General features: G+C 63.7%; 53 protein-coding genes (2 of these 53 running past the window's edge). 34 read left to right on the top strand and 19 right to left on the bottom strand.

Annotated features, from left to right (window positions below; genetic code table 11):
- Positions 1-182, bottom strand: the 5' end (the start) of a protein-coding gene (gene mlaE, locus QSV36_RS20675; protein WP_225780547.1) for a lipid asymmetry maintenance ABC transporter permease subunit MlaE. Its footprint begins 616 nt before the window's first position; only the first 182 of its 798 coding nucleotides appear in the window; the start codon lies at positions 180-182; the stop codon falls past the left edge of the window.
- The gene (locus QSV36_RS20670) at positions 182-991 is read right to left on the bottom strand and encodes an ATP-binding cassette domain-containing protein (RefSeq protein ID WP_289133963.1); all 810 of its coding nucleotides are present in this window, start codon (positions 989-991) and stop codon (positions 182-184) included. The genes mlaE and QSV36_RS20670 overlap by 1 nt, the downstream gene beginning before the upstream one ends.
- A 249-nt stretch (positions 992-1,240) precedes the next feature.
- On the opposite strand from QSV36_RS20670, the gene QSV36_RS20665 reads away from it, so the two are divergent.
- The 10 genes from QSV36_RS20665 (at position 1,241) to QSV36_RS20620 (ending at position 8,254) form a co-directional block, all read left to right on the top strand.
- Positions 1,241-2,215 (top strand): KpsF/GutQ family sugar-phosphate isomerase, encoded by a 975-nt coding sequence (locus tag QSV36_RS20665; protein WP_289133961.1) that lies wholly within the window; start codon positions 1,241-1,243, stop codon positions 2,213-2,215.
- 12 nt (positions 2,216-2,227) lie between these two features.
- Positions 2,228-2,752: a KdsC family phosphatase gene (locus QSV36_RS20660; protein WP_225780545.1), complete on the top strand. Its 525-nt coding sequence runs from the start codon at positions 2,228-2,230 to the stop codon at positions 2,750-2,752.
- An 8-nt stretch (positions 2,753-2,760) separates the two neighbouring features.
- On the top strand, positions 2,761-3,333 hold the full coding sequence (gene lptC / locus QSV36_RS20655; RefSeq protein WP_225780544.1) for an LPS export ABC transporter periplasmic protein LptC: 573 nt from the start codon (positions 2,761-2,763) through the stop codon (positions 3,331-3,333).
- Positions 3,320-3,844: a lipopolysaccharide transport periplasmic protein LptA gene (lptA, locus tag QSV36_RS20650; RefSeq protein WP_170028407.1), complete on the top strand. Its 525-nt coding sequence runs from the start codon at positions 3,320-3,322 to the stop codon at positions 3,842-3,844. The genes lptC and lptA overlap by 14 nt, the downstream gene beginning before the upstream one ends.
- Positions 3,845-4,570 (top strand): LPS export ABC transporter ATP-binding protein, encoded by a 726-nt coding sequence (lptB, locus tag QSV36_RS20645; RefSeq protein WP_012270657.1) that lies wholly within the window; start codon positions 3,845-3,847, stop codon positions 4,568-4,570.
- 176 nt (positions 4,571-4,746) lie between these two features.
- Positions 4,747-6,240 (top strand): RNA polymerase factor sigma-54, encoded by a 1,494-nt coding sequence (locus QSV36_RS20640; RefSeq protein ID WP_289133958.1) that lies wholly within the window; start codon positions 4,747-4,749, stop codon positions 6,238-6,240.
- A 79-nt stretch (positions 6,241-6,319) separates the two neighbouring features.
- On the top strand, positions 6,320-6,628 hold the full coding sequence (hpf, locus tag QSV36_RS20635) for a ribosome hibernation-promoting factor, HPF/YfiA family (protein WP_003255135.1): 309 nt from the start codon (positions 6,320-6,322) through the stop codon (positions 6,626-6,628).
- Positions 6,629-6,640: 12 nt separating this feature from the next.
- Positions 6,641-7,105, top strand: coding sequence for a PTS IIA-like nitrogen regulatory protein PtsN (gene ptsN / locus QSV36_RS20630; RefSeq protein WP_289133956.1), 465 nt, complete (start codon positions 6,641-6,643; stop codon positions 7,103-7,105).
- Between the two features lie 2 nt (positions 7,106-7,107).
- Positions 7,108-7,962: an RNase adapter RapZ gene (gene rapZ, locus QSV36_RS20625; protein ID WP_225780539.1), complete on the top strand. Its 855-nt coding sequence runs from the start codon at positions 7,108-7,110 to the stop codon at positions 7,960-7,962.
- 19 nt (positions 7,963-7,981) lie between these two features.
- Positions 7,982-8,254: an HPr family phosphocarrier protein gene (locus tag QSV36_RS20620; protein ID WP_225780538.1), complete on the top strand. Its 273-nt coding sequence runs from the start codon at positions 7,982-7,984 to the stop codon at positions 8,252-8,254.
- A 53-nt stretch (positions 8,255-8,307) separates the two neighbouring features.
- Here QSV36_RS20620 and QSV36_RS20615 read toward each other — a convergent pair whose 3' ends face one another.
- The 3 genes from QSV36_RS20615 to pmbA form a co-directional block, all read right to left on the bottom strand.
- On the bottom strand, positions 8,308-9,684 hold the full coding sequence (locus QSV36_RS20615) for a class II fumarate hydratase (RefSeq protein WP_289133955.1): 1,377 nt from the start codon (positions 9,682-9,684) through the stop codon (positions 8,308-8,310).
- 2 nt (positions 9,685-9,686) lie between these two features.
- A complete protein-coding gene (locus QSV36_RS20610; protein ID WP_289133953.1) occupies positions 9,687-10,079 on the bottom strand; it encodes a FagA protein in 393 nt (130 codons plus the stop codon).
- Between the two features lie 116 nt (positions 10,080-10,195).
- On the bottom strand, positions 10,196-11,542 hold the full coding sequence (pmbA, locus tag QSV36_RS20605; RefSeq protein ID WP_289133951.1) for a metalloprotease PmbA: 1,347 nt from the start codon (positions 11,540-11,542) through the stop codon (positions 10,196-10,198).
- A 108-nt stretch (positions 11,543-11,650) separates the two neighbouring features.
- Between pmbA and yjgA the strand changes: the two genes are divergently transcribed.
- Positions 11,651-12,172, top strand: a complete 522-nt coding sequence (gene yjgA / locus QSV36_RS20600; protein WP_003255152.1) for a ribosome biogenesis factor YjgA — start codon at positions 11,651-11,653, stop codon at positions 12,170-12,172.
- Positions 12,173-12,286: 114 nt separating this feature from the next.
- Here the strand turns inward: yjgA and tldD are convergent, their stop codons facing one another.
- The 8 genes from tldD to mreB all read right to left on the bottom strand — a co-directional run bounded on the left by tldD (position 12,287) and on the right by mreB (position 23,388).
- Entirely contained in the window at positions 12,287-13,726 is a 1,440-nt protein-coding gene (gene tldD, locus QSV36_RS20595) for a metalloprotease TldD (protein ID WP_225780534.1), read from the bottom strand.
- Positions 13,727-13,728: 2 nt separating this feature from the next.
- Complete coding sequence (locus QSV36_RS20590) at positions 13,729-14,580, bottom strand: carbon-nitrogen hydrolase family protein (RefSeq protein ID WP_289133949.1); 852 nt, start codon at positions 14,578-14,580, stop codon at positions 13,729-13,731.
- Positions 14,577-18,404: a YhdP family protein gene (locus tag QSV36_RS20585; protein WP_289133948.1), complete on the bottom strand. Its 3,828-nt coding sequence runs from the start codon at positions 18,402-18,404 to the stop codon at positions 14,577-14,579. Before QSV36_RS20585 ends, QSV36_RS20590 begins: the two co-directional genes overlap by 4 nt.
- A gap of 88 nt (positions 18,405-18,492) precedes the next feature.
- On the bottom strand, positions 18,493-19,950 hold the full coding sequence (gene rng / locus QSV36_RS20580) for a ribonuclease G (RefSeq protein ID WP_289133946.1): 1,458 nt from the start codon (positions 19,948-19,950) through the stop codon (positions 18,493-18,495).
- Positions 19,951-20,004: 54 nt separating this feature from the next.
- Positions 20,005-20,616, bottom strand: a complete 612-nt coding sequence (locus QSV36_RS20575; RefSeq protein WP_289133944.1) for a Maf family protein — start codon at positions 20,614-20,616, stop codon at positions 20,005-20,007.
- Between the two features lie 33 nt (positions 20,617-20,649).
- The gene (gene mreD, locus QSV36_RS20570; RefSeq protein ID WP_289133942.1) at positions 20,650-21,138 is read right to left on the bottom strand and encodes a rod shape-determining protein MreD; all 489 of its coding nucleotides are present in this window, start codon (positions 21,136-21,138) and stop codon (positions 20,650-20,652) included.
- The gene (gene mreC / locus QSV36_RS20565; protein ID WP_502945726.1) at positions 21,138-22,154 is read right to left on the bottom strand and encodes a rod shape-determining protein MreC; all 1,017 of its coding nucleotides are present in this window, start codon (positions 22,152-22,154) and stop codon (positions 21,138-21,140) included. Before mreC ends, mreD begins: the two co-directional genes overlap by 1 nt.
- Positions 22,155-22,350: 196 nt before the next feature.
- Positions 22,351-23,388 (bottom strand): rod shape-determining protein MreB, encoded by a 1,038-nt coding sequence (mreB, locus tag QSV36_RS20560; RefSeq protein WP_003255163.1) that lies wholly within the window; start codon positions 23,386-23,388, stop codon positions 22,351-22,353.
- Positions 23,389-23,593: 205 nt separating this feature from the next.
- On the opposite strand from mreB, the gene gatC reads away from it, so the two are divergent.
- The 6 genes from gatC to QSV36_RS20530 all read left to right on the top strand — a co-directional run bounded on the left by gatC (position 23,594) and on the right by QSV36_RS20530 (position 28,809).
- Positions 23,594-23,881: an Asp-tRNA(Asn)/Glu-tRNA(Gln) amidotransferase subunit GatC gene (gene gatC / locus QSV36_RS20555; RefSeq protein ID WP_003255165.1), complete on the top strand. Its 288-nt coding sequence runs from the start codon at positions 23,594-23,596 to the stop codon at positions 23,879-23,881.
- Positions 23,882-23,896: 15 nt separating this feature from the next.
- Positions 23,897-25,348 carry an Asp-tRNA(Asn)/Glu-tRNA(Gln) amidotransferase subunit GatA gene (gatA, locus tag QSV36_RS20550; protein WP_289133940.1) on the top strand — a complete coding sequence of 484 codons (1,452 nt, stop codon included), beginning with the start codon at positions 23,897-23,899 and terminating at the stop codon, positions 25,346-25,348.
- Between the two features lie 11 nt (positions 25,349-25,359).
- Positions 25,360-26,805 carry an Asp-tRNA(Asn)/Glu-tRNA(Gln) amidotransferase subunit GatB gene (gatB, locus tag QSV36_RS20545; RefSeq protein WP_263975016.1) on the top strand — a complete coding sequence of 482 codons (1,446 nt, stop codon included), beginning with the start codon at positions 25,360-25,362 and terminating at the stop codon, positions 26,803-26,805.
- Between the two features lie 143 nt (positions 26,806-26,948).
- Positions 26,949-27,323 carry a septal ring lytic transglycosylase RlpA family protein gene (locus QSV36_RS20540; RefSeq protein WP_289133939.1) on the top strand — a complete coding sequence of 125 codons (375 nt, stop codon included), beginning with the start codon at positions 26,949-26,951 and terminating at the stop codon, positions 27,321-27,323.
- A 60-nt stretch (positions 27,324-27,383) separates the two neighbouring features.
- Positions 27,384-28,424, top strand: a complete 1,041-nt coding sequence (locus QSV36_RS20535; protein WP_289134244.1) for a calcium/sodium antiporter — start codon at positions 27,384-27,386, stop codon at positions 28,422-28,424.
- A 10-nt stretch (positions 28,425-28,434) separates the two neighbouring features.
- Positions 28,435-28,809, top strand: coding sequence for a carboxymuconolactone decarboxylase family protein (locus QSV36_RS20530; protein WP_289133938.1), 375 nt, complete (start codon positions 28,435-28,437; stop codon positions 28,807-28,809).
- 125 nt (positions 28,810-28,934) lie between these two features.
- On the opposite strand, the gene QSV36_RS20525 is transcribed toward QSV36_RS20530, so the two are convergent.
- From QSV36_RS20525 to QSV36_RS20510, 4 genes are all read right to left on the bottom strand, one after another.
- Complete coding sequence (locus QSV36_RS20525) at positions 28,935-30,293, bottom strand: amino acid permease (RefSeq protein ID WP_289133937.1); 1,359 nt, start codon at positions 30,291-30,293, stop codon at positions 28,935-28,937.
- A 55-nt stretch (positions 30,294-30,348) separates the two neighbouring features.
- Complete coding sequence (locus QSV36_RS20520) at positions 30,349-31,290, bottom strand: AEC family transporter (RefSeq protein ID WP_289133936.1); 942 nt, start codon at positions 31,288-31,290, stop codon at positions 30,349-30,351.
- A gap of 217 nt (positions 31,291-31,507) precedes the next feature.
- Complete coding sequence (locus tag QSV36_RS20515) at positions 31,508-32,068, bottom strand: response regulator transcription factor (protein WP_186673416.1); 561 nt, start codon at positions 32,066-32,068, stop codon at positions 31,508-31,510.
- Positions 32,068-33,324 carry an ATP-binding protein gene (locus tag QSV36_RS20510; protein WP_170028387.1) on the bottom strand — a complete coding sequence of 419 codons (1,257 nt, stop codon included), beginning with the start codon at positions 33,322-33,324 and terminating at the stop codon, positions 32,068-32,070. The genes QSV36_RS20515 and QSV36_RS20510 overlap by 1 nt, the downstream gene beginning before the upstream one ends.
- A gap of 202 nt (positions 33,325-33,526) precedes the next feature.
- Here QSV36_RS20510 and QSV36_RS20505 point away from each other — a divergent pair, with 202 nt between their 5' ends.
- The 13 genes from QSV36_RS20505 (at position 33,527) to QSV36_RS20445 (ending at position 49,370) form a co-directional block, all read left to right on the top strand.
- The gene (locus tag QSV36_RS20505) at positions 33,527-34,243 is read left to right on the top strand and encodes an SIMPL domain-containing protein (RefSeq protein WP_289133935.1); all 717 of its coding nucleotides are present in this window, start codon (positions 33,527-33,529) and stop codon (positions 34,241-34,243) included.
- 319 nt (positions 34,244-34,562) lie between these two features.
- On the top strand, positions 34,563-36,188 hold the full coding sequence (locus tag QSV36_RS20500; RefSeq protein WP_289133934.1) for an ABC transporter substrate-binding protein: 1,626 nt from the start codon (positions 34,563-34,565) through the stop codon (positions 36,186-36,188).
- A 146-nt stretch (positions 36,189-36,334) separates the two neighbouring features.
- Positions 36,335-37,927: an ABC transporter substrate-binding protein gene (locus QSV36_RS20495; protein ID WP_289133933.1), complete on the top strand. Its 1,593-nt coding sequence runs from the start codon at positions 36,335-36,337 to the stop codon at positions 37,925-37,927.
- A 229-nt stretch (positions 37,928-38,156) separates the two neighbouring features.
- Positions 38,157-39,536 (top strand): OprD family porin, encoded by a 1,380-nt coding sequence (locus tag QSV36_RS20490; RefSeq protein WP_289133932.1) that lies wholly within the window; start codon positions 38,157-38,159, stop codon positions 39,534-39,536.
- 77 nt (positions 39,537-39,613) lie between these two features.
- Complete coding sequence (locus QSV36_RS20485) at positions 39,614-41,224, top strand: ABC transporter substrate-binding protein (RefSeq protein WP_289133931.1); 1,611 nt, start codon at positions 39,614-39,616, stop codon at positions 41,222-41,224.
- A gap of 91 nt (positions 41,225-41,315) precedes the next feature.
- The gene (locus QSV36_RS20480) at positions 41,316-42,326 is read left to right on the top strand and encodes an ABC transporter permease subunit (RefSeq protein ID WP_170028381.1); all 1,011 of its coding nucleotides are present in this window, start codon (positions 41,316-41,318) and stop codon (positions 42,324-42,326) included.
- 10 nt (positions 42,327-42,336) lie between these two features.
- Positions 42,337-43,263, top strand: coding sequence for an ABC transporter permease subunit (locus tag QSV36_RS20475; RefSeq protein WP_170028380.1), 927 nt, complete (start codon positions 42,337-42,339; stop codon positions 43,261-43,263).
- Positions 43,264-43,273: 10 nt separating this feature from the next.
- A complete protein-coding gene (locus QSV36_RS20470; RefSeq protein WP_225780516.1) occupies positions 43,274-44,242 on the top strand; it encodes an ABC transporter ATP-binding protein in 969 nt (322 codons plus the stop codon).
- Entirely contained in the window at positions 44,242-45,210 is a 969-nt protein-coding gene (locus QSV36_RS20465; protein WP_289133930.1) for a peptide ABC transporter ATP-binding protein, read from the top strand. Before QSV36_RS20470 ends, QSV36_RS20465 begins: the two co-directional genes overlap by 1 nt.
- Positions 45,211-45,583: 373 nt before the next feature.
- The gene (locus QSV36_RS20460; RefSeq protein WP_289133929.1) at positions 45,584-46,393 is read left to right on the top strand and encodes an AraC family transcriptional regulator; all 810 of its coding nucleotides are present in this window, start codon (positions 45,584-45,586) and stop codon (positions 46,391-46,393) included.
- Between the two features lie 64 nt (positions 46,394-46,457).
- Entirely contained in the window at positions 46,458-47,864 is a 1,407-nt protein-coding gene (locus QSV36_RS20455; RefSeq protein ID WP_289133928.1) for an NAD(P)/FAD-dependent oxidoreductase, read from the top strand.
- A gap of 32 nt (positions 47,865-47,896) precedes the next feature.
- Complete coding sequence (locus tag QSV36_RS20450; protein ID WP_289133927.1) at positions 47,897-48,238, top strand: cupin domain-containing protein; 342 nt, start codon at positions 47,897-47,899, stop codon at positions 48,236-48,238.
- Between the two features lie 52 nt (positions 48,239-48,290).
- Positions 48,291-49,370 (top strand): polyamine ABC transporter substrate-binding protein, encoded by a 1,080-nt coding sequence (locus QSV36_RS20445; RefSeq protein WP_289133926.1) that lies wholly within the window; start codon positions 48,291-48,293, stop codon positions 49,368-49,370.
- 70 nt (positions 49,371-49,440) lie between these two features.
- On the opposite strand, the gene QSV36_RS20440 is transcribed toward QSV36_RS20445, so the two are convergent.
- Entirely contained in the window at positions 49,441-51,024 is a 1,584-nt protein-coding gene (locus QSV36_RS20440; protein ID WP_170028373.1) for a peptide chain release factor 3, read from the bottom strand.
- A gap of 526 nt (positions 51,025-51,550) precedes the next feature.
- Here QSV36_RS20440 and QSV36_RS20435 point away from each other — a divergent pair.
- Genes QSV36_RS20435 through QSV36_RS20420 form a run of 4 tightly spaced genes read left to right on the top strand, consistent with a single transcriptional unit; the run spans position 51,551 to position 55,026 of the window.
- Positions 51,551-52,294 (top strand): ABC transporter permease, encoded by a 744-nt coding sequence (locus QSV36_RS20435; RefSeq protein ID WP_502945703.1) that lies wholly within the window; start codon positions 51,551-51,553, stop codon positions 52,292-52,294.
- Positions 52,295-52,307: 13 nt separating this feature from the next.
- On the top strand, positions 52,308-53,222 hold the full coding sequence (locus tag QSV36_RS20430; RefSeq protein WP_289133924.1) for a glycine betaine ABC transporter substrate-binding protein: 915 nt from the start codon (positions 52,308-52,310) through the stop codon (positions 53,220-53,222).
- Positions 53,219-53,872, top strand: a complete 654-nt coding sequence (locus QSV36_RS20425; protein WP_289133923.1) for an ABC transporter permease — start codon at positions 53,219-53,221, stop codon at positions 53,870-53,872. The genes QSV36_RS20430 and QSV36_RS20425 overlap by 4 nt, the downstream gene beginning before the upstream one ends.
- The gene (locus tag QSV36_RS20420) at positions 53,869-55,026 is read left to right on the top strand and encodes an osmoprotectant ABC transporter ATP-binding protein OsmV (protein ID WP_289133922.1); all 1,158 of its coding nucleotides are present in this window, start codon (positions 53,869-53,871) and stop codon (positions 55,024-55,026) included. The genes QSV36_RS20425 and QSV36_RS20420 overlap by 4 nt, the downstream gene beginning before the upstream one ends.
- A gap of 120 nt (positions 55,027-55,146) precedes the next feature.
- Here the strand turns inward: QSV36_RS20420 and QSV36_RS20415 are convergent, their stop codons facing one another.
- Positions 55,147-57,281 carry the 3' portion of a TonB-dependent siderophore receptor gene (locus QSV36_RS20415; RefSeq protein WP_289133921.1) on the bottom strand. The gene runs 295 nt beyond the window's last position, so only the last 2,135 of its 2,430 coding nucleotides appear in the window; its start codon lies off the right edge, out of view — the gene reads right to left on this strand; its stop codon occupies positions 55,147-55,149.

Below are 57,281 nucleotides of genomic sequence, written 5' to 3'. Positions count from 1 at the left end.
GCCAGCGACAACACGCCTACCGAGTACAACTGCCGGGTCAGCAGCTGGAGGCCGCCACCGATGCCGCCACGGCCGACCAGGGCATGGAACAGGAACAGGCAGGAACGCCCCAGCACCGCCAGCACGTCGATTGCCGAACGCCCAAGCAGGCGCACACGTTCGAGTAAGGATTTTCTGCGCATCAACGCGCCCCCAGCAGGTCGGCGCGGTAGTCAGGCGCGGGAAAGTGGAAAGGAACCGGGCCGTCCGGGTCGCCCTTCATGAACTGGCGAATGCGCGGGTTATCCGACCCCATCAGCTCGTCAGGAGTACCCTGGCCCAGCACCTGGCCGTCACCCACCACATAGATGTAGTCGGCGATGCTGGCGGTTTCCGCCAGGTCGTGGGAGACCACGATGCTGGTGATGCCCAGCGCATCGTTGAGCAGGCGGATCAGGCGCACCAGTACGCCCATGGCGATCGGGTCCTGACCGACGAACGGTTCGTCGTACATGAGAATCTGCGGGTCCAGGGCAATCGCCCGGGCCAGCGCTACCCGGCGCTTCATGCCACCGGACAGCTCGTCCGGCATCAGGTCGATGGCACCGCGCAGGCCCACGGCCTGCAGCTTCATCAGCACGATGTCGCGGATCATTTCGTCCGGCAACCGGGTGTGCACGCGCAACGGGAACGCGACGTTCTCGAACACATCCAGGTCGGTGAACAGCGCGCCGCTCTGGAACAGCACCCCCATCTGCTTGCGGGCGTCGAACAGATCGCTGCGCGACAGGGTCGGCAGGTTCTGCCCGGCCACCCAGACCTCACCGCTGGAAGGGCGCAACTGCGCGCCCATCAGGCGCAGCAACGTGGTTTTGCCGCACCCCGATGGCCCCATGATACCGGTGACCTTGCCGCGCGGGATGCGAATGTCGACGTTGCTGAAAATGCTGCGCGAACCGCGTTTGAAGGTAACCCCCTTCAACTCGACCGCGTAGGCGCTATCCACACTCATCTAGACTCCTTGCTGATGCAGCCTCGTCCTAATGGACGCCGGCCTCCATCTGGAAGGCACACGCGCCCCTTGGCGGGCCGAATAGCGGCGAACTATAGCACCGCTGACAGCGTCGCCCCAAGGTCGGCAAACGACTCGTTCAGGCCCGTGACAGGCAGGCGGGAGATTCACCACGGCAATCGAAAGCGTGAGGGTTTCTTTCATTGCAGCTATAATCGCCGCCTTTTCATCAGGCATTGCTTTTTCGACATGAGCCAATCCAGCGAGCTGATCCAATCCGCCCAACGCACCCTGCGCCTGGAACTCGAGGCCGTAGAGGCCCTGCTGGCGCGCATCGACGACAACTTCGTCAAGGCCTGCGAACTGATCCTGGCCAGCAAGGGCCGGGTCGTCGTGGTCGGCATGGGCAAGTCCGGGCACATCGGCAACAAGATCGCCGCCACCCTGGCCAGCACCGGTACGCCGGCGTTTTTCGTGCACCCGGCCGAAGCCAGCCATGGCGACATGGGCATGATTACCCGCGATGATGTGATCCTCGCCCTGTCGAACTCTGGCAGCACCGCCGAAATCGTTACCCTGCTGCCGCTGATCAAGCGCCTGGGTATCAAGCTGATCAGCCTGACCGGCAACCCGGACTCGCCCCTGGCCCAGGCTGCCGAGGTCAACCTCGACGCGCGCGTCGAGCAAGAGGCCTGCCCGCTGAACCTGGCCCCCACCTCTTCCACCACCGCATCGCTGGTGCTCGGTGACGCCCTGGCCATCGCCCTGCTCGAGGCCCGCGGCTTCACCGCCGAGGACTTTGCCTTCTCGCACCCGGGTGGTGCGCTGGGCCGCCGCCTGCTGCTGAAGGTCGAGAACGTGATGCACGCCGGCGACGAACTGCCTCAGGTCCCGCGCGGCACCCTGCTCAAGGACGCCCTCGTGGAAATGTCCCGCAAAGGCCTGGGCATGACGGTGATCGTCGAAGCCGACGGCAAGCTCGCCGGGATCTTCACCGACGGCGACCTGCGCCGCAGCCTGGACCGCAACATTGACGTCCACACCACCCTGATCGACCAGGTCATGACCGTGCACGGCAAGACGGCCCGCGCCGAAATGCTCGCGGCCGAGGCCCTGAAGATCATGGAAGACCACAAGATCGGCGCCTTGGTTGTGGTAGACCGCGAGGACCGCCCGACCGGCGCCCTGAACATGCACGACCTGCTGCGCGCCGGCGTAATGTAAAGGAGCGATGGAATGAACCAGGACCTCATGCAACGCGGCAAGCACATCAAACTGGCAGTGTTCGACGTGGACGGCGTGCTCACCGACGGGCGCCTGTACTTCCTCGAGGACGGCAGCGAATTCAAGACCTTCAACACCCTCGACGGCCAGGGCATCAAGATGCTCATGGCCTCGGGCGTGACCACCGCGATCATCAGCGGGCGCAAGACCCCGGTGGTCGAGCGCCGGGCGAAGAACCTCGGTATCCCGCACCTTTATCAGGGCCGCGAGGACAAACTGGTGGTGCTTGACGGCCTGCTCGCCGAGCTGGGCCTGAGCTATGCTCAAGTGGCCTACCTCGGCGACGACCTGCCCGACCTGCCGGTGATTCGCCGGGTCGCCCTGGGCATGGCGGTGGCCAGCGCCGCTCCATTCGTTCGCCAGCACGCCCACGGCGTGACCCAGGCACGCGGCGGCGAAGGCGCAGCCCGTGAATTCTGCGAACTGATCATGCAGGCCCAGGGCACCCTGGACGCTGCCAACGCCAATTACCTGTAAGGCTGCCCATGTTCAGCAAGAAAGCCCGCAACATTGCGCTGCTCGCGGTGATCGCCGCCCTGCTGGTGGCGATCGGCTACTGGAATGTCAGCCCGGAAAGCTTCCTCGACAAGCCGGTGGCCCAGACCGACGAAAGTGCCATCGACTACTATGCGGTGAACGCCCACAGCGTACAGTTCCTGCCCGACGGCAAGCTGCAGTACGAAATGACCGCCGACAAGGTCGAACATCTCAAGGCCAGCGAAATCACCCTGCTGACCACGCCGGACCTGCACCTGTACCGCGGCACCGCGTTCCCGTGGCATGTGCAGAGCACCCGCGCCGAGGTCAACCCGGACGGCAGCGAAGTCGAACTGATCGACAACGTGCGGGTGGCCCGTACCGACGAAAAGCAGCGTGAAACCATCATTACCAGCTCACGCATGACCGTGTTCCCGCAGAAGCAATATGCGCAGACCGAGCAAGCCGTTAGAATCGACGGCGCCGGTGGCACGACTACGGGTAAAGGAATGAAAGCGTATTTGAAAGAAGGCAAGATGGACTTGCTCTCTAACGTAAGAGGACAGTATGAGGCTCGTTAAAACCCTCCCCCTTTTGCTCAGCCTGAGCGCAGCACTGGGAAGCGCGAGCGCCCTCGCCCTGCCGAATGATCGTGACCAGCCTATCCGCATCCAGGCCGACAATGCCCACCTGGACGACAAGCAGGGCGTGGCCACCTACACCGGCGACGTGATCATCACCCAGGGTTCGATGATGATCAAAGGCAACACCGTGACCATCACCCGCTCCGCCTCCGGCGACATCGACGTGGTGACCTCGGTGGGCAACCTGGCCTACTTCGAGCAGCAGCAGAGCGCAGCCAAGCCGGACAAGATGAAAGGCTGGGCGGTCACCATCCAGTACCAGGCGCAAAAGGACATGGTGGTCCTCACCGATCGCGCCAAGGTCGAGAACGAAGGCAACACCACCGAAGGCGAGAAGATCGTCTACAACACCAAGACCCAGGTGGCGACCGCCGGTCGTGGTGGCAATGTGACTTCGCCGCGTCAGCGTATCGACATGGTGATCCAGCCCAAGAAGAAGGCCGAGTAAATGGCAACCCTCAAAGCCCAGCACCTGGCCAAGAGCTACAAGGGGCGGCAAGTCGTACGTGACGTCAGCCTGTCGATCGACAGCGGCCAGATCGTCGGCCTGCTCGGCCCCAATGGCGCCGGCAAGACCACCTGCTTCTACATGATCGTCGGCCTGGTCCAGGCCGAGCAGGGCCGCGTGCTGATCGACAACCTCGATGTCAGCCACCAGCCCATGCACGGTCGCGCCCGCGCCGGTATCGGCTACCTGCCGCAGGAAGCCTCGATCTTCCGTAAACTGTCGGTGGCCGACAACATCATGGCGATCCTCGAGACCCGCAAGGACCTCGACCGCGAAGGCCGGCGCAAGGAACTGGAAAGCCTGCTGCAGGAGTTCCACATCAGCCACATTCGCGACAACCTCGGCATGAGCCTGTCCGGTGGCGAACGCCGCCGCGTCGAGATTGCCCGTGCACTGGCGACCGCACCCAAGTTCATCCTGCTGGACGAACCGTTTGCCGGTGTCGACCCGATCTCCGTCGGCGACATCAAGCAGATCATCCACCACCTCAAGGCCAAGGGCATCGGTGTGCTGATCACCGACCACAACGTCCGCGAAACCCTGGATATCTGCGAAACCGCCTATATCGTCAATGATGGCCGCCTCATCGCCGAAGGCGATGCCGAGACCATCCTGGCCAACGACCTGGTCAAAGAGGTTTACCTGGGCCACGAGTTCCGGCTCTGACCCTGGCACGCGCCTGGAGCACTGGCAATTCGCCCTGGATTGGGGGGTAAAGTTGTTACGGTGCTCTAGGCAAACGCTACAATTTAAGGCATAAAACTTGCTTGATCTGGCGCTCCGGCGCCCCCGTGTAGTGGATGGCGCATGCGCGCCGGCGAACAAGGTATTAAGCCCCAGCCATGAAACCATCGCTCGTCCTAAAAATGGGCCAGCAACTGACGATGACGCCGCAGTTGCAACAGGCCATCCGCCTGCTCCAGCTCTCCACCCTGGACCTCCAACAGGAAATCCAGGAAGCGCTGGAGTCGAACCCGATGCTCGAACGTCAGGAAGACGGCGACGACTTCGACAACAGCGATCCGATGGCGGACAACGCCGAGAACAAACCGGCCGCCGAAGTCCAGGACAACAGCTTCCAGGAAAGCACCACCAGCGCCGACAACCTTGAAGACGGTGAGTGGAGCGAGCGCATTCCCAACGAACTGCCGGTAGACACCGCCTGGGAAGACATCTACCAGACCAGCGCCAGTAGCCTGCCGAGCAGCGACGATGACGAATGGGACTTCACCACGCGGACATCGGCCGGCGAAAGCCTGCAAAGCCACCTGCTGTGGCAGCTGAACCTGGCACCGATGTCGGATACCGACCGCCTGATCGCCGTTACCTTGATCGACAGCATCAATGGCCAAGGCTACCTGGAAGACACCCTCGAGGAAATCTGCGCCGGTTTCGACCCTGAGCTGGATATCGAGCTGGACGAAGTCGAAGCGGTGCTGCACCGCATCCAGCAGTTCGAGCCGGCCGGCGTCGGCGCTCGCAACCTCGGCGAATGCCTGCTGCTGCAACTGCGCCAGCTGCCAGCCAACACCCCGTGGATGAACGAAGCCAAGCGCCTGGTCACCGATTTCATCGACCTGCTCGGTAGCCGCGACTACAGCCAGTTGATGCGGCGCATGAAAATCAAGGAGGACGAGCTGCGCCAGGTCATCGAGCTGGTGCAGAGCCTCAACCCGCGCCCCGGGTCGCAGATCGAGTCCAGCGAGCCTGAATACGTGGTGCCCGACGTTATCGTGCGCAAGGACAATGACCGCTGGCTGGTGGAGCTGAACCAGGAGGCCATCCCGCGCCTGCGCGTCAACCCGCAGTACGCCGGTTTCGTGCGCCGGGCCGATACCAGTGCCGACAACACCTTCATGCGCAACCAGCTGCAGGAAGCGCGCTGGTTCATCAAGAGCCTGCAAAGCCGCAACGAGACCCTGATGAAGGTGGCCACGCAGATCGTCGAGCACCAGCGCGGCTTCCTCGACCACGGCGATGAAGCGATGAAACCCCTGGTACTGCATGACATCGCCGAGGCCGTGGGCATGCACGAGTCGACCATTTCGCGGGTTACCACGCAGAAATACATGCACACGCCGCGTGGCATCTACGAACTGAAATACTTTTTCTCCAGCCACGTCAGTACCTCCGAAGGCGGCGAATGCTCGTCCACGGCGATCCGCGCGATCATCAAGAAACTGGTTGCGGCGGAAAATCAGAAAAAGCCATTGAGTGACAGCAAGATCGCTGGTTTACTGGAGGCACAAGGCATCCAGGTAGCCCGTCGCACCGTCGCCAAGTACCGCGAGTCTCTCGGCATCGCACCGTCGAGCGAACGCAAGCGACTGATGTAGCCCCTGAGATGCGCCACAGCGTTTGTGGGGCAGGTGCAAGACCTGCCTCTTTATGCACGGGCAACAAAGGAGAAGCTGTATGCAAGTCAATATCAGTGGACAGCATGTAGAAGTCACCCAGCCACTGCGCGATTACGTGCTTGAAAAGCTCGCTCGCGTGGAAAGTCACTTCGACAAGATCACCAACGTGCAGGTCATCATGAAGGTCGAGAAGCTGCAGCAGAAGGTCGAGGCGACCCTGCAGATTCCCGGCGGCGAAGTGGTCGCCAACGCCGAACACGAAGACATGTATGCAGCGATCGATGCCTTGGCCGACAAGCTCGACCGCCAACTGAAAAAACACAAGGAAAAACAGCAGAGCCTGCTGCAAGGTGCAGCTGCCCGCTGATCCCCCTCATCCATGATCCGACTTGAAACCATCCTGACCCCCGGCCGTTCCCTGGTGAACGTGCCGGGAGGCAGCAAGAAGCGCGCCCTGGAAAAGGTCGCCACCATCATCTCCGCAGAAGTGCCGGAACTGGAGATGCAGGACGTCTTCGAAAAACTGGTTGCCCGGGAAAAACTCGGCTCGACCGGTTTCGGCAATGGCATTGCCATTCCCCACTGCCGGCTTCACGGGTGCTCAGCTCCGGTCAGCGCCCTGCTGCACCTGGAATCCCCGATCGACTACGACGCCATCGATGGTGCTCCGGTGGACCTGCTGTTCGTCCTGCTGGTGCCAGAAGCCGCCACCGATGCTCATCTGGAACTGCTGCGCCAGATTGCCAGCATGCTTGATCGCAAGGAGGTGCGTGATCGCCTGCGTGCGGCCACCAGCAGCGAGGCCCTGTTCCAGGTTGTCCTGGACGTACAGAACGAGCACTGAACATGCGCCTGATCATCGTCAGCGGCCGCTCCGGCTCCGGCAAGAGCACCGCCCTCGACGTCCTGGAAGACCATGGCTTCTACTGCATTGACAACCTGCCCGCCGGGCTGCTGCCGCAGCTGGCGGAAAATGCCCTGATCAATACCGAGCTGCTGCAACCCAAGGTCGCCGTGTCGATCGACGCACGCAACCTGCCCAGCCACCTGTCCCGTTTCCCCGAGCTGCTCGAGGAAGCCCGCGCCCGGCATATCAAGTGCGACGTACTGTTCCTGGATGCGGACGAAGACACCCTGCTCAAGCGCTTTTCGGAAACCCGCCGACGCCACCCGCTGACCAATGCCGACCGTTCGCTGGCAGAGGCAATACGCGTGGAGAGCGAACTGCTTGGGCCGATTTCCGACCTGGCTGACCTGAAAATCGACACCACCAGCCTGAACCTCTACCAGTTGCGAGATTCGATCAAGCTGCGCTTGCTCAACCAGCCCGAGCCTGGCACGGCATTCCTGGTCGAGTCGTTCGGTTTCAAGCGCGGCATGCCGGTCGATGCCGACCTGGTTTTCGACGTGCGCTGCCTGCCCAACCCCTACTGGAAGCCCGAGTTGCGTGAGCATTCCGGCCTCGAGCAACCGGTGATCGACTACCTGGCCGCCCAGCCGGACGTCGAAGAAATGTTCAACGACATTTCCAGCTACCTGCTCAAGTGGCTGCCCCGCTTCGCTGCCAGCAACCGCGCCTATGTAACCATTGCCATTGGCTGCACTGGCGGCCACCACCGTTCGGTATACCTCACCGAACGCCTCGGCCAGTTGCTGCAGCAATCCCTGAAAAACGTCCAGGTCCGCCACCGCGACCTCTAGCCCAAGGATCCGCCCCACGATGCCCGCCCGTGAAATCACCATCATCAACAAGCTGGGGCTGCACGCCCGGGCGGCAGCCAAGTTTGTCGGCGTGGCCGGCCGCTTCCCCTGCCAGGTCAGGGTCGGCCGCGCGCCAGACAAGCTGGTGGATGGCAAGAGCATCATGGCGGTAATGATGCTGGCGGCAGGCAAAGGCACCCAGGTGTACCTGCATACCGAAGGGGATCAGGACGACGAAGCCATGCAAGCGCTGGTGGAGTTGATCAACAACTACTTCGACGAAGGCGAGTAAACCCGCCCAGGGCAGCGGCTCGACGCCTGGCAACCCTGGGCAGCGATGCAGGGTCAGAGACCGCCAGCGGTGAGCTTCTCCGGGTCCAGCAGCGTTTCCAGTTGCTCACGCGACAGATCGGTATGCTCCAACGCCACATCGATGATCGGGCGCCCCTGCTGGTAGGCAGTCTTGGCGATTTCGGCGGCCTTCAGGTAACCAATGATCGGGTTCAGCGCCGTGACCAGGATCGGGTTGCGCGCCAGGGCCTCCTTGAGTTTGCTGTCGTTGACCTTGAAGCTGGCGATAGCCTTGTCGGCCAGCAGGCGGCTGGCATTGGCCATCAGCTCGATGCTTTCCAGCAGGTTCCGGGCAATGACCGGCAGCATCACATTCAGCTCGAAGTTGCCGGATTGACCAGCAATGGCGATGGTGGCGTCATTGCCAATCACCTGGGCGGCGACCATGGCGGTGGCCTCCGGAATCACCGGGTTGACCTTGCCTGGCATGATCGATGAGCCCGGCTGCAGGCCTTGCAGCTCGATCTCACCCAGGCCGGCCAGGGGCCCGGAGTTCATCCAGCGCAGGTCGTTGGCGATCTTCATCAACGCCACCGCAGCCGTCTTGAGCTGGCCGGACAGGGCTACGGCGGTGTCCTGCGAGCCAATGAGGGCAAACAGATTCTGCCCAGGGGAAAACTCGATCCGGGTCAGGCTGCTGAGCTGACGGGCGAAGCTGGCAGCGAATTGCGGGTGCGCGTTGATGCCGGTACCCACTGCGGTCCCACCCTGGGCCAACGCCTGCAAGCTCGGCAGGGTGGCTTCGATATGTGCCTTGGCGCCGTTGAGCTGTGCAGCCCAGCCCTCCAGCACCTGGCTCATGCGCACTGGCATCGCATCCATCAGGTGCGTGCGGCCAGTCTTGACGTACTGATGCACTTGCTTCGACTTGACCTCGATCACCTGCACCAGATGCGCCAAGGCGGGCAGTAGCTGCTCGTGCAGGGCCAGGGCAGCGCTGACATGGATGGTAGTGGGGATGATGTCATTGCTGCTCTGGCCACAGTTGACATGGTCATTGGCGCTGACAATGTCACCCAGGGTTCGGCTGGCCAAGGTGGCGATCACCTCGTTGGCGTTCATGTTCGAGCTGGTGCCGGAACCGGTCTGGAACACATCCACCGGGAAGTGCTGGACGAAATCACCCGCCAGCAGTTGTTCGACGGCGCTGACGATAGCCTCACCCTGCGCCGAGGACAGCTGTTGCAGCTCGACGTTGGCCTTGGCCGCCGCAGCCTTGGCCAACAGCAGCGCACGAATGAACTGGGCAGGCATGCGCTGGCCGCTGATCGGGAAGTTGTCGACCGCGCGCTGGGTCTGGGCACCGTACAGGGCCTGGGCCGGTACCTGCAGTTCGCCCATGCTGTCACGCTCGATACGGGTATCACTCATCTTCAGAATCCTTGCATCAGTTCATCGGGGGAAATCGACGGCAGCAGGCGGCAATTGGCCAGCTGCAAGGCGTAAGGTTGCCACCGCTGGTTGTTGGCCTGGCGGTCTAGGTTGCGCAGGTCCAGCAGCGGGCGCCAGGCCTGGTCCAGGCACTGGCAGCGCCAATGCCACGGCAGCATGCGGTCGCAGGCGGTGTCCAGCAGCAGGCGGAAGGCGCTCAGGGCCACTGTCCACGGCGAGGTTTCGGTGCAGCAGGCCAGATAGCGGCCCTCAGCCAGGTAGTGCTCGATCAGGCGCGGCTCGTCGGGCTCGAGCGCGCAGCGGATGCGCAGGCTGAGCCAACGCCAGTTGTCCAGGTAGGGCAATTCGCGGGAGACGGGTTTCATGAACATCATCGCCGAGTTACTGGATAATGATATTCATTATTAATTGAGAGGCTGTATCATTTCAAGGGAAAGGTGCGGAAACAAAAATCCCGGCTCTAGACCGGGATTGGATTTACTTCTGCTGATCAGCTACCCGCCACCGTCATCCGCTCGATCAGCACCGAGCCGGTGTGGATATTGCTGCGGGTCTCAAGATCGCTGCCAATCGCTACAATCTGCTGGAACATGTCCTTCATGTTGCCGGCAATGGTCACTTCCTGCACCGCATGCTGGATCTCGCCATTCTCGACCCAGAAGCCCGCCGCACCACGCGAATAATCGCCCGTCACCATGTTCAGGCCATGCCCCATCAGCTCGGTCACCAGTAACCCGCGGCCCATGCGCCGGATCAGCGCCGCCTGGTCTTCGACACCATGGCTGACGAACAGGTTGTGCACGCCGCCGGCATTGGCCGTACTTGGCAGGCCCAGCTTGCGCCCGGAATAGGTACCCAGCAGGTAGGACACCAGCTCACCCTTGTCCACGAAGGGCTTGGCATAGGTCGCCAGGCCGTCGCCATCGAACGCTGCGCTGCCCAATGCGCGCGGAAGATGAGGGCGCTCGTCGAGAGTCAACCAGGTAGGGAACAGGCGTTGACCGAGGGTGCCCTCAAGGAACGACGACTTGCGGTACAGGTTGCCACCGGAAATGGCCGACAGGAAGCTGCCGAACAGGCCGCCGGCCAGCTCGGCGGAAAACAGCACCGGCACTTCGCAGGTCGGCACTGGCCGCGCCCCCAGACGGCTGGCGGCACGCTGGGCAGCGCGCGCACCAATGCTACGCGGGTCGGCCAGCAAACTGCCCTGGCGGTTCACGTCGTACCAGTAGTCGCGCTGCATCTGCCCGTCGCCTTCAGCGATCATCACGCAGCTCAGGCTGTGCCGGGTCGAGGCGTAGCCACCGATGAAGCCATGGCTGTTGCCATACACGCGGCACCCCTGGTGGGTATTGAGGGTGGTGCCGTCAGCGTTGAGGATGCGTGGGTCGGCGTCGAATGCCGCCGCCTCACAGGCCAGCGCCATCTCGATGGCCTTCTCGGGCTCCAGATCCCAGTCATGGTACAGGTCAAGGTCCGGGATCTCGCGCGCCATCAGGGCCGCATCGGCCAGGCCAGCACAGGTATCCTCGGAAGTATGTCTGGCAATCGCCAGGGCAGCGGCAACGGTTTCGCGGATTGCCTCCGGGCCACTGGCCGAGGTGCTGGCCGAGCCTTTGCGCTGGCCGACATACAGGGTGATGCCAAAGCCTTGGTCGCGATTGAACTCGACCGTTTCGACCTCGCGCTGGCGTACCGTGGTGGACAGGCCCTGCTCCAGCGACACCGCCACTTCGCAGGCACTTGCCCCCTGGCGGCGCGCCTCGGCGATGATCGCCTCGACCTGCTCCTGCAATGCTGGCAGGTCATTGGGACCTACGCTCTGGACTGCACTCATGGTTCTCTCCACTCAAATTCTGCGTTCGGCAAGGATCATTCTACGACCGGGCCGGACAAGCGGCCCCCGACTGGTTATCATGGCGGCGATTTCTAGCGGACTGCCACCATGGTTGATTCAAACGACGACGCCTTCGACGGCGAAAAAAGCAAAACCCAGATCAAGCGTGAACTGCATGCGCTGGTCGAACTCGGCGAGCGCCTCACCACGCTCAAGGCCGATACCCTGGCGCGCCTGCCGTTGACCGACGAGTTGCGCAAGGCCCTGGCCGAAGCCAGCAAGCACACCGCCCACGGCGCCCGCAAACGGCACATGTCGTTCGTCGGCAAGCTGATGCGTGTGCAGGACCTGGACGCGATCCACGCCTTGCTCGAACAGATGGACAGCTCCACGCGCCAGTACAACGAGCGTTTCCACAGCCTGGAGCGCTGGCGCGACCGGCTGATCGACGGTAACGACGAAGACCTCGAACGCTTCGTCAACGAGTACCCCGATACCGACCGCCAACAGTTGCGCTCGCTGGTGCGCCACGCCCAGCACGAAAAGGCGCGGAACAAGCCGCCTGCCGCTGCGCGCAAGGTGTTCAAGTACATCCGCGACCTCGACGAATTGCAGCGCGGCTTGCGCTGACAGGCTGGGACCCCGTGGAAGCGGGCATGCCCGCGAACACCGGCGAAGCCGGTGCCATGCACCGCGTCGCCTGCTTCGCGGGCTCGCCCGCTCCCACATCGGCCCCCGAGGCCATCACGCCCCCGTACCACCCACGGTAATCGCATCCAGCTTCAAGGTTGGCTGCCCGACCCCGACCGGCACCGATTGCCCGTCCTTGCCGCACGTCCCGACTCCGCTGTCCAACGCCAGGTCGTTACCAACCATCGATACCCGGCTCATCGCCTCCGGACCATTACCGATCAGGGTCGCCCCTTTTACTGGCGCGGTGATCTTGCCGTCTTCGATCAGGTAGGCCTCACTGGTCGAGAACACGAACTTGCCGCTGGTGATATCCACCTGACCGCCGCCCAGGTTGGCGCAGTAGATGCCTTTTTTCACCGAGGCGATGATTTCCTGCGGGTCGCTTTCGCCAGCACGCATGTAGGTGTTGGTCATGCGTGGCATCGGCAGGTGGGCGTAGGACTCCCGGCGCCCGTTGCCGGTCACCGCCATGCCCATCAGGCGGGCGTTCAGCTTGTCCTGCATGTAGCCTTTGAGCACGCCATTCTCGATCAGCGTGGTGCACTCAGTCGGTGTGCCTTCATCATCCACGCTCAGCGAACCGCGGCGGCCCTCCAGGGTGCCATCGTCAACGATGGTGCACAGGCTCGACGCCACTTTCTCGCCGATGCGGCCACTGAACGCCGAACTGCCCTTGCGGTTGAAGTCGCCCTCCAGGCCATGGCCGACAGCCTCGTGCAGCAGCACGCCCGACCAGCCCGACCCCAGCACCACCGGCAAGGTACCGGCCGGCGCCGGGATCGCCTCCAGGTTCACCAAGGCCTGGCGCAGCGCTTCGCGGGCATAGCCCATGACGCGTTCTTCAGTGAAGAAGCGGTAATCGGTACGCCCGCCACCGCCCTGCCCGCCCCGCTCGCGGCGGCCATTCTGTTCGACGATGACGCTGACGTTGAAGCGCACCAGCGGGCGCACATCGGCGGCCAGGCTGCCATCGGCCGCTGCGACCAGGATGCGCTCCCAGACCCCGGCCATGCTCACGCTGACCTGTTGGATGCGCGGGTCAAGGGCGCGGGTAGCGGCATCGACCCGCTTCAGCAGCTCCACCTTCTCGGCACGGCTGAGCACATCCAGCGGGTTGTCCGCGGGGTACAGGGCGGCTACATCCTGGCTGCGGAAGGCCTGCACCTTGCCGTCCTGCCCGGCGCGCGAAATCGAACGGGCGGCGCGGGCCGCCGAGGTCAACGCCTCGAGGTTGATCGCGTTGCTGTAGGCAAAACCGGTCTTTTCGCCGGACTGGGCACGCACGCCCACGCCCTGGTCCAGGTTGAAGCTGCCCTCTTTGACGATGCCGTCTTCCAGTGCCCAGGTTTCCGAGATCTGGCCCTGGAAATACAGGTCGGCGGCGTCGATGCCGGGGCCGGCCAACTCACCCAGCACGCTCTGCAGGCTGTCCAGGGTCAAGCCGCCTGGGGCCAGGAGCTGTTCGCTGACGGTGGATAACATCTGGCTCATAGTCACTCCGAGGTGTGCGCAGGCCGCAATGCGTCCTGCGAAAAGAAGCGCCGGTGCGACAGCACCGGCATGCGCGCCCGGATGGACGCTTGTTCGTCGATGTCGCGCTCGGCCAGCAGTACCGCTTCGCCGTACGCCTGTTCCGCGACGATGCGCCCCCAAGGGTCGATGATCGCCGCATGGCCATGGGTTTCCCGTGGCCCCGGGTGGGTACCGCCCTGCGCTGCCGCCAGCAGGTAGCACTGGGTTTCGATGGCGCGGGCGCGCACCAGCACCTCCCAGTGAGCCGCGCCGGTTACCGCGGTGAAGGCGGCCGGCGCCGTGATCAGCTCCGCACCCGCAGCACGCAATGCGCTGTAGAGTTCGGGGAAACGCAGGTCGTAGCACACGCTCAACCCCAGCCGCCCCACCGGGGTATCCGCTACCACCACCTGGGCGCCATGGGCATAGTCATCGGACTCCCGATAGCGGCCACGGTTGTCGGCGACGTCCACATCGAACAGGTGCAGCTTGTCATAGCGTGCCGCCACCTCGCCGTACTCGTCGATCAGCAACGAACAGGCATGGGCCTTGGCCTCGGGCTGACCGACCGGTGGCAACGGCAAGGTACCGGCGACAATCCATAACCTGAGGTCGCGAGCGGTGCGTTTCAACCATGGCAGGATAGGCCCTTCGCCCAGCGCTTCGGCGCGGCCGATGGCGGCGGCATCCTTGCGCCCCATGGCGGCGAAGTTTTCCGGCAGCACGGCCAGGCGCGTACCGCCGGACGCTGCCTGCTCCAGCAGGGCACCGGCACGTTGCAGGTTGGCCAGCACATCGTCCTGGCTGACCATCTGGATGACCGCTACCTTCATGGAGACTCCTGACGGGATTTCTCGAATGGTTTCACAAATGTGATTCTAGGCTCTTTCCACGGCCCCTCGACACGGTAGTGCACGCTGGCAAAACGCGACACCCGGTCACCAATCAGCCGGTCGACCAGGAACAGCGCCCCGCCAACCGCTGGCGCGCCGACAATCAGCGCTGCCAGCGGCAGGTTGTTGGTCACCGGCAGGCTCACTTGCAGGTTGGCGTCGACCCGATCATTGACCATGTCCAGCGTACCATCCAGTTCGAAATTGCTAGAGGGGCCGGTCACCGCGATCGGCTCGCGGGTCACGTAGACACCATCACTGGCCACCAGCAGGCCTTTGACCCGGTCGTAGGCCAGGCCCTTGTCGAACAGGTCGGAGAAGTCCAGGCGCAGGCGTCGCCCGATCGAGTTGAAATTGAGCAGGCCGAATACCCGCAGCGCCTGGGCACTGCCTTCGACCTCGACGAACTGGCCGGTGCGCAGCGCCGCGTCCATGCTGCCGGAGAAGCGCTTGAGGCCGACGGCTGCCGGCGAACCTGGCCAGCGGCCATCCACATCCAGGCGGAAGTCGCGGCTGGTCACGGTAGGGGCAAAGCCCCAGGCCTTGAGCACGTCGGCCAGGTTCTTGCCGTCCAGACGCCCCTTGTACCAGCTGCCGGTGCTGCCCGGTTCGCCTTCCCAGCCGCCACCACCGTTGATATGCAAGCCTTTGAAGGCCAGGTCGATGTCACTGGCGGTCACGCCACGCGCGGTCGGCCGCAACTTGAGCGATGCGCTGCCGAACAGGTCGTCACCGCGGTACAGCTTGTCGACGCTCAGGTCCAGCGCCGGGACCTTGCGCGGGTCGAACGCGGCCAACGGGTCCGGCCCTTCTTCCGCCTGCTGTTCGGCAGCGCTGGCAGCCGGCAGGCGCAAGGTCTGCATGCGCACCACCAGTGGCGCACCCTTGGCATCCGGCAACCGGGCATTACCGATGACTTCCTTGCTGTCCAGCCGCAGGTCCCACGCCGGGCCGCTGCGGGCCAAGCGTACCACGGCCTGGTTCAGGTCCATGCCGAACGCCTTCAACTGGCCGATGCTCAGGTCGACCCCCTGCAGATTCTGCCGCGCGCTGCCACCCGGGTCGCCGCCAGCCAGGCGCGCGGACTGTTCCTGCCAGGGCGCCAGGTCCAGCGTCTCCAGGCGGCCGCGCACACGCAGGCCTTGGCCAGCCGGCAGCTGCGCATCGCCGGTGCCCAGCAGAAGCTCGCCACGGCCCTGGGCCAGCTTGTCGGCCGGCGCAGCGTAGGCAAAGCGGGCAAGGTCGACGTATGCGGCATCGAAGCGCCGTTCCGGCCCCTGCAACGTCATGCTGAACCGGCTGTCACGGGTTTCGGCTGCAGCTTTGCCGAACGGTGCTGGCAAGTCGATGGCCACGCCCTTGAGGCTGGAGTTGACGTTCAGGCGGTTGTCCCGGCTACCCAGGCTCAGCTGCAACTGGTACGGCAGTTCGCCTGAGGCCGGCAAGGCCTGCTTGAACTGCAACCAGTCGGTCAGCGCCTTGAGCGACACCTGGCCATTGGCGTTGATGCGGGTCTGCATCTGCCCGGGCTGGCCTTCGGCGCTGATCTGCGCCGTCACCGGTTTGCCGAAAGCCTGCAGGCTGATGCCCTTGCCGCTCAGGCCCTTGTCGAAATCGAAGCTGAAGTCGCCCTTCAGGTTGCTCAGCTCCAGGGTTGGTGGCGCCACTTTCAGCTGTGCATTGTGAGTGGCAAAGTCCACCTGCACTTTTGGCCGCTGCCCATGAGCCAGCGGGATGTCGAGCCTGACCTTGCCCTGGAGTGGCCCCTCGCCCTCCCAGCCGGCGAACATTTCGCCGGTGCCGATAGGCGCTTCCTTGAGAATCTTCAGGCCATCGCCGAGGCTGCCATCGAAGGTGCCATCGAGGTACAGGTGGCTGGGCTGGCCCGCCTCGGCATGCGGGATATCGACGCTCACATCACTGACGTTGGTATCGAGCAGTACCCCACGCTGGGCCTTGATACGTACCCCGCTGTCCTCGATCAGCACATCGCCATCCACGTGCTGCACCTGCGGCCAGCCGGGCTGGAAGTCCAGCGCCGCATCACGCACCTTGAAGAACAGGCTGATGCTGCGCGCTTCCGCCGCCGCGCCATGGTTCAGCGAACCCTGGTACTGGAAGTAGCCTTCGTCCACCGTGCCCTTGACGATTGCACTGCGCAACCATTCGTCGAGTGCCGGGCTGAGTACCTCGGGCAGGTACTTGGCGGTGTAGCGGCCATCGCCTTCGGTCAGGCCGACACGCAGGTCCATGTAGTCCTCGCGCCCTTCCTCGAACAACAGGCGGATCAGGAAGTCACCGGCGATCTTGCCTTCCTCGCCCAGCACCTTGAGGTAAGGCGCGACCAGGGTGAAACCTTGCTGGTCGAGGGTCCAGGTCAGGCGCGCATTGGCCTTCTGGTAGTGCCAGGGTTTGGCGAATATCGGGTACAGATGCAGCATGAACGCATCGGTATCCAGGCGCAGCTCACCGTGACCCAGGTCACCGCTGATGCTGCCGCTGACATTACCGGCAGCCGGGGCATTGTGATAGGCGTCGAAGCCGACCTTGTCCAGGTTGGCTTCGAACTGCAGACGCTGGTCTCCCTCGGCCTTGGGCCGGGCCTCCAGACGCACATTGCGCAGCGCGCCGGTCACCTTCAGGCCATCGACCACCGCCATGACCTTGTCCGGCAGTGGCGCCAGGGCATCGATCAACGGGGTCAGCGGCGTGAGGTCGAGGCGGTCGGCCTGCAACCGCCAGCTTTCCTCGGCAGGATTGTCGCCAGGGCGTTGCTGCAATTGCAGGTGCGATTCCCAACGGGTCTTGCCAATATCCATGGCCAGCGAATCGAGCACCACGTCGAAGCCTTGCTCACGGCGCTGGAACCAGGCCCCCACGGCCAGGTTGTTCAGCTTGGCCGCCTGGCGCCCGGCATAAGCGCCCTGCAGCGCCGGAGCATTGAGGCGCACCACGGCCTGTTGCAACTGCCCGGCTTGCCAGTCCACCCAGAACTCGCCCCCCGCCCGCAAGGCGTCGGCATGCCATTGGCCCAGCAGCTGTGGCGGCAGCCAACGCGCCCAGTCGCTCTGCGGCAAGCTGAGGTAGGCTTCGATCTGGCCGTCGCGCCAGGCACTGGCCGAGGCCCGGCTGCGCAGGTTCAGCGCCAAGGGCTGGCCATCGGGCAAGGTCGCGCGCAGGTCCAGGGCCTGGCGCGAAGCACCGGCCTGCAGGCCGGCACTGACATAGGTGAGGGTCAGAGGGTCGCGCTGCCACGGGTGCAGGGTGACCTGGCTGTCCAACACATCGATGCGGCCGAGCTGGCGCAGGCGCTGCAACAGCTCGGCGGGGTCGAGCGGTGCATCGTCCTTCTTCGGCAGGCCTTCAAGCGCCCATTGGCCTTGCTCGTTCTCGCGCAGGATCAATTGCAGGCCGCCCAGCTGTATGCGTGCCAGGCGCACCTCGCGTGCGCTCAGGCTGGCCCAGATGTCAGGGACTACCTTGACATCGTCCAGACGCAGGGCCGTGCCGCCTTCGCCCAGTTGCAGGTCGCGCACCTGCAACACTGGCGCCAGCCCGCTCCAGCGGCCTTCCAGGCCACCTACGTGCACCGGCAGGCCCAGGGCCTGCTCAGCCTTGCTTTCCACATCGGCACGGTACTCGGCCACCAATGGCACCAGCTCGCGGCCAAGGCTGACATACAGCGCCACCAATACTGCCAGCAGGGCGCAGATGCCCAGCCCCCAGCGGGTCAGGGCGACCAGAACGCGGTTCAGACGTCCCATGGCCAGGGCCCTCCAGGTCGTTTGGCGATGATTGCCGGTAGTACCGGTTGGGCCACGCAGGCCCACCCGCGGCGCATTTCAGAAGGACTCAGAGCAGCACCACATCGTATTGTTCCTGCGAATACATCGACTCGACCTGGAAGCGAATGGTTCGGCCGATGAAGGCCTCCAGCTCGGCCACGTTGCCGGACTCTTCATCCAGCAGCCGGTCGACCACCTTCTGGTTGGCCAGCACGCGGTAGCCTTCGGCCTGGTAGGCCCGGGCCTCGCGCAGGATCTCGCGGAATATCTCGTAGCAGATGGTTTCCGGGGTTTTCAGCTTGCCGCGGCCCTGGCAAGCCAGGCAGGGCTCGCACAGCACCTGCTCGAGGCTTTCGCGGGTGCGCTTGCGTGTCATCTGCACCAGCCCCAGCTCGGTGATGCCGATGATGTTGGTCTTGGCGTGATCACGCTCCAGCTGTTTTTCCAGGGTGCGCAGCACCTGGCGCTGATGCTCCTCGTCTTCCATGTCGATGAAGTCGATGATGATGATGCCGCCGATGTTGCGCAGGCGCAGCTGGCGGGCGATGGCGGTAGCGGCCTCGAGGTTGGTCTTGAAGATGGTCTCCTCAAGGTTGCGATGGCCAACGAAGGCACCGGTGTTGACGTCAATGGTCGTCATCGCTTCGGCCGGATCGACCACCAGGTAGCCACCCGACTTGAGTGGCACCTTGCGTTCCAGGGCGCGCTGGATTTCGTCCTCGACGCCGTACAGGTCGAAGATCGGGCGTTCACCCGGGTAGTGTTCGAGGCGATCGGCGATCTCCGGCATCAGCTCGCCAACGAACTGCGTGGTCTTCTGGAACGTTTCCCGCGAGTCGATGCGGATCTTCTCGATCTTCGGGTTGACCAGGTCGCGCAGGGTACGCAGGGCCAGGCCCAGGTCTTCGTAGATGACCGTGGGCGCGCCGCAGGTCTTGATCTGCGTGCCGATCTGCTCCCACAGGCGGCGCAGGTAGCGGATGTCCTGCAGGATTTCTTCAGCGCGCGCACCTTCGGCAGCGGTGCGCAGGATGAAGCCACCGGCGTCCTTGATGTTCTCGCTGTCCATGCAGTCGCTGACCACCTGCTTGAGGCGCTCGCGCTCGGTTTCGTCTTCGATCTTCAGGGAAATGCCGACATGGCTGCTGCGCGGCATGTATACCAGGTAGCGCGACGGGATCGACAGCTGGGTGGTAAGCCGTGCGCCCTTGGTACCGATCGGGTCCTTGGTCACCTGTACCACGAGGGCCTGGCCTTCGTGCACCAGGGCGGTGATGTTCTCCACCGCCGAACCTTCGCGCTGGGAGATTTCCGAGGCGTGGATGAACGCCGCACGCTCCAGGCCAATGTCGACGAACGCCGCCTGCATGCCTGGCAGTACGCGCACCACCTTGCCTTTGTAGATATTGCCGACGATGCCCCGGCGCTGGGTACGCTCGACGTGTACTTCCTGCAGCACCCCGTTTTCCACCACCGCCACGCGTGACTCCATCGGGGTGATGTTGATCAGGATCTCTTCACTCATGGCAGGCTCTCGTCAAAGGTCTTTGGTAATGATGGACGGCGTATGCAGTGCTGGCTACCGCGGGTTTGTTACCTCTGGCGAATGCGCGATGGATTGCCAGCAGGCGATGCCGAATTGGCCGAGCAGGTCGGCCGTTTCACTGAGGGGCAAGCCGACCACCGCCGAATAGCTGCCGGAAAGGCCGGTGACGAATACCGCGCCCAGGCCCTGGATGGCATAGCCGCCGGCCTTGTCCACCGGTTCGCCGCTGGCCCAGTAGCGTTGCGCTTCATCGGCGCTGATCGCGCGGAAACGCACCGTGCTGGCCACGTACAGGCTGTGCATGCGCTGGCAATCGCCTAGGGCGACAGCGGTCAGCACCTGATGCTCGCGGCCCGACAGGCTGGCCAGCATGGCCAATGCCTCTTCGCGGCTTTCTGGCTTGCCGAGGATGCGGCCATCGAGCACTACGGCGGTATCTGCCCCGAGCACCACCGCCGGGCCCGCGATGCTGGCCAGGCCGGCCGTAGCTTTGGCCCGCGCCAGGCGCTCGACATAGGCCGGGGCGCTTTCGCCGGCAAGCGGGGTTTCATCGATAGGGGCACTGACGACGCTGAACGGCACGCCGATCTGGGTCAGCAGTTCGCGACGACGGGGCGAGCCGGAAGCCAGGAATAGCGGGATCATGCAGACAACTCCCTGTCGGTTGCGGCGGCGCCGTCAGTTGATATGCAAGCGTCGGCGCAGGTCGCGAAGGGCAAAGCTGATCCATGGCCAGAGCAAGGCACTGATCACCGCCGACCAGACCAGCGCCAGGGTGGGCAGGCGATTGCCGGTCAACGCGCTGAGCCACAGCTGGATCAGCTGGGCGATGCCGAAGATCACCAGGATCACCAGGCTCTGTTGCCACATGGGGAACATGCGCAGGCGCTGTTGCAAAGACAGCACCAGGAAGGTGATGAGGGTGAGGATCAGCGCATTCTGCCCGAGCAGGGTGCCATACAGCACGTCCTCGGCCAGGCCCAGTAAGAACGCCGTGGTCATGCCGACCTTGCCCGGTACGGCGAGGGTCCAGAACGACACCAGCAAGGCCAGCCACATGGGCCGGAACACTTCCATGAACTGAGGCATGGGCGAGACGCTGAGCAGCAGGCCAAGGGCAAATGTCAGCCAGATGACCCAGCCGTGGTTGCGGCGCGATACAGCCATCATTGCCTCCGAGTGTGAGCTGGTGCGGCAGCCGGTGTGACGGGTGCGGCTGCCGGGGCGGCTGGCGGCGCTGTCGGAGTTGCCGGGGCCGCTGATGTCGCCGGTGTGCCAGCGGCTGGTACCCCTTGCCCGTTTGCCGGTGCCGGCTGGCCAGGTGCCGAGGCGCCCTTGCGGTCAGCTTCTTCCTGGGCGATGGCAGCATCGGTGGCACGCTGCTCCGGGCTGCGCCGGTCACTGAACACCAGCAGCATGTAGCGGCTGCGGTTGAGCGCGGCAGTCGGGATGGCACGCACGATGGCGAACGGCTGGCCAGAATCGTGGATCACTTCGTTGACCGTGGCGACCGGATAGCCGGCGGGGAACCGTTGGCCCATGCCGGAACTGACCAGCAGGTCGCCTTCCTTGATGTCGGCGGTATCGGCCACGTGGCGCAGTTCCAGGCGCTCCGGGTTACCGGTACCACTGGCGATCGCGCGCAGGCCGTTGCGGTTGACCTGCACCGGGATACTGTGGGTGGTATCGGTCAGCAACAGCACCCGCGAGGTATAGGGCATCAACTCGACCACCTGGCCCATCAGGCCGCGAGCATCGAGCACCGGCTGGCCAAGGAACACGCCATCACGCTCGCCCTTGTTGATCAGGATGCGGTGGGTGAAGGGGTTGGGGTCGACCCCGATCAGCTCGGCCACTTCGACCTTTTCGTTGACCAGCGCCGACGAGTTGAGCAGCTCGCGCAGGCGCACGTTCTGCTCGGTCAGGGCCGCCAGTTTCTGCAGGCGCCCTTGCAGCAGCAGGGCTTCGGTCTTGAGCTTTTCGTTTTCCGCGATCAGTTCGGTGCGGCTGCCGAACTGGCCGGCCACACCTTGCCAGGCACGCTGCGGCAGGTCGGTGATCCAGTACGATTCCATGAGCACCAGGCCCATCTGGCTGCGCACCGGCTTGAGCACGTCGAAGCGCGCGTCGACCACCATCAACGCGACCGACAGCACCACCAGAACGAGCAGGCGAACGCCCAGCGAAGGGCCCTTGGAGAAAAGCGGTTTAATGGGCCGTTCCTCGTGGACGACTCAGGAGGTCATTGGACATGGGACAACGCACCAGCCTGGTTGCGGGTTGATGGATACGGCGCCCGACAAGGGCGCCAGCCCAGCACATACAGGTAGCACTGTGCGTGCTACCTGTAAACCGGGCGCTCATGAACAGCGAGCGGAATCACTCGCTGGAGAGCAGGTCCATCGCGTGCTTGTCCATCATTTCCAGGGCGCGACCGCCGCCACGGGCAACGCAGGTCAGCGGGTCCTCGGCGACGATGACCGGCAGGCCGGTTTCCTGGGCCAGCAGTTTGTCCAGGTCACGCAGCAGCGCGCCGCCACCGGTCAGCACCAGGCCCCGCTCGGCGATATCCGAGGCCAACTCCGGCGGCGATTGCTCCAGGGCGCTCTTGACTGCCTGGACGATGGTCGCCAGGGATTCCTGCAGTGCTTCGAGCACTTCGTTGGAATTCAGGGTGAAGGCACGCGGGACGCCTTCGGCCAGGTTGCGGCCACGGACATCGACTTCGCGCACTTCGCCGCCCGGGTAGGCGGTACCGATTTCCTGCTTGATGCGCTCGGCGGTGGATTCGCCGATCAGGCTGCCGTAGTTGCGGCGCACGTAGGTGACGATGGCTTCGTCGAAGCGGTCGCCGCCAACGCGGACGGACTCGGCATAGACCACGCCGTTCAGCGAGATCAGGGCGATTTCGGTGGTGCCGCCACCGATGTCGACGACCATCGAACCGCGGGCCTCTTCAACCGGCAGCCCGGCACCGATGGCGGCGGCCATCGGCTCTTCGATCAGGAACACTTCACGGGCACCGGCACCCAGGGCCGACTCGCGAATGGCGCGGCGCTCCACCTGGGTCGACTTGCACGGCACGCAGATCAGCACGCGCGGGCTCGGCTGCAGGAAGCTGTTCTCGTGAACCTTGTTGATGAAATACTGCAACATTTTTTCGCAAACGCTGAAGTCGGCGATGACGCCGTCCTTCATCGGACGAATGGCAGCGATGTTGCCAGGCGTACGGCCCAGCATGCGCTTGGCTTCGGTACCGACGGCGACGACGCTTTTCTGGTTGCCATGGGTACGGATGGCAACAACCGAGGGCTCATTCAGGACGATACCGCGCTCACGCACGTAAATAAGGGTGTTGGCAGTACCCAGGTCGATGGACAGATCGCTGGAAAACATGCCACGCAGTTTCTTGAACATGGGAAAGTGACCCTGGGGAAAGCGTGGGTAAAAAAGTGCGGCAAACTCTAACAATGGCAGGGATTTTGGGCAAGGAGCCAATATGTTAAATTGGCTGTTTTTCCGAGCAAGCCAGCAGATGATCGCGGCCGATAGACCGCCAGAAAGCTGACATGTTCCTCACTGCGGACCCAAATTCCGTTCTTTGTTTCCCCTGGAGATCCCCATGGCGCTTGAACGCTGCGACGTGGAAAAGATCGCCCATCTGGCCCGTCTGGGGCTGAATGATGGCGAACTGCCACGAATTACCGACGCCCTCAACAGCATTCTCGGGCTGGTCGACCAGATGCAAGCGGTCGATACCACAGGTATCGAGCCCCTCGCCCACCCCCTGGAGGCCAGTCAGCGCCTGCGCCCCGACCAGGTCACCGAGAGCAACCAGCGCGACGCCTACCAGGCCATCGCGCCATCGACCGAAAGCGGTCTGTACCTGGTACCCAAAGTCATCGAGTAAGGGATAGAGCCTGCCATGCATCAACTGACCCTGGCCGAGATCGCCCGCGGACTCGCCGACAAGTCGTTTTCCTCCGAAGAGCTGACCGGCGCCCTGCTGGCGCGCATCAAGCAGCTCGACCCGCAGATCAACAGCTTCATCAGCGTCACCGAAGACCTGGCCCTGGGCCAGGCGCGTGCTGCCGACGCCCGTCGCGCCGCCGGCGAAAGCGGTGCGCTGCTGGGTGCCCCGATCGCCCACAAGGACCTGTTCTGCACCAACGGCGTACGCACCAGCTGCGGCTCGAAGATGCTCGACAACTTCAAGGCGCCGTATGACGCCACCGTGGTCGCCAAGCTGGCCGAAGCCGGCATGGTCACCCTGGGCAAGACCAACATGGACGAGTTCGCCATGGGCTCGGCCAACGAGTCCAGCCACTACGGCGCGGTGAAGAACCCGTGGAACCTCGAGCACGTCCCCGGCGGCTCGTCGGGCGGTTCGGCCGCAGCCGTGGCCGCGCGCCTGCTGCCGGCCACCACCGGCACCGACACCGGCGGTTCGATCCGCCAGCCGGCAGCGCTGACCAACCTCACCGGCCTCAAGCCGACCTACGGTCGCGTATCGCGCTGGGGCATGATCGCCTACGCCTCCAGCCTCGACCAGGGCGGCCCGCTGGCACGCACCGCCGAAGACTGCGCCCTGTTGCTGCAAGGCATGGCCGGCTTCGACGCCAAGGATTCCACCAGCATCGAGGAGCCGGTGCCGGACTACAGCGCCAGCCTCAACGCCTCGCTGCAGGGCCTGCGTATCGGTCTGCCGAAGGAATACTTCGGTGCCGGCCTCGACCCGCGCATCGCCGACCTGGTCCAGGCCAGCGTCAAGGAGCTGGAAAAGCTCGGCGCGGTGGTCAGGGAAATCAGCCTGCCGAACATGCAGCACGCCATTCCGGCCTACTACGTGATCGCCCCGGCTGAAGCCTCGTCCAACCTGTCGCGTTTCGACGGCGTGCGCTTTGGCTACCGCTGCGAAAACCCGAAAGACCTGACCGACCTGTACAAGCGTTCCCGTGGCGAAGGCTTCGGCATCGAAGTGCAGCGCCGCATCATGGTCGGTACCTATGCTTTGTCGGCTGGCTACTACGATGCCTATTACGTGAAGGCGCAGCAGGTCCGCCGCCTGATCAAGAACGACTTCATGGCCGCGTTCAACGACGTCGACCTGATCCTCGGCCCGACCACGCCAAACCCGGCCTGGAAGCTCGGCGCCAAGAGCAGCGACCCGGTCGCCGCCTATCTGGAAGACGTCTACACCATCACCGCCAACCTGGCAGGCCTGCCGGGCCTGTCGATGCCAGCCGGCTTCGTCGACGGCCTGCCGGTCGGCGTGCAACTGCTGGCGCCGTACTTCCAGGAAGGCCGCCTGCTCAATGTCGCGCACCGCTACCAGCAAGTGACCGACTGGCACACCCGCGCCCCCAACGGCTTCTGAGGAATTCACACATGCAATGGGAAGTTGTGATCGGGCTGGAAATCCACACTCAGCTCGCCACCCAGTCGAAGATCTTCTCCGGCAGCGCCACCACCTTCGGTTCCGAACCGAACACCCAGGCCAGCCTGGTTGACTTGGGCATGCCCGGCGTACTGCCGGTGCTGAACCAGGAAGCCGTGCGCATGGCGTGCATGTTCGGCCTGGCCATCGATGCCGAAATCGGCAAGCGCAACGTGTTCGCGCGCAAGAACTACTTCTACCCCGACCTGCCCAAGGGCTACCAGATCAGCCAGATGGACCTGCCGATCGTCGGCAAGGGCCACCTCGACATCGCCCTGGAAGACGGCACCATCAAGCGCATCGGGGTAACCCGTGCGCACCTGGAAGAAGACGCCGGCAAGAGCCTGCACGAAGACTTCAGCGGCTCCACCGGCATCGACCTCAACCGTGCCGGCACCCCGCTGCTGGAGATCGTTTCCGAGCCGGACATGCGCAGCGCCAAGGAAGCCGTGGCCTACGTCAAGGCAATCCACGCGCTGGTGCGGTACCTGGGCATCTGCGACGGCAACATGGCCGAAGGCTCGCTGCGTTGCGACTGCAACGTGTCGATCCGGCCGAAAGGCCAGGCCGAATTCGGCACCCGCTGCGAGATCAAGAACGTCAACTCGTTCCGCTTCATCGAGCGCGCGATCAACAGCGAGATCCAGCGCCAGATCGACCTGATCGAGGACGGCGGCAAGGTGGTTCAGGAAACCCGCCTGTACGACCCGAACAAGGACGAGACACGCTCCATGCGCAGCAAGGAGGAAGCCAACGACTACCGTTACTTCCCCGACCCGGACCTGCTACCGGTGGTGATCGAGGACAGCTTCCTGGAAACTGTCCGCGCCGGCCTGCCAGAGCTGCCGACGCAAAAGGTCGAGCGCTTCCAGAAGCAGTACGGCCTGTCGGCCTACGACGCCAATGTGCTGGCATCCAGCCGCGAACAGGCAGACTACTTCGAAGAAGTGGTGAAGATTGGTGGCGACGCCAAGTTGGCTGCAAACTGGGTCATGGTCGAGCTGGGCAGCCTGCTGAACAAGCTGGGCATCGAGATCGACCAGGCACCGGTCAGCGCCGCGCAACTGGGTGGCATGCTGTTGCGTATCCGCGACAATACCATCAGCGGCAAGATCGCCAAGACCGTGTTCGAGGCCATGGCCGCCGGTGAAGGAGATGCTGACAGCATCATCGACAGCAAAGGCCTTAAGCAGGTCACCGATACCGGTGCGATCGACAAGATGCTCGACGAAGTGCTGGCGGCCAACGCCGAGCAGGTCGAACAGTACCGCGCCGCCGACGAGGCCAAGCGTGGCAAGATGTTCGGCTTCTTCGTCGGCCAGGCGATGAAAGCTTCCAAAGGCAAGGCCAACCCCGGGCAGGTGAACCAATTGCTCAAGGCCAAGCTCGAAGGGTGATTGTTTTACCTCTGTAGTCCTGCGAGGGCTTTGCCCTCGTTCGCGGCTAAAGCCGCTCCCACAGGTACAGCGCCGCTCGCCAGTGCAGCGCCGTACCTGTGGGAGCGGCTTTAGCCGCGAATGGCCGCACCGGAGCATTCGAATTGCTAAAGCGATCCCTGAGCACCCTCGCCCTCTTCTCCCTGCTGGCCGGCTGCGCCAGCCATGACATTGACCCGCGCGGCTACGACCAGACGGGCACCGCCTCCTACTACGGCTCGCGCCACCACGGCAAACGCACCGCCAGCGGCGAACCGTTCAACCAGAACGGCCTCACTGCCGCCCACCGCAGCCTGCCCTTCGGCACTCGCGTGCTGGTTACCAACACCGCCAACCAGCGCAGCGTGGTAGTGCGTATCAACGACCGTGGGCCGCATACCCGTGGCCGCCTCATCGACCTGTCACGTGCTGCGGCGGAAAAAATCGGCATGATCCGTAGCGGAACCGCGCGGGTGCGAGTACAAGGGCTTAGCGACTGACGCGACAGGAGTCCGACCATTTTCGACTTGGCCACCCTTGCTACCTTCAGCCTTCTGCAACTGGGCATTGCCCTGCTGTTGCTGGTGGCTGGCGCCGAACTGCTGGTACGCGCAGCCTTGCGCCTGGCCCAGCGCCTGCACGTACGCCCACTGATCATCGGCCTGAGCCTGGTCGCCTTCGGCAGTACCGCGCCGCAACTGACGGTGAGCCTGCAGGCCGCCTACCAGGGGGCGCCGGATGTGGCCGTGGGCAGCGTGATCGGCAGCAACATCTTCAACGTGCTGGTCATTCTCGGCCTGGCTGCGCTGATCATTCCGCTGCGGGTGTCGCGGCAGCTGGTACGCCTGGACATTCCACTGATGATCGCAGCCAGCGGGCTGGTCTACGGGCTGTCCGCCAACGGCCACCTGGGCCGGACCGAAGGGGCATTGTTGCTGGTGGGCCTGGCCGGCTACCTGGCGACGCTTTGGCATCAGTCCCGCCACTACGCGCGCACCTACCCTGCCCCGGCCACCATGGTCGCCAGCGCCGGGCGCTTCTGGTCAGGCACGCTGCTGCAGGTGCTGGCAGGCCTGGGCCTGCTGAGCCTGGCCGGCCACCTGCTGCTGGAAGCCGCCGTGGAAGTGGCCACCGACCTCGGCCTGTCCGAGCGCATCATCGGCCTGACCGTGGTCGCCATCTGCACCTCGTTGCCGGAACTGGCCGCCGCGCTGATCGCCGCCCTGCGCGGGGAACGGGAAATCGCCGTGGGTACGGTGATCGGCAGCAACCTGTTCAACCTGCTGGCCGTACTGGGCCTTACCGCACTGGTTACTCCCGAACCGCTGTCGATTTCACCCAACGCCCTGGCCTTCGACCTGCCGGTGATGCTCGGCGTTGCCGCGCTGAGCCTGCCGGTGTTCTATTCCGGTTACCGCATCACCCGCGCCGAGGGCCTGGTATTCCTCTGCCTGTACCTGGCCTATGGCCTGCATGTGGCGGCGTTTACCATGGGCCTGCCGCTGGCCGGCCGCCTGGAGCGGCTGATGTTCTACGTACTGCCGGTGCTCGCCGTGGTATTGCTGTACACCACCGTGCGTGCCTGGCGCCGCCAACACTAAGGAAAACAACATGGCTGATAGCGACAAGATCGGCGAGCAGATTCGCCGCCAGGTAATGGGCGATGCGTTCGTCGACCGCGCCCTGGGCAATGCCACTGACTTTACCCGGCCGCTGCAGGAGTTCGTCAACGAACACGCGTGGGGCAGCGTGTGGGCGCGCGACGGCTTGCCGTTGAAGACTCGCAGCCTGATCACCCTGGCCACGCTCACGGCACTCAAATGCCCGCAGGAACTCAAGGGGCACGTACGCGGGGCGTTGAACAACGGTTGTACCGTGGAGGAGATTCGCGAAGCGCTGCTGCATTGCGCAGTGTATGCGGGGGTACCGGCAGCCATCGATGCGTTCCGGGCCGCGCAGGAAGTGATCGACAGCTATCAAGGCTGATTCAGCCTTTTTCAGGCCCCGCCTCTTCGCGGGCAAGCCCGCTCCCAAAGGTATTGCACAGGTTTCGGAGCCTGTGGGGTCCCTGTGGGAGCGGCATGCCCGCGAAGAGGCCAGGCCTGCCTTGCCTATTTGGCCTGGCGAGCCTTCTTCAGCTTGAAAGCCACCCACAGCGCGGCGATCCACGCCGGGATCAGCATCACCGAAATGCGAATCGGCGGGGTCAGGTACATCACCACCAGGATCAGCACAATGAACGCCAGGCACAGGTAGTTGGTCAACGGGTGCCCCCAGCTCTTGTAGAACGGGGTGATCCCGGCCGCCAGCTTGGCCTTGCGGAACTTCAGGTGAGTAATGCTGATGCTCGCCCAGTTGATCACCAGCGCCGATACCGCCAGCGCCATCAGCAGGCCGAAGGCTTCGCCCGGCATCAGGTAGTTGATCAGCACACACAGCCCGGTCGCCAGCGCCGACACGCCCAGCGCGGTCAGCGGCACGCCGCTGCGGCTGACCTGCAGCAACTGCCGTGGCGCGTCGCCCTGGCTGGCCAGGCCGAACAGCATGCGGCTGTTGGCGTATACACAGCTGTTGTACACCGACAGCGCGGCCGTCAGCACCACGATATTGAGGATGGTCGCCACCAGGTCACTGTCCAGTTCGTGGAAGATCATCACGAACGGGCTACCGCCCTGCACCACCTTCTGCCACGGGTACAGCGACAGCAGCACCGCCAGGGCGCCGATGTAGAAGATAAGGATACGGTACACCACCTGGTTGGTGGCCTTGGGGATGCTCTGGCGCGGATTGTCGGCCTCGGCAGCGGTGATGCCCACCAGTTCCAGGCCACCGAACGAGAACATGATCACCGCCAGCGCCATCACCAGGCCAGTGACGCCATTGGGGAAGAAGCCGCCGTACTGCCACAGGTTGGCCACGCTGGCATCCGGGCCGCCATGGCCGCTGGTCAGCAACCAGGCGCCGAAACCGATCATGCTGACGATGGCCACCACCTTGACCAGGGCGAACCAGAACTCCATCTCGCCGTAGACCTTCACCTGGGTCAGGTTGATCAGGTTGATCACCACGAAGAAGATCGCTGCCGTCGCCCAGGTGGGGAAGCCCGGCCACCAATACTGCACATAGATGCCCACCGCAGTGAGCTCGGCCATGCCGACCAGCACGTACACCACCCAGTAGTTCCAGCCCGAGACGAAACCGGCGAACTCGCTCCAGTACTGGTGCGCGAAGTGGCTGAAGCTGCCGGCCACCGGCTCTTCCACCACCATTTCGCCCAGCTGGCGCATGATCAGGAAGGCCATCAGGCCGGCAATGGCATAGCCCAGCAGCACGGAGGGACCGGCCAGCTGGATGGTTTGGGCGATGCCCAGGAACAACCCGGTGCCGATAGCCCCGCCCAGCGCAATCAGCTGGATATGGCGATTCTTCAGCCCGCGCTGCAAGCGCTCGGGCGTGCTCTGGTCTTGCATGAAGTGTCCTTTAGCTCAGTGAGGCAGTGTTGTTGTGTTATTTGCAGTGAAGGATCTAGATCCATCCGCCCCACTGCAAGATGAAAATGCCAATGTTGGTGGTGATCGCCGCCATCAGCGTGGTAACGACGATGATCGATGCGGCGAGCTCATGGTTGCCGTTGGCTGCCCGCGCCATGACGTAGCTGGCTGCTGCGGTCGGGCTCCCGATGTACAGGAACAGGATGCCCAGTTCGGCACCACGGAAGCCGCAGAGCCAGGCGCCCAAGGTGCCGACCAGCGGCAGCCAGACCATTTTCACCAGGCTGGCGTCGATGGCCAGCCTGCCGCTGTCGCGCAGCGCCGCCAGCGACAGGGTGCCACCGATGCAGATCAGCGCCAGCGGCAAGGTCATCTGCGCCAGATAGTCGCCCGAAGTAAGCAGCCAGTTGGGCAGCGGCACCTGGCCGTAGGCCATCGGCGTGGCCACCAGTACGCTGATGATCAATGGGTTGCTGAAGATGCTCTTGCAGATGCTCCAAGGGTCGGACTTCAGGTCCGGGCTGTACACCGCCAGCACCACCGCCGACAGCGAGTTGTACAGCAGGATCACCAGGCCGGCGAGCACCGCCCCCAGGGAAATACCGTAGTCGCCGTACAGGCTGGCGGCCAGGGCCAGGCCGATCACACCGTTGTTGCCACGGAAGGCGCCCTGGGTGTAGATGCCCCGGTCCGACTCGGGGCAGCGCCAGATGGCCAGGCCCCAGGCGATGGCGAAACCGACCAGAGTGGCAGCGATGAAATACAGCAGAACCCCGGGTTTGACCGCAGCGCCCAGGTCAGCGTGGTAGATGCCGAGGAACAACAGCGCCGGCATGCACACGTTGAACACCAGCTGCGAAGCGACGCGGTTGAAGTTGTCATCGATCAGGCGGATGCGTTTGAGCAGCACACCCATGAACAGCATGGCGAAGACCGGTGCCGTGATGTTCAGCGTCTGGATAAGAAGGGCGAGCATGCGCAAGCGATCCTGGAGGAGTTGCCGTTAGGCGGCTAATGATACGCCAACGCGTCAGGAAATGCGGAGATCAGGGGGGCTTGTAAAGAAGTTTATGTCAGGAGCGGCCCTGTCACCGGCAAGCCAGCCCTCACTGGGTACCCACAAGTTGCGAAACCTGTGCCGTACCTGTGGCAGCTGGCTTGCCGGCGCTCAGGGGCGCTACTGGCAAAGCCAATCAGCGCCGGACCGGGCGCTTCTGCAGCTTGCGCTGCAAGGTCCGGCGGTGCATGCCCAGCGCCCGCGCGGTGGCCGAGATATTGCCTTCGTGCTCGTTCAGCACACGCTGGATGTGCTCCCACTGCAGGCGGTCGACCGACATCGGGTTTTCCGGCACCAGGGTATCCAGGTCGGTGTGTTCCGACAGTAGCGCCGCCAACACATCATCGGCGTCGGCCGGTTTGCACAGGTAGTTGCAGGCGCCACGCTTGACCGCTTCCACGGCAGTGGCAATGCTCGAGTAGCCGGTCAGGATCACCACGCGCATTTCCGGGTCCAGTTCCAGCAGCTTGGGCAGCAGCACCAGGCCGGAGTCGCCGTCCATCTTGAGGTCCAGCGTGGCGTAGTCCGGCAAGTCCTGCTGGGCCAGCAGCAAGCCCTCCTCGGCCGAACTGGCGGTGCTCACGCGGAACCCACGGCGGCTCATGGCACGGGCCATGACCCGGGTGAAGGTGGCATCGTCGTCCACCAGCAGCAGGTGCGGAAGCTCTTCGCTTTCGACCTGGTTTTCTTCGCTCATCATTCATCTCCTCGCTTGCCATGGGGCAGGCGCAGTTCGGTCAGGGTGCCACCCTGTTCATGACTATAGAGTTTCACCGAACCGCCCGCACGGGTCACGCTGGCCTTGCTCAAGAACAGGCCAAGGCCGAAGCCTTTGCCCTTGGTGGTAATGAAGGGTTTGCCGATGGCTTCGGCAATGGCCGGCGGCACGCCAGGGCCATGGTCGCGGATGCTGATGACGATGTCGTGGGCGTCCCAGTCCAGGCGCACTTCGAGATCATCGGGGCAGGCATCTGCGGCATTGTTCAGCAGGTTCAGCAGCGCCTGGGTCAGGTCGGGTGGCGGGGTCAGGCGCGGTACCTGGCCGTCGCGCAGGCGCTGGAAGCGGTAGCTGGCCTCCGGACGCATCAGGTGCCAGCGGTTGAGCGCTTCGTCGAGCCAGGCAGTCACGTCCTGCTCCACCACCGCCAGGCGCCGATTGGCCTCGGCGGCACGCACCAGCTGTTGCAGGGTTTCCTTGCACAGCTTCACCTGGTCCTGGAGGATCTGCAGGTCTTCCTGCAGCAGCGGGTCGGCGTGGTCCTGGCGCATTTCGTTGAGCAACACGCTCATGGTCGCCAGCGGCGTGCCCAGCTCATGGGCCGCGCCGGCGGCCTGGGTGGCCACGGCCAGCAGCTGTTCATCGCGCAGGCTTTCCTCGCGCCGCTCGGAGCGCAGCTGCTCCTGCCGGCGCAACTCTTCGGCCATGCGTGCGGCAAAGAAGGTGATCACTGCGGCGGCCAGGGCGATGCTCAGCCACATGCCATAGACCTGCATCTTGTCCCGCGCCATCGGCAAGCCTTCAAGCGGGTAGAACTGCACCAGCAGCAGGCTGTAGGCGGTCAGCGCAATGCCGGAAAGAATCAGCGAATACAGCCACGGCAAGGTCACCGCAGCGATCGCCAGCGGCACCAGGTAATACGAGACGAACGGGTTGGTCGAACCACCGGAGTAGTACAACAAGGCACTGTGGATCAGCAGGTCACAGGCCAGCTGCAGGGCATACTCCAGCTCGGTGACCGGCAGTGACAGGCGCAGGCGCAGGGCCGTGAACGCACACAGCAGCGAGGACAGGGCCAAGGTGCCGGCCAGCGACAGCCAGGGCAGCGGCAGCAGTTCGGTCCAGTAGGCGACACCCACGGAGCCGGCCTGGGCAGCCAGGACCAGGACCCGAATGACGGTCAGGCGCCAGAGGTTCTGGCGAGTAGCGGACAGCGGTTGTACGGCGGCGAGCATGAGCTCTCCCGATGAGTGCTCCAGAAAAATCGGCTGGAGTATACCGAAGCCTGGCACCTCGCTGCAGCGATGCGGCAACGCGCCACACTTTGTCACAAGTCCATGATGGCACTTTTGAACCCACTACACTGTTGCCGGTCTGAAGGCCCATGCGTGGAATGGATGGCCAGAGCCCACGCCTTTTATTGCCAAGGAGTATCCCATGCAAAACCCTCGTCGCGGCGCCGCGCTGATCCTGTCCTGCGGCCTGCTCGCCAGCCTGCCGGCATTGGCTGCCGATGAACCGCGCTACAACCAGGTATCGCTGCGTGCCGAAGTCAGCAAGGAAGTGGCGCGCGACCTGATGGTCGTGACCTTGTACAGCGAAGCGCAGAACAGCGACCCCGGCAAGCTGGCCCAGCAAATCACCGAGACCATGAACAAGGCGGTGCAGCAGTCGCGTCAGGTCAAGGACGTGAAGATCAGCCAGGGCAGCCGCAACAGCTACCCGGTGTATGACAGCAAGGGCCAGAAGATCACCGGCTGGCGCGAGCGTGCCGAGCTGCGCCTGGAAAGCGCCAACTTCCCGGCCTTGTCGCAACTGACTGCCGACCTGCTGCAAGCGTTGAAGATGGGCGGCATGGACTTCTCCATCGCCCCGGCCACGCGCAAGGCCAGCGAGGATGCACTGCTCAAGGATGCAGTGGATGCCTTCAAGGCACGTGCACAACTGGCGACCGAGGCGCTGGGCGGCAAAGGCTACAAGGTGGTCAGCCTGAACCTCAACAGCAGCGGTTACCCGCGTCCATACCTGCGCAGTGCGCCAATGGCGATGAAGGCAATGGGTGCTGATGAGGCGGCACCGGCGCCGGATATCGAAGCCGGTACCAGTGAAGTCAGCATGAATGCCGATGGCCTGATCGAAGTGCAAATGCCTTGACCCGTTCGAGGGAGCGGCAAGCCCGCTCCCTCGAAGACCCCGTCAATTTCAACCTTTTCAGAATATTCCTACGCACCATAAAGGTGCTTCCTACAGCTTCTCCCGCCCCGAAATATCTCGCAAAAAGCCATCATTTTGCCCTCGCAAACGTTCAACTTCGTGAAAAGTTATACCAATGCGACATCCATGTACGGCCGTTCCACTTTTCTGGCGCCAATGAACCCCTGCCATATTGCATTGGGTATACCCCCTGCATAAGTATCCGCAGGTCGGCTCACGAGGCCACCTCAAATCGAAAAATGACAACAATGAGGCCACCATGCTCAAACACGCAGTCATTCCGTTCCTGCTAGGCGCAGGCTTGCTCTCCGGCGCACCGTCGGCCCTCGCCGCGTCCAACCTGGTGTTCTGCTCCGAAGGCAGCCCGGCCGGCTTCGACCCGGGGCAATACACCACAGGGACCGACTTCGACGCCTCTGCCGAGACCGTGTTCAACCGCCTGACCCAGTTCGAACGCGGCGGCACCGCCGTGATCCCGGGCCTGGCGACCAAGTGGGAAGTGTCCGACGACGGCAAGACCTATACCTTCCACCTGCGCGACGGGGTCAAGTTCCACAGCACCGACTACTTCAAGCCCACCCGCGCATTCAACGCCGACGACGTGCTGTTCACCTTCAACCGCATGCTCGACAAGGACCACCCGTTCCGCAAGGCCTACCCCACCGAGTTCCCGTACTTCACCGACATGGGCATGGACAAGAACATCGCCAAAGTGGAGAAGCTCGACGAACACACGGTGAGGTTCACCCTCAACGAGGTCGACGCCGCCTTCATCCAGAACCTGGCCATGAGCTTCGCCTCGATCCAGTCCGCCGAATACGCCGACCAGTTGCTCAAGGACGGCAAGGCTGCCGATATCAACCAGAAACCAATCGGCACCGGCCCGTTCGTGTTCAGCAAGTACCAGAAGGACGCGCAGATCCGCTTCAAGGGCAACAAGGACTACTGGCAACCTGACGACGTGAAGATCGACAACCTGATCTTCGCCATTACTACCGACGCCTCGGTGCGCATGCAGAAGCTGAAGAAGAACGAATGCCAGGTCACCCTGTTCCCGCGCCCGGCCGACATCCAGCCGCTGAAGCAGGACCCCAAGCTGCAGATGCCGGACCAGGCCGGTTTCAACCTCGGCTATATCGCCTATAACGTGATGGACAAGGTCAAAGGCAGCAACGAAGCCAACCCGCTGGCCCAACTGAAAGTCCGTCAGGCGCTGGACATGGCCGTGGACAAGAAGAAGATCATCGAGTCGGTGTACCAGGGCGCCGGCCAGCTGGCAGTCAACGGCATGCCGCCAACCCAGTGGTCCTATGACGACAGCATCAAGGACGCCCCGTACGACCCGGAAAAGGCCAGGCAGCTGCTCAAGGAAGCCGGCATCAAGGAAGGTACCGAGATCTCCCTGTGGGCCATGCCGGTACAGCGCCCGTACAACCCCAATGCCAAGCTGATGGCTGAAATGCTGCAATCGGACTGGGCCAAGGTGGGTATCAAGGCGAAGATCGTCAGCTATGAATGGGGTGAATACATCAAACGCTCCAAGGGTGGCGAACAGGGCGCCATGCTGATCGGCTGGAGCGGCGACAACGGTGACCCGGACAACTGGCTGGGCACCCTGTACGGCTGCGATGCCATGAACGGCAACAACTTCTCCAAGTGGTGCTACAAGCCCTACGATGACCTGATCAAGCAGGCCAAGGCCACTCCCGACCAGGCCAAGCGCACCGAGCTGTACAAGCAGGCACAGCACATCCTCAAGGAGCAGGTGCCGATCACCCCGATCGCCCACTCCACCGTGTACCAGCCCATGAGCGCCAAGGTGAAGGACTTCAAGATCAGCCCGTTCGGCCTGAACTCCTTCTACGGCGTCAGCGTGGACGAATAGGCTAGCCACGGCACCCGCTGAGCGGCGGGTGCCCCGCCGATCCACCACCCCTTCATGTCGTCCCGCCGCTACCCGTGGCGGGGTCGGCGAACTGTTGCCGCCATTCGTACCGAGAGGCGGCGCCAACAGACGTAAAAGGACTTGCCATGCGCCCTGTCACTCGTCTTTCCGCCCTGCTTGCCCTGGGCCTGATCAGCCAGGCCCCGGCCGCGCTGGCCAACAACCTGGTGTTCTGCTCCGAAGGCAGCCCCGCCGGCTTCGACACCGCGCAATACACCAGCGCCACCGACAACGACGCCGCCGAACCCATTTACAACCGCCTGGTCGAGTTCGAGCGCGGAGGTACCGCCGTGCAACCCGCCCTGGCGACGCGCTGGGAGGTGTCCGACGATGGCCTGCGTTACACCTTCCACCTGCGCGAGGGGGTGAAATTCCACAGCAACAAGGCCTTTACGCCCAGCCGCGACTTCAACGCCGACGACGTGCTGTTCACCTTCAACCGCATGCTCGACAAGGGCCACCCGTTCCGCCAGGCCTACCCCACCGAGTTTCCCTATTTCGTCAGCATGGGCCTGGACAAGAACATCGCCCGCGTCGAGAAGACCGGCCCCATGAGCGTGGTCTTCACCTTGAACAAGGTCGATGCTGCCTTCATCCAGAACCTGGCCATGAGCTTTGCCTCGATTCTCTCCGCCGAATACGCCGAGCAGTTGCTGGCCGGCGGGCGCGCCAGCGACATCAACCAGCAACCGATCGGCACCGGGCCGTTCGCGTTCCAGCGCTACCAGAAGGACTCGCAGATTCGCTACAAGGGCAACCGGGCCTACTGGGCGCCCGATGAGGTGAAGATCGACAACCTGGTGTTTTCGATCAACACCGACCCTTCGGTGCGCATCCAGAAGCTGCGCCGCAACGAATGCCAGGTCACCCTGCACCCGCGCCCGGCCGACCTGCCGGCGCTGAAGGCCGACAGCAAGCTGCAGGTACTGCAGCAACCGGGCTTCAACCTCGGCTATATCGCCTACAACACCCAACACCCGCCGTTCGACCGCCTGGAAGTGCGCCAGGCGATGGACATGGCGGTGAACAAACAGGCGATCCTCCAGGCGGTGTACCAGGATTCCGGCCAACTGGCCGTCAACGCCATGCCCCCGACCCAGTGGTCCTATGACAGCAGCATCAAGGATGCGCCGTACGACCCGGACAAAGCCCGGCAGCTGCTGCAGCAGGCCGGCGTGAAGCCCGGCAGCGAAATCACCCTGTGGGCCATGCCGGTGCAGCGCCCGTACAACCCCAACGCCAAGCTGATGGCGGAAATGCTCCAGGCCGACTGGAGCAAGCTCGGCTTCAAGGTGCGCATCGTCAGCTACGAATGGGGCGAGTACCTCAAGCGCATGAAAAGCGGCGAGCACGATATCGCCCTGATCGGCTGGACCGGTGACAACGGTGACCCGGACAACTGGCTGGGTACCCTTTACAACTGCGATGCCATTGGCAGCAACAACTATTCGCTGTGGTGCGATCCGCAGTACGACAGCCTGGTCAAGCAGGCCAAGCAGGTCACCGACCGCACCCAGCGCACCGCCCTGTACCAACAGGCCCAGCAGCGGCTCAAGCAACAAGTGCCGATTACCCCGGTAGCGCATTCCACAGTGAACCAGCCGCTCAGCGTCAAGGTGTCCGAGTTCAAGGTCAGCCCGTTCGGGCGCAATGATTTTTCCGGTGTGAGTGTTGACTGATATCTAGCCTGCAGCCACCGCTTCGGGCTTATCCGCTTCCACAAGGCATCCGCAAGCCAGGGGCTGCACAGCCGCTGTGGGAGCGGGTTTACCCGCGAAGAGGCCGACACAGGCAACACAGCGCCCCGATTCAGCCCGCAAACCCCGGGCAACCCTGGCAACACCGCAGCAAGAGCCCCGGCCCACAAGGCCAGGGAATAACTAGAAGAACAGAAAGGGAGCTTTTACCTTGAGACTATTCACCTTGACCGCACTGGCTTTATCCATCAGTGCCTTATCCACCGTGACCCAGGCCGACCCGCAGAGCCAGGACTATGTGCCCGTCACCCTCAAAGGCAGCAGCGAGCAGGAACAGGCGAGCGGCTTCATCGATGGCCAGAGCCTGTCCGGCAGCACCCGCAACTGGTACGCGCGCGAACGCGCCACGCGCGCGCCGCTATGGAAGTACTACAAGAGCGACGGCACCCGCCACGATACCCACAGCCGGGACAACTGGGTGCAGGGCACCATCCTCAACTACAGCTCCGGCTTCACCCAGGGCACCGTCGGCTTCGCCGTCGAGGCCGCCGGCTACAACGCCATTGCCCTGGAACAGGGCCGTGCCGCGATCGCCGGGCCGAACAACCGCACCCTGACCCACAGCGACGGCGACCCGGTCGGCCAGTGGAGCAAGATGGGCCTGGCCAACGTCAAGGCACGCGTGTCCAACACCACCCTGACCGTCGGCCGCCAATCGGTGGATACACCGATGATCGCCTACATCGGCAACCGCGCCCTGCCCTCTAGCTTCCAGGGGGCATTCCTGCACAGCGCCGAATTCGACAACCTGAGCTTCGACCTGGGCACCTTCGACCGCGTCTCGCCACGCACCGAACAAAGCCTCAGCAAGTTCCGCAGCGAGTACAGCGCCACTGGCGTGGAAACCGACCGCGCGAGCACCGCCGGCATCAACTACCAGCCGTTCAAGAGCCTGACCACCAGCCTGTACGCGACCAAGGTCGACGACTTCTGGAACCAGTACTACTTCGGCGCCAACCACGTGCTCGGCGACAGCGCAGTGCTCAGCCTGAGCACCGGCCTGAACTACTACAAGACCGTCGACGCCGGTAGCCAGAAGATGGGCGAGATCGACAACGACACCTACAGCCTGTCGTTCGGCCTGACCCACCAGGCCCACACCGTCAGCGCCTCGTGGCAGCAAGTCAACGGCAACGAGTACTTCGACTACCTGCACGAAACCAACGGCATCTACCTGGCCAACTCGCTGCTGTCGGACTTCAACGGCCCCAACGAGAAATCGCTGCAGCTTTCCTACGTGCTGAACATGGCGCCCTATGGCGTGCCGGGGCTGAAATTCAACCTGTACAACGCCCGTGGTTGGGGCATCGATGGCACCCATTACCGTGGTACCGCCTATGACGTGAACGGCCTGGATGGCGAAACCCACTACGAGTGGGGCATCGGCACCAGCTACGCGGTGCAGAGCGGGCCGCTGAAGGACACGAGCATTCGCGCCACCTACACCGCGCACCGCGCCAGCAAGGCCCAGGGCGATGGCAGCCTGGACGAGTTCCGGGTAGTCACCACCATTCCGTTCAACATTCTCTGACCGTCGACGCCCCGGCCCGTTTCGCTGCGGGCCGGGGCGGCTACGCTGGAACCAATGCAAGCAGGGAGTTTTCACCCATGCAGAGTGCTTTCATGAAATCGCGGCCACTGCGCCTGGCCCTGGCCGCGCTACTACTGGGCGGCGCCACGCAACTGGCGGCCAAACCGCTGGTGGTCTGCACCGAAGCCAGCCCGGAAGGGTTCGACATCGTCCAGTACACCACTGCGGTCACCGCCGATGCCTCGGCCGAGACAGTGTTCAACCGCCTGGTCGATTTCAAGCCCGGCACCACCGAGATCCAGCCGGCCCTGGCGGAGCGCTGGGACATTTCAGCCGACGGCCTGACCTACACCTTCCATCTGCGCCAAGGGGTGAAGTTCCACACCACCGACTACTTCAAGCCGACCCGCGAATTCAACGCCGATGACGTGCTGTGGAGCCTCAATCGCCAGCTCGATCCGAACCACCCCTGGCATGACAAGACCAGCGTTGGCTACCCGTACTTCGAGAGCATGGGGTTCAAGGAGCTGCTCAAGTCGGTCAGCAAGGCTGACGAGCACACCGTGGTGATTACCCTCAACCGACCGGAAGCGCCGTTCCTGCGCGACATGGCCATGGGCTTTACCTCGATCTACTCCGCCGAGTACGGCGACCAGTTGCTCAAGGCGGGCAAGACCGCCGAGCTGAACAGCAAGCCGATCGGCACCGGCCCGTTCATCTTCCAGCGTTACAACAAGGACGCCCAGGTTCGCTTCAAGCCCAACCCGGACTATTTCCGTGGCAAGCCGCCGGCCGATGCGCTGGTGTTCGCCATCGCCACCGACAGCAACGTGCGCCTGCAGAAACTGCGCGCCAACGAGTGCCAGGTGGCGCTCTACCCCAAGCCCGATGACGTGCCGTCGATCAAGCAGGACCCGAAACTCAAGGTCGAGGAAATCGAGGCCCTGGTCACCGGCTATATCTCGATGAACACCGAACACAAGTACCTGAGCGACGTGCGCGTGCGCAAAGCCATCAACATGGCCTTCGACCGCCAGACCCACGTCGACCAGCTGTTCGGCAAGGGCAATGCGCTGGTCGGCGTGAACCCTTACCCGCCGACCATGATTGGCTACAACAACGAGAACAAGAACCCGCCCCGCGACCTGGCCAAGGCGCGCGCACTGCTCAGCGAAGCTGGCGTACCACCCGGCACGGTGCTCACGCTGTTCACCCGCAACGGCGGTGGCCCGACCAACCCCAACCCACGCCTGTCGGCCGAGATGCTGCAGGCCGACCTCAAGCAGATCGGCCTCAAGCTGGATATACGCGTGATGGAGTGGGCCGAAATGCTGCGCCGGGCGAAGAAGGGCGAAGCCGACCTGGTCTCCACCGGCTGGGCCGGCGACAACGGCGATCCGGACAACTTCCTCAGCCCACTGCTCAGCTGCGATGCCGTGAAAAGCGGCGAGAACTATGCACGCTGGTGCAACCCCAAGTTCCAGGAGTTGATCAGCCGCGCCCGCGAAGTGATCGACAACGACGAGCGTGCAAGGCTCTATAACGAGGCATTGAAAGTGTACGATGACGAACAACCCTGGATCAGCATGGCGCATCCGAAGATGTTCACCGCCATGCGTGACAACGTGGAGGGCTACGTGATCAACCCTCTGACCAACAACAACTTCGCCACCACCAAGGTGAAGTAGAACAACAACGACCGCCGGCCGCCCACACGGGGCCCGGCGGCCCCGCCGTAACGGGCTGCCCGCCCCACGGCCTGATGAGGTAACCCCGACAATGTTGAGTTTTATTGCCCGGCGCCTTGGCCTGTTGATACCGACGTTCTTCGGCATCACCTTGCTGACCTTCGCGCTCATACGCCTGATCCCCGGTGACCCGGTGGAAGTGATGATGGGCGAGCGCAGGGTCGACCCCGAAATGCATGCCCAGGCCATGGAGCGCCTGGGGCTGAACAAGCCGCTGCCGGTCCAGTACCTGGATTACGTTGGCAAGCTGGCCCAGGGCGACCTGGGTGAGTCGCTGCGTACCCGCGAAAGCGTCTGGCACGAGTTCCTCACCCTGTTCCCGGCTACCCTCGAGCTGGCCTTCGCCGCCCTGCTGTTCGCCGGCATCGTCGGCCTGCTGGCCGGGGTGATCGCCGCGCTCAAGCGCGGTTCGCTGTTCGACCACGGCGTGATGGGGATTTCCCTGGCGGGCTACTCCATGCCGATCTTCTGGTGGGGCCTGATCCTCATCATGTTCTTCTCGGTAAGCCTGGGCTGGACCCCGGTGTCCGGGCGCATCGACCTGCTCTACGACATCGAGCCGAAGACCGGCTTCATGCTCATCGACACCCTGCTCAGCGACGAAGAAGGCGCGTTCAAGGACGCGCTGATGCACCTGATCCTGCCCGCCATCGTGCTCGGCACCATCCCGTTGGCGGTGATCGCCCGCATGACCCGCTCGTCGATGCTCGAAGTGCTGCGCGAGGACTACATCCGCACCGCCCGCGCCAAAGGCCTGTCGCCGGCCCGCGTGGTATTCGTGCACGGCCTGCGCAATGCCTTGATCCCGGTGCTGACCGTGTTCGGCCTGCAGGTCGGCACGCTGCTGGCCGGTGCGGTGCTGACCGAAACCATCTTTTCCTGGCCGGGCATCGGCAAATGGCTGATCGAAGCCATCGGTGCCCGTGACTACCCCGTGGTCCAGAACGGCATCCTGTTGATCGCCTGCCTGGTGATCCTGGTCAACTTCGTCGTGGACATCCTCTACGGCCTGGCCAACCCACGCATCCGTCATCAGCGCTGAGGCCTTCGCCATGACTAGCCCGATTCCGAAATCCGTCACACCGGCCAGCCCGGTGGACCAGAGCCTGCTCTACCCTTCGCCGTACAAAGAATTCTGGCAAGCCTTCGCGCGCAACAAAGGCGCGGTGATGGGCCTGGCCTTCATGTGCCTGGTGGTGTTCTGCGCGCTGTTCGCGCCGTGGGTCGCCCCGCACGACCCGAGCGAGCAGTACCGCGACTTCCTGCTGACCCCGCCGGTGTGGCTGGAAGGCGGCAACTGGCAGTTCATCCTCGGCACCGACGAACTGGGCCGCGACCTGCTTTCGCGGCTGATCCAAGGCGCGCGGCTGTCGCTGCTGATCGGCCTGTCATCGGTGGTGATGTCGCTGATCCCGGGCATCCTGCTGGGCCTGCTGGCCGGTTTCTTCCCGCAACTGCTCGGCCCGTCGATCATGCGCCTGATGGACGTGATGCTGGCGCTGCCCTCGCTGCTGCTGGCAGTGGCCATTGTCGCCATTCTCGGCCCAGGCCTGATCAACACGGTGATCGCCATCGCCATCGTTTCATTGCCCTCCTATGTGCGCCTGACCCGCGCCGCCGTGATGGGCGAACTTAACCGCGACTATGTTACCGCTGCGCGCCTGGCCGGTGCCGGCCTGCCACGGCTGATGTTCGTCACCGTGCTGCCCAACTGCATGGCGCCCTTGATCGTGCAGGCCACCCTGAGTTTCTCTTCGGCCATTCTCGATGCCGCCGCCCTGGGCTTCCTCGGCCTTGGCGTACAACCACCGACTCCCGAATGGGGCACCATGCTGGCGTCGGCCCGTGACTACATCGAGCGCGCCTGGTGGGTGGTGAGCCTGCCCGGCCTGACCATTCTGCTCAGTGTGCTGGCAATCAACCTGATGGGCGACGGCCTGCGCGATGCGCTGGACCCGAAACTCAAGAACGCCGCCTGAGGAGAACGCCATGTCACTGTTGCAGATCAACAACCTGAACGTGCGCTTCGGCGACGCCAATGCCGTACCGGTGGTCGACGGCCTGGACCTGACGGTGGAAGCCGGTGAAATCCTGGCCATCGTCGGTGAGTCCGGCTCGGGCAAGTCGGTCACGATGATGGCCCTGATGGGCCTGATCGACGCACCCGGGCGCATCACCGCCGACGCGCTGACCTTCGATGGCACCGACATGCTCAAGCTCAGCGGGCGCCAGCGACGCAAGGTGGTGGGCAAGGACATCGCCATGGTCTTCCAGGACCCGATGACCGCGCTCAACCCCAGCTACACCGTGGGCTACCAGATCGAGGAAGTGCTGCGCCAGCACCTGGGCCTGAAGGGCAAGGCCGCGCGCCAGCGTGCTTTGGAGCTATTGAAGAAGGTCGAGATCCCGGCAGCGGAAAGCCGCCTGGATGCCTACCCGCATCAATTGTCCGGCGGCATGAGCCAGCGCGTGGCGATCGCCATGGCGATTGCCGGTGAACCCAAGCTGCTGATTGCCGATGAACCGACCACGGCGCTGGATGTGACCATCCAGGCGCAGATCATGGAGCTGCTGGTCAACCTGCAGAAAGAGCGCAACATGGCGCTCATCCTGATCACCCATGACCTCGCCGTGGTGGCCGAGACCGCCAGGCGGGTGTGCGTGATGTACGCCGGCCAGGCCGTGGAAGTCGGCCAGGTACCAGAGCTGTTCGACGTGCCCGCCCATCCCTACAGCGAAGCGCTGCTGGCGGCGATCCCCGAGCACAGCATCGGTGCCGAGCGCCTGGCTACCCTGCCCGGCATCGTCCCCGGTCGCTATGACCGCCCGGCAGGTTGCCTGCTGTCGCCGCGCTGCCCGTATGTGCAGGACAACTGCCGGCACCAGCGCCCGCCCCTCGATCCCCAGGCCAATAGCCTGGCACGTTGCTTCTACCCGCTGAACCAGGAGGTGGCGTAATGGCCGTCGTTCTCTGCGCCCGGGAGCTTACCCGGCATTACGAAGTCTCCCGCGGGCTGTTCAAGGGCCATGCCCTGGTGCGTGCACTGAATGGCGTGTCGTTCGAGCTGGAGGCTGGCAAGACCCTGGCCGTGGTCGGCGAGTCCGGCTGTGGCAAGTCGACCCTGGCCCGCGCCCTGACCCTGATCGAAGAGCCGTCGTCCGGCTCGCTGCAGATCGCCGGCACCGAGGTAAAAGGCGCCAGCAAGACCGAACGCAAGCAACTGCGCCGCGACGTGCAGATGGTGTTCCAGAGCCCGTACGCCTCGCTCAATCCACGGCAGAAGATCGGCGACCAGCTGGCCGAGCCGCTGCTGATCAACACTTCGCTGAGCAAGGCCGAGCGGCGTGAAAAGGTGCAGAAGATGATGGAACAGGTTGGCCTGCGCCCTGAGCACTACCAGCGCTACCCGCACATGTTCTCGGGTGGCCAGCGTCAGCGTATCGCCCTGGCCCGGGCGATGATGCTGCAACCCAAGGTATTGGTCGCGGACGAACCGACTTCGGCACTGGACGTTTCGATCCAGGCTCAGGTGCTGAACCTGTTCATGGACTTGCAGAAGGAGTTCAACACCGCCTACGTGTTCATCTCGCACAACCTGGCGGTGGTGCGGCATGTGGCAGATCAGGTACTGGTGATGTACTTGGGCCGACCGGCGGAAATGGGCCCGAAGGAGGACATCTACGAAAAGCCGCTGCATCCGTATACCCAAGCGCTGCTGTCGGCGACGCCGGCGATCCATCCTGATCCCCTGAAACCGAAGATCCGCATTGCCGGCGAGCTGCCCAACCCGCTCAATCCGCCGGATGGATGCGCGTTCCACAAGCGCTGCCCGTATGCGACCGAGCGCTGTGCCAAGGAGGTGCCGGCGTTCAGGCAGGTGGGTACACGGCAGGTGGCTTGTCACTATGCAGAGCAATTTCTCTAGGTCGGCATGAATCCATCGCGGATGAATCCGCCCCTACATCGCAACCGTCGTAGGAGCGGATTCATCCGCGATGGGTGTAGGTGCGGATTTACCCGCGATGGGCCGCGAAGCGGCCCCATAAACCTCAATGCATGAAAAACCAGATCAGTATGATCACCGGAATCGGAACCCCGATCATCCACAACAATATCGAGCGCATGGCTTTTCTCCTTGTTCGATGGTGAACAAACCGCTGCACCCGCCATGCCATCGGCCACAAAAAGCCAAGCTGATAGGAATCAACGCCTTATCGCCGTAGCCGCTTGCCCAAACCATGCAATATGCCGGATCCACACCCTTGCGCCTGGGTGTTCTGCAATGCACTATCGGCCTCATGACCGCCCCCACCCTCCCCGACGGCCCCGAGCAGACTCCGCTCACTGCCGACACCGTGCTGCGCTACCACCTGTGCTGGAAGCACCGTGACCTGGACGGCGTCATCGCGCTCTACCACCCCGACATCCAGTACCACGATTTCTTTCAGAACCGCGTGCTCCGCTACCAGGAACTGCGCGACTACGTGCGCGCCTGCCTGCCCCATGAAGCCGGCGAAGACATCGTCCACAGCGACCGCATCCGCGTCGACGGCTGTACCGCATTCATCCAGTACCAGGTCACGGTCCAGGGCGGTGACGGCCTGGTAGCGTTCCAGTCCAGCGAGGCGATTACCGTCAAGGACAGCCTGATCTGGCGGGTCAATGAGTACGCCACCCTGGTCCGCCAGAACGGCACAGGCCACGCCCGCTCCGGCCCGCGCCCGGCCACCAGCCGCCTGGGGTTGTCGCCAAGGCAGCTGTCGACCATGGCCCAGGACCTGGAGCATTACTTCCAGCGCCAGCGCCCCTACCTCGACCCGGAACTTGACCTGCAACAGGTGGCGGACGCGAGTGGCTACAGCCGCAACCAGATTTCCTACCTGCTCAACCAGGTGCTCGGGCAAAGCTTCTACCGCTACGTCAACCAGGCCCGCCTGCACCACCTGATGGCCAGCCTGAGCGAGGACAGTGTCGAGGCGACGATCGACGACCTGGCGTTCAACGCCGGTTTCAACTCGCTGTCGGCGTTCTACAAGTGCTTCCGCGAACACACCGGGCTTACGCCGAAGGCCTACCTGAAGCAAAATTCCCTGCGTGCACGCACGTAAGACAGCCATCGCCCGCCCCCACTAGGATCGCCCCCAGACCTTGATGGATGTGGAGCCGAACCCGATGCAAGCCCTGCGCACGCTCAGCCTGTGGATGGACCAGCTCGACGAGCCGCTGTGCGCCCGCCCGGCCCTGCGCGAAGACCTGGCAGCGGATGTGTGCATCATCGGCGCTGGCTACACCGGCCTGTGGACGGCCTATTACCTCAAGCGCCAGGCACCGCAGCTGAACATCGCGGTGATCGACGCCAATATCGCCGGCTTCGGTGCCTCGGGGCGCAATGGCGGCTGGTTGATGGGCAACCTGCTCGGTGACGACCGCCTGCTGGCCACCCTGTCACCGCAACAGCGCCAGGCCAGCATCGACCTGCTGCACGGCATCCCCGATGAAGTGCACCGCGTGTTGCAACGTGAAGGCATCGACTGCGACTACCGCAAGGGCGGTGTGCTGTACTGCGCCGCGCGTTACCCGGAACAGGAGCGCAGCCTGCGCGCCCACCTCGACGACCTGTACCGCCAGGGCATGACCGAGGATGACTATCGCTGGCTACGCCCTGAACAGCTCGATACCCAGCTGCGGGTCAGCAATGCCTATGGCGCGATCTATAGCCCGCACACCGCGACCATCCAGCCGGCCAGGCTGGTGCGTGGCCTGGCTCGGGCGGTAGAAGCGCTGGGCGTGCCGATCTACGAAAACACCCCGGCCATCGACTGGCAAGCCGGCGAGGTGCGTACCCCGCTGGCACGTATTCGCTGCCAATGGACCGTGCCCGCCGTGGAAGGCTACGCGGCAAGCCTGCCGCCGCTGGGCAGACACCAGCTGCCGGTGCAAAGCCTGCTGGTGGCCACCGAGCCATTACCGGACGCCACCTGGGCACAGATCGGCCTGAGCCAGGGCCAGGCCTTCAGCGAGAACAGCCGTCAGGTCACCTACGGCCAACGCACCGCCGACAACCGGCTGGTGTTCGGTGCCCGTGGCGGTTACCGCTTCGGTGGCCGCCTGCGTGAAGACTTCAACCTGGACGAACACGAAGTCGAACTGCGCCGCTACCTGTTCAGCGAACTGTTCCCGCAACTGCAGCACGTACGCATTACCCACACCTGGGGCGGCAACCTGGGCATGGCGCGGCGCTTTCGCCCGCACATGCTCTGCGACCGCCAGCGTGGCATCGCCCTGGCCGGTGGCTACGGTGGCGAAGGCGTCGGCGCCAGCAATCTCGGCGGGCGCACCCTGGCAGCACTGATCCTCAATCAGCACAACGAACTGACCGGGCAGCCTTGGGTGCTCGACAACCGCCCGCTGTCGAGCCTGGCCAGTTGGCCCCCAGAGCCCTGCCGCTGGCTGGGCTACAACGCGATCATCCAGAGCTTCGTTTACGAGGACCGCACCCTCGCCAACCCCGCCAGCGCCCCCTGGCGGCGGCGTCTGGTCGGCGCGCTGGCGGACTTCATGGAAGGCTTCATGCACTGATTTCCCATCAACCGACACAGGATCAACCGGCCATGAGCATCACCCAGTTCAAGAACACCGACACCGCCGTGCTCGACAATTCCAGCCCGGTCTCGGTCCCCCTCGGCGCCCCCGTGGCTGTGACCTCGGTCACCTGTGTGACCCGCAGCGACGGCGTCGAGATCGGCATCTGGGAGTGCTCCCCCGGGCGCTGGCGTCGGCAAATCGTGCAGCAGGAGTTCTGCCATTTCATCAAGGGCCGCTGCACCTTCACCCCCGACGACGGCGAGCCACTGCATATAGAAGCCGGAGACGCGCTGATGCTACCGGCCAACAGCACCGGCACCTGGGACATCCAGGAGACGGTGCGCAAGACCTACGTCCTCATCTTCTGATCCGCTGATCGCCTGCCTTCGATAACAACAGACAAAGCAAGGTAAACCCGACATGCGCACGTACCTTCTCGCCCCTCTGATGCTGGCTGCCAGCGTGGCCAGCGCCGCCGAAACGGTGAAGATCTACAACTGGTCCAGCTATGTCGCCCCCGACACGCTGAAAAATTTCCAGCAGGCCAGTGGCATCGTGCCCACCTATGACGTGTACGACAGCAACGAAACCCTCGATGGCAAGCTGATGACCGGCAACTCCGGCTACGACGTGGTGTTCCCTTCCAACCACTTCATGGCCCGGCAGATCCAGGGCAAGGCCCTCAAGCGCCTGGACAAGTCGCAACTGCCCGGCTGGCACAACCTCAATCCCGTGCTGCTGAGGGCACTGGAGGTCAACGACCCGGGCAACCAGTACGGCTTCCCCTACCTGTGGGGCAGTACCGGCATCGGCTACAACATCGACAAGGTCAAGGCGGTGCTTGGCGACAACGCGCCGGTGGACTCGTGGGACCTGATCTTCAAGCCCGAATATATGAGCAAGCTGAAAAGCTGCGGCGTCGCGGTGCTGGACAACGGCCCCGAACTGCTGCCGATCGCCCTGCACTACCTCGGCCTGCCGCACCACAGCCAGAACCCGGCCGATTACGACAAGGCCAAGGCGCTGCTGATGCAGGTGCGCCCGTACATCAGCTACTTCCACTCATCGAAATACACCGGTGACCTGGCCAACGGCGACATCTGCGTGGTGGTGGGCTTCTCGGGGGATGTGCTGCAGGCGAAGAACCGTGCCGAAGAGGCGAACAACGGGGTGAAGGTGGGGTATTCGATCCCCAGGGAAGGCGCGCCGATGTGGTTCGACATGGTGGCCATGCCGGCCGATGCACCGGATGAAAAGGCCGGATACGCCTACTTGAACTACCTGCTGCAGCCGGAGGTGATGGCCAACATCAGCAATCACGTGCAGTACGCCAACGGCAACCTCGAGGCGGATGCGCTGGTGAACCCGGCACTGAAGAGCAACACGATGATTTACCCGAGCGACGACGTGATGGGCAAGCTGTTTGCGCTGGAGGCGATGCCGGCGAAAATCGACCGAATTCGCACCCGGATCTGGACCAGTATCAAGGCCGGGAACTGAATTGGGGCTGCTTTGCAGCCCTTCGCGGGCGCGCCCGCGAAGGGCTGCAAAGCAGCCCCAGTCTCAATACTTAATGGTGCTCGCGGGTAGCGCGGAACTTGATGTCCGGCCAGCGCTCTTCCATCAGCGACAGGTTGACCCGGGTCGGCGCCAGGTAGGTCAGGTGCCCACCGCCATCGATGGCGAGGTTTTCCATGGCCTTGTTCTGGAATTCCTCAAGCTTCTTCTTGTCATCGCAGGTGATCCAGCGGGCCGACCAGACGGTGATCGGCTCGTAGGCACACTCGACCTTGTACTCTTCCTTCAGGCGGCTGGCGACCACGTCGAACTGCAGCACACCGACCGCACCGAGAATGATGTCGTTGCTGCGCTCGGGGAAGAACACCTGGGTCGCCCCCTCTTCGGCCAGCTGCTGCAGGCCCTGGCGCAGCTGCTTGGATTTCAGCGGGTCCTTCAGGCGCACACGGCGGAACAGTTCCGGGGCGAAGTGCGGGATACCGGTGAAGCCCAGCGCCTCGCCTTCGGTGAAGGTGTCACCGATCTGGATGGTGCCGTGGTTGTGCAGGCCGATGATGTCGCCAGCGTAGGCCTCTTCCAGCTGCTCACGCTCGGAAGAGAAGAAGGTCAGCGCATCGCCGATGCGCAGGTCCTTGTTGATACGCACGTGGCGCATCTTCATGCCCTTCTCGTACTTGCCGGAGCAGATGCGCATGAAGGCGATGCGGTCGCGGTGTTTCGGGTCCATGTTCGCCTGGATCTTGAACACGAAACCGCTGAACTTCTCTTCCACAGGCTCCACGGTGCGCTCGTGGGCGACCCGGCTCAGCGGGCGCGGTGCCCAGTCGACCACCGCGTCGAGCACATGGTCGACACCGAAGTTGCCCAGCGCGGTACCGAAGAACACTGGGGTCAGCTGGCCATTGATGAACTCGTCCTGGTTGAACTCGTGGCAGGCGCCCTGCACCAGCTCCAACTGCTCGACGAACGCGTCGTACTGGTCGCCGAGGTGAGCGCGGGCTTCGTCAGAGTCCAGCTTCTGGATGATCTTGGCCTCGGTGCGCTCATGGCCGTGGCCTGGGGTGTAGACGACGATATAGTCGCCGGTCAGGTGGTACACGCCCTTGAAGTCACGGTAGCAACCGATCGGCCAGGTGATCGGCGCGGCCTTGATCTTCAGTACCGCTTCGATCTCGTCGAGCAGTTCGATCGGGTCACGGATGTCACGGTCGAGCTTGTTGATGAAGCTGACGATTGGCGTGTCGCGCAGGCGGCACACATCCATCAGGGCGATGGTACGTGGCTCTACGCCTTTACCGCCATCGAGCACCATCAGCGCCGAGTCCACCGCGGTCAGGGTACGGTAGGTGTCTTCCGAGAAGTCTTCGTGGCCGGGGGTGTCGAGCAAGTTGATCATGTGCTCGCGGTACGGGAACTGCATCACCGAGGTGGTGATGGAGATGCCGCGCTGCTTCTCCATCTCCATCCAGTCGGAAGTGGCGTGGCGGTCGGACTTGCGCGACTTCACGGTACCGGCAACAGCAATGGCCTTGCCCATCAGCAGCAGCTTCTCGGTGATGGTGGTCTTACCGGCGTCGGGGTGGGAAATGATTGCGAAAGTGCGGCGCTTCGCGACTTCGGCGGCCTGGTTGGTCATGGGAAATCGCCTGACTGGGGGATTAAAAAGGGGCGATATCATACCTGATGTTGGGCCAGTACCAAAACCTGCTGAACCGGCGGTGCCTTGCTCCGGCCTCTTCGCGGGTAAACCCGCGCCCACAGGTATCACACCGTCTTTGGAACCTGTACAGGACCTGTGGAAGTGGGTCTACCCGCGAAAGGGCCCTTCCACACGCCACAAGTTCGCCAGGCAATCGCTTTATCCCGACAAATAGCCCAAGAGCAGTTGTTTCAACGCCTACAGCGCACTAACCCGCTGCTTTTTCTCGTCAAATTTCCAAGCAGGCAGTGATTAACGCTGGCCAAATGCCGCTTCAGATGGGAACCTTTACGCCCACGGAGACGTCCATTCCCCTGCAACCCGCTTCGCTTGGGGGGTTGTTTCATCAGCATTTCGAGCCCGACGGGGTTCGGCTCATGGCCTGATCGCTGCCTTCGGCATGCGTCACGCTGCTACTCGCGAACACACCACCCGCCGCCAGGACTGGCCGGCAACAAGAAGTATGTTCGCCGACGACACAAGGAGTCCGCCTGTGGCTGAACGCTACGGAAAAGGGCTGTTGGGATGGGCCACCGTGCTCGTCATCCTGGCCCTGCTGGTCCACTGGATCGGCATCGACACGATCGCCCGTTATCGCGACGATCTCGGGTTCTACCTGCAAGCGCACCTGGTACTGGTGCTGGCTTCGATGGCGGCGGCGCTGGCCGTGGGCATCCCCGCCGGCATTGCCTTGAGTCGACCGCAACGGGTCGACAAAGCCGAACGCTTCATGCAGTTGTTCAACGTTGGCAACACCATCCCTCCCCTGGCCGTTCTGGCCATCGCCCTGAGTATCCTGGGCATCGGCGCCGGGCCTGCGATCTTCGCCCTGTTCCTCGCCTCGCTCCTGCCCATCGTGCGCAACACCTACGAGGGCCTGAAAAACGTCCCCGCCGCACTCAAGGAAGCCGCCACCGGCATCGGCATGACCCCGCGCCAGCAACTCTGGCAGGTGGAACTGCCGAATGCCGTGCCGATTATCGTCGGCGGTGTGCGCGTGGCCCTGGCGTTGAACGTGGGCACCGCACCGCTGGCCTTCCTGATCGGCGCCAACAGCCTGGGCAGCCTGATCTTCCCCGGCATCGCCCTGAACAACCAGCCACAGCTGCTGCTGGGTGCCGCCTGCACCGCGCTGCTGGCACTGGCGCTGGATGCCGCGGTGAGCTTCGCCAGCAAGCGCTGGCTGGAACGTGGCCTGGCCGGATAACGAGAGGGAACCGATGAACAAGAAAATCGCCTTGCTGCTGGGCGCGGCCCTGCTGTTCGCAGGATTTGCCCAAGCGGCAGAAAAACCACTGATCCGCATCGGCGCGCGGGTGTTCACCGAACAGACCGTACTGGCCGAAATCACTGCGCAATACCTGCGCGCCAATGGCTTTGACGTGCGTGTCACCGGCGGCCTGGGCAGCAATATCGCGCGCCAGGCCCAGGAAGCCGGCCAGCTCGACCTGATGTGGGAATACACCGGCGTGTCACTGGTGTCGTACAACCACGTCGAGCAACGCATGCCCAGTGCTGCCGCCACCTATGCCAAGGTCAAGCAACTGGATGCGCAAAAGGGGCTGATCTGGCTGACCCCGTCGAAGTTCAGCAACACCTACGCGCTTGGCCTGCCCAGCCAGGTCGCCGAGGCCTACCCGCAGATCAATTCGATCAGCGACCTCAACCAGGTGCTGCGCAGCGAACGTAGCAGCCAGCACCTGGTGGCCCTGGACACCGAGTTCGCCAACCGCCCGGATGGCCTGGTCGGCCTGAAGGCGATGTACGACCTGCAAGTGGATCGCGCCAACATTCGCCAGATGGACGCTGGCCTGGTCTACACCGCCATGCACAACAACCAGGTGTTCGCCGGCCTGGTGTACACCACCGACGGCCGCCTGAACGCGTTCAAGCTCAAGCTGCTGGAAGACGACAAGCATTACTTCCCCGACTACACCGCCGCGCCCGTGGTGCGCAAGGCCGTGCTCGATGCCAACCCGCAACTGGCCAGCCTGCTCAAGCCACTGGCCGAGCAACTGGACGATGAAACCATGCGCCAGCTCAACGCCAAGGTCGATGTCGAGCACCAGAACCCGACCGCCGTAGCGGCAGCCTTTCTGCGCGAGCACCCACTGAACAGCGAGGGCCAGCCATGAACCTGATCAATACCTTCAGCCACCTGGACTGGGCCCAGGTGCTGCAGCTGACCTGCCAGCACATCATGCTGGTGGGCATCGCAGTCGGCCTGGCCATCCTCGTCGGCGTGCCGCTGGGCATCCTGATGACGCGCTTCCCCGCCGTCGCCGGCCCGCTGCAGGCCAGCGCCACGGTGCTGCTGACCATCCCCTCGATCGCCCTGTTCGGCCTGCTGCTGCCGTTCTACTCGAAGTTCGGCCAGGGCCTGGGGCCGCTGCCGGCGATCACCGCCGTGTTCCTCTATTCGCTGCTGCCCATCCTGCGCAACACCTACCTCGCCCTGACCAACGTCGAACCCGGCATTCGCGAGGCCGCGCGCGGTATCGGCATGACCTTCGGCCAGCGCCTGCGCATGGTCGAGCTGCCCATCGCGGTGCCAGTGATCCTCGCCGGCGTGCGCACCGCCGTGGTGATGAACATCGGCGTCATGACCATTGCCGCCACCATCGGCGCTGGCGGCCTGGGCGTGCTCATCCTCACCTCCATCAGCCGCAGCGACATGTCGATGCTGCTGGTCGGTGCGGTATTGGTCAGCCTACTGGCGATCGTCGCCGACCTGCTCCTGCAAACCCTGCAACGTGCCCTGACTCCAGAAGGACTGCGCCCATGATCGAACTGAAGAACCTCAGCAAGACCTTCAACGTCAACGGCAAGGACGTCAAAGCCGTCGACTCGGTAAGCCTCACCGTCAACGAAGGCGAGATCTGCGTGTTCCTCGGCCCCTCGGGCTGCGGCAAAAGCACCACGCTGAAAATGATCAACCGCCTGATCACGCCCACCTCTGGCCAGGTGTTGATCAATGGCGAAGACACCACCGGGCTGGACGAAGTGACCCTGCGTCGGCACATCGGCTACGTGATCCAGCAGATCGGCCTGTTCCCGAACATGACCATTGAGGAGAACATCACCGTGGTCCCGCGCCTGCTCGGCTGGAGCAAGCACAAGTGCCACGAACGCGCCCGCGAGCTGATGCACATGATCAAGCTGGAGCCCAAGCAGTACCTGCAGCGCTACCCGCGCGAGCTGTCCGGCGGCCAGCAGCAGCGTATCGGCGTGATCCGTGCCCTGGCTGCCGAAGCGCCGGTGCTGTTGATGGACGAGCCGTTCGGGGCGGTCGACCCGATCAACCGCGAGATGATCCAGAACGAATTCTTCGAGATGCAGCGGGCCCTGAACAAGACCGTGATCATGGTCAGCCACGATATCGACGAAGCGATCAAGCTGGGTGACAAGATCGCCATCTTCCGCGCCGGCAAGCTGCTGCAGCTGGACCACCCGGACACTTTGCTGGCACACCCGGCGGATGAGTTCGTGAGCAACTTCGTCGGCCAGGACAGCACGCTCAAGCGTCTGCTGCTGGTGCGTGCAGAGGATGCGGCGGACAACGCGCCATCGCTGAGCCCGGAAACCCCGGTGGGCGAGGCGCTGGAACTGCTCGATGAGCATGACCGCCGCTATGTGGTGGTGACCGACGGGCAGAACAAGGCGCTGGGCTATGTGCGCCGGCGCGACATGCATCGCCAACAGGGCAGCTGTGGCGACTTCCTGCGGCCCTTCAATGCCACGGCGTCATATGACGAGCACCTGCGTATCCTGTTGTCGCGGATGTACGAATACAACCGGGCATGGTTGCCGGTGCTGGATGCCGAGCAGGTGTTCCTGGGCGAGGTGACCCAGGAGTCGATTGCGGCGTACCTGAGCTCGGGGCGCTCGCGGGGAGCCAAGACCAGCATCGTTTCGCCGGCTGAGGCGGTGGCCTCCTAGATTGCTGGGGGCGCTTTGCGCCCCATCGCGACACAAGGCCGCTCCTACAGGAAATCGCGTTCCCCTGTAGGAGCGGCCTTGTGTCGCGATGGGCCGCAAAGCGGCCCCGGCGATCTCGGCTCAGAACCCTACACTGGCCTGCACGTAGAAGGTCCGCGGCTCACCCACATAGAGGCCGGCATTGTTGTCGCTGGAGCGGGTGAAGTACTGCTTGTCGAACAGGTTCTTCACCCCCGCCGCCAGCTTCAGGTTGGACAGCTGCGGCCCGAACGCGTAGCCGCCACGGGCATGCCAGGTCACATAACCCGGAATGTCGCCATACTGCCCGTCGGCACTCGGCTCGGTAATGTAGTCACCATTGAAGCTGCCATCGGCATTGATCCCGGTCCCCGGCGCGCGCTGCCTGGATTGTGCATAGGCATCCAGGTTCCAGGTCCAGCGGTTGATGGCATAGCGCACCCCAGCCGTGGCCACCTGGCGTGAATAGAACGGCAGGTCACGGCCTTCGAACCCGGGAATGTCCCCTTCATAAGTCGCGCGGGTATAGGTGTAGCCACCGCTCACCGACAGCCCGTCCAGGCGCGGGTCCAGCCCGGCCAGGTCATAGCGCACGGAGGCCTCGATACCCTGGTGCTTGGTCGCACCCAGGTTGGTCCAGCCCACGTCGTTGCTGATGTACTGCAGCTCATCATCGAAGTCGATGTAGAACGCCGTCAGCTCACCGGCAAAACCGCCATTGTCATAGCGCGTACCGATTTCGTAGGTCTTGGCCTTTTCCGGCTCCAGGCCATTGGCCGTGCTGTTGCCGGTACCGCCCTGGCCCAGCTGGAAGTACTGCAGGCTGCCGAACGAGGTCTCGTAGTTGGCGAACAGCTTCCATGCATCGGAGAGGTGATACATCACGCTCAGCGCCGGCAGCGGTTCGTTGCTGGTGATGCTGCGGTTTTTCTCCGGTACCGGCTTGCCGTTGGCACCGAGCACCGGACGGTCGCGCCAGTCGGTATTGATGTGCTCGAAGCGCAGGCCGGGGGTGATGGTCCAGTTACCCACGTCGATCTTGTCGTCGATGTAGTAGGCGCTGGCCTCGGTCCCGCCGCTGCGGTCCTGGAACACATGGCCGTCGGAGCCCGGCACAGGGGTCGGCACGTTGTCGACCAGGCCCAGGCGGGTCGACTGTTCGCGCATCGCTTCCTTCAGGTAACGGTAACCCACGCTGACTTCCTGGGTAGTGGGCCCGGCGAAGAAGATGCGCGAAAGCCGCGGTTCGATGGCGAAGGTGTGGTAGTTGCGCGGGTACGACGACAGGGTCTTCATGTCACGCGCGGCAATGGCACTGCCGCGGAAGCTGTCGGTGTAGTAGGTCAGCACTTCGAACTGGGTGGCATCGTCGAGCTGACGTTGCCACTTGAACGACACGTCCTTGCGCCGGCCGGCGAAGTAGTCATAGTCGCGCAGCGACTGGTACGGGTTGCTGTCGTACTGCGCCTGGGTCAGGCCGCCGGGCATGTCGGCACGGCCATCGTAGTAATGGAAGTTGAGCCAGAACTCGTCCACTTCGGTGGGCGCCCAGTGCGTCTTGAGGATGACATCATCGATGTCATTGCCATTGTTGCTTTCGCGGTAGCCGTTGCCATTCACCCCGGTGTACAGCAGCGCCACCCCCATGCCGTTGTCCGCCGTGCCGCCGACAAAGGCCGATTCGGTGTGCTTCCAGCCGCCATGCTGGGAAGTTTCCAGGGTGGTGGACAGCTCTGCCGAGGCTTTTTCCGGAATTGCCCGGGTCACGAAGTTGATCACCCCGCCGACGTTCTGCGGGCCATAGCGCACGGAGCCGGCACCACGCACCACATCGATACTGTCGAGGTTGCCCGAGGAAATCGGCGCCATCGACAGCTGCGGCTGGCCATAGGGTGCAAAAGCAGCCGGGATGCCATCGATCAGTACCGTGGAGCGCGGCGACAGGCGCGAAGTCAGGCCACGCACCCCGACGTTCAGCGACAGGTCGCTGCCGCCGGTGCCATTGGAGTCCTGCACCTGTACCCCCGGGATGCCGCGCAGCACATCGCGCACGTTCATCGCGCCCTTCTCCACCATCGCTTCGCGGCGCACCACGGTACGCGCGCCAGGGTGGTTCTGTACCACGCTCTGCTGGGCATCGCCCAGCCAGTCACCGACCACCTTGATGTCGGTGGGCGCCAGCTCCAGGCTGCCGGTGGTGAGAGTGCCATCGGCCTGGGCCGGCTTGACCACCACGG

Origin of the sequence: Pseudomonas sp. BCRC 81390, assembly GCF_030341915.1 — a bacterium.
Lineage (GTDB): Bacteria > Pseudomonadota > Gammaproteobacteria > Pseudomonadales > Pseudomonadaceae > Aquipseudomonas.
Note: the sequence above shows the minus strand (reverse complement) of the source record. Positions and strands in the feature narration are given on the sequence as shown.

Bases quoted from the DNA above. Each gene is read 5' to 3' on its own strand.
- QSV36_RS20670 (WP_289133963.1), bottom strand. From the start codon at position 991: ATGAGTGTGGATAGCGCCTACGCGGTCGAGTTGAAGGGGGTTACCTTC.
- QSV36_RS20665 (WP_289133961.1), top strand. From the start codon at position 1,241: ATGAGCCAATCCAGCGAGCTGATCCAATCCGCCCAACGCACCCTGCGC.
- QSV36_RS20660 (WP_225780545.1), top strand. From the start codon at position 2,228: ATGAACCAGGACCTCATGCAACGCGGCAAGCACATCAAACTGGCAGTG.
- lptC (WP_225780544.1), top strand. From the start codon at position 2,761: ATGTTCAGCAAGAAAGCCCGCAACATTGCGCTGCTCGCGGTGATCGCC.
- lptA (WP_170028407.1), top strand. From the start codon at position 3,320: ATGAGGCTCGTTAAAACCCTCCCCCTTTTGCTCAGCCTGAGCGCAGCA.
- lptB (WP_012270657.1), top strand. From the start codon at position 3,845: ATGGCAACCCTCAAAGCCCAGCACCTGGCCAAGAGCTACAAGGGGCGG.
- QSV36_RS20640 (WP_289133958.1), top strand. From the start codon at position 4,747: ATGAAACCATCGCTCGTCCTAAAAATGGGCCAGCAACTGACGATGACG.
- hpf (WP_003255135.1), top strand. From the start codon at position 6,320: ATGCAAGTCAATATCAGTGGACAGCATGTAGAAGTCACCCAGCCACTG.
- ptsN (WP_289133956.1), top strand. From the start codon at position 6,641: ATGATCCGACTTGAAACCATCCTGACCCCCGGCCGTTCCCTGGTGAAC.
- rapZ (WP_225780539.1), top strand. From the start codon at position 7,108: ATGCGCCTGATCATCGTCAGCGGCCGCTCCGGCTCCGGCAAGAGCACC.
- QSV36_RS20620 (WP_225780538.1), top strand. From the start codon at position 7,982: ATGCCCGCCCGTGAAATCACCATCATCAACAAGCTGGGGCTGCACGCC.
- QSV36_RS20615 (WP_289133955.1), bottom strand. From the start codon at position 9,684: ATGAGTGATACCCGTATCGAGCGTGACAGCATGGGCGAACTGCAGGTA.
- QSV36_RS20610 (WP_289133953.1), bottom strand. From the start codon at position 10,079: ATGATGTTCATGAAACCCGTCTCCCGCGAATTGCCCTACCTGGACAAC.
- pmbA (WP_289133951.1), bottom strand. From the start codon at position 11,542: ATGAGTGCAGTCCAGAGCGTAGGTCCCAATGACCTGCCAGCATTGCAG.
- yjgA (WP_003255152.1), top strand. From the start codon at position 11,651: ATGGTTGATTCAAACGACGACGCCTTCGACGGCGAAAAAAGCAAAACC.
- tldD (WP_225780534.1), bottom strand. From the start codon at position 13,726: ATGAGCCAGATGTTATCCACCGTCAGCGAACAGCTCCTGGCCCCAGGC.
- QSV36_RS20590 (WP_289133949.1), bottom strand. From the start codon at position 14,580: ATGAAGGTAGCGGTCATCCAGATGGTCAGCCAGGACGATGTGCTGGCC.
- QSV36_RS20585 (WP_289133948.1), bottom strand. From the start codon at position 18,404: ATGGGACGTCTGAACCGCGTTCTGGTCGCCCTGACCCGCTGGGGGCTG.
- rng (WP_289133946.1), bottom strand. From the start codon at position 19,950: ATGAGTGAAGAGATCCTGATCAACATCACCCCGATGGAGTCACGCGTG.
- QSV36_RS20575 (WP_289133944.1), bottom strand. From the start codon at position 20,616: ATGATCCCGCTATTCCTGGCTTCCGGCTCGCCCCGTCGTCGCGAACTG.
- mreD (WP_289133942.1), bottom strand. From the start codon at position 21,138: ATGGCTGTATCGCGCCGCAACCACGGCTGGGTCATCTGGCTGACATTT.
- mreB (WP_003255163.1), bottom strand. From the start codon at position 23,388: ATGTTCAAGAAACTGCGTGGCATGTTTTCCAGCGATCTGTCCATCGAC.
- gatC (WP_003255165.1), top strand. From the start codon at position 23,594: ATGGCGCTTGAACGCTGCGACGTGGAAAAGATCGCCCATCTGGCCCGT.
- gatA (WP_289133940.1), top strand. From the start codon at position 23,897: ATGCATCAACTGACCCTGGCCGAGATCGCCCGCGGACTCGCCGACAAG.
- gatB (WP_263975016.1), top strand. From the start codon at position 25,360: ATGCAATGGGAAGTTGTGATCGGGCTGGAAATCCACACTCAGCTCGCC.
- QSV36_RS20530 (WP_289133938.1), top strand. From the start codon at position 28,435: ATGGCTGATAGCGACAAGATCGGCGAGCAGATTCGCCGCCAGGTAATG.
- QSV36_RS20525 (WP_289133937.1), bottom strand. From the start codon at position 30,293: ATGCAAGACCAGAGCACGCCCGAGCGCTTGCAGCGCGGGCTGAAGAAT.
- QSV36_RS20520 (WP_289133936.1), bottom strand. From the start codon at position 31,290: ATGCTCGCCCTTCTTATCCAGACGCTGAACATCACGGCACCGGTCTTC.
- QSV36_RS20515 (WP_186673416.1), bottom strand. From the start codon at position 32,068: ATGAGCGAAGAAAACCAGGTCGAAAGCGAAGAGCTTCCGCACCTGCTG.
- QSV36_RS20510 (WP_170028387.1), bottom strand. From the start codon at position 33,324: ATGCTCGCCGCCGTACAACCGCTGTCCGCTACTCGCCAGAACCTCTGG.
- QSV36_RS20505 (WP_289133935.1), top strand. From the start codon at position 33,527: ATGCAAAACCCTCGTCGCGGCGCCGCGCTGATCCTGTCCTGCGGCCTG.
- QSV36_RS20500 (WP_289133934.1), top strand. From the start codon at position 34,563: ATGCTCAAACACGCAGTCATTCCGTTCCTGCTAGGCGCAGGCTTGCTC.
- QSV36_RS20495 (WP_289133933.1), top strand. From the start codon at position 36,335: ATGCGCCCTGTCACTCGTCTTTCCGCCCTGCTTGCCCTGGGCCTGATC.
- QSV36_RS20485 (WP_289133931.1), top strand. From the start codon at position 39,614: ATGCAGAGTGCTTTCATGAAATCGCGGCCACTGCGCCTGGCCCTGGCC.
- QSV36_RS20480 (WP_170028381.1), top strand. From the start codon at position 41,316: ATGTTGAGTTTTATTGCCCGGCGCCTTGGCCTGTTGATACCGACGTTC.
- QSV36_RS20475 (WP_170028380.1), top strand. From the start codon at position 42,337: ATGACTAGCCCGATTCCGAAATCCGTCACACCGGCCAGCCCGGTGGAC.
- QSV36_RS20470 (WP_225780516.1), top strand. From the start codon at position 43,274: ATGTCACTGTTGCAGATCAACAACCTGAACGTGCGCTTCGGCGACGCC.
- QSV36_RS20465 (WP_289133930.1), top strand. From the start codon at position 44,242: ATGGCCGTCGTTCTCTGCGCCCGGGAGCTTACCCGGCATTACGAAGTC.
- QSV36_RS20460 (WP_289133929.1), top strand. From the start codon at position 45,584: ATGACCGCCCCCACCCTCCCCGACGGCCCCGAGCAGACTCCGCTCACT.
- QSV36_RS20455 (WP_289133928.1), top strand. From the start codon at position 46,458: ATGCAAGCCCTGCGCACGCTCAGCCTGTGGATGGACCAGCTCGACGAG.
- QSV36_RS20450 (WP_289133927.1), top strand. From the start codon at position 47,897: ATGAGCATCACCCAGTTCAAGAACACCGACACCGCCGTGCTCGACAAT.
- QSV36_RS20445 (WP_289133926.1), top strand. From the start codon at position 48,291: ATGCGCACGTACCTTCTCGCCCCTCTGATGCTGGCTGCCAGCGTGGCC.
- QSV36_RS20440 (WP_170028373.1), bottom strand. From the start codon at position 51,024: ATGACCAACCAGGCCGCCGAAGTCGCGAAGCGCCGCACTTTCGCAATC.
- QSV36_RS20435 (WP_502945703.1), top strand. From the start codon at position 51,551: ATGTTCGCCGACGACACAAGGAGTCCGCCTGTGGCTGAACGCTACGGA.
- QSV36_RS20430 (WP_289133924.1), top strand. From the start codon at position 52,308: ATGAACAAGAAAATCGCCTTGCTGCTGGGCGCGGCCCTGCTGTTCGCA.
- QSV36_RS20425 (WP_289133923.1), top strand. From the start codon at position 53,219: ATGAACCTGATCAATACCTTCAGCCACCTGGACTGGGCCCAGGTGCTG.
- QSV36_RS20420 (WP_289133922.1), top strand. From the start codon at position 53,869: ATGATCGAACTGAAGAACCTCAGCAAGACCTTCAACGTCAACGGCAAG.